Origin of the sequence: Pseudoalteromonas sp. 20-MNA-CIBAN-0454 (genome assembly GCF_040308685.1) — a bacterium.
Lineage (GTDB): Bacteria > Pseudomonadota > Gammaproteobacteria > Enterobacterales > Alteromonadaceae > Pseudoalteromonas > Pseudoalteromonas nigrifaciens.
This window is the reverse complement of the sequence record NZ_JBEOOB010000024.1, coordinates 1-57,671: the sequence shown is the minus strand read 5'-3', so window position 1 is coordinate 57,671 and position 57,671 is coordinate 1. Positions and strand designations below refer to the sequence as shown.

General features: G+C 39.8%; 51 protein-coding genes (1 of these 51 running past the window's edge). 32 read left to right on the top strand and 19 right to left on the bottom strand.

The window, feature by feature from the left end; translation table 11 throughout:
* From murJ to AAEZ22_RS12485, 13 genes are all read left to right on the top strand, one after another.
* Positions 1 to 262, top strand: the 3' end of a protein-coding gene (murJ, locus tag AAEZ22_RS12545) for a murein biosynthesis integral membrane protein MurJ (RefSeq protein WP_502935266.1). The gene continues 1,277 nt to the left of window position 1, outside the view; the window shows 262 of its 1,539 coding nt (coding positions 1,278-1,539); its start codon lies off the left edge, out of view; its stop codon occupies positions 260 to 262.
* Positions 263 to 347: 85 nt separating this feature from the next.
* On the top strand, positions 348 to 1,274 hold the full coding sequence (gene ribF / locus AAEZ22_RS12540; protein WP_058372870.1) for a bifunctional riboflavin kinase/FAD synthetase: 927 nt from the start codon (positions 348 to 350) through the stop codon (positions 1,272 to 1,274).
* Between the two features lie 29 nt (positions 1,275 to 1,303).
* Complete coding sequence (gene ileS, locus AAEZ22_RS12535; protein ID WP_352297442.1) at positions 1,304 to 4,132, top strand: isoleucine--tRNA ligase; 2,829 nt, start codon at positions 1,304 to 1,306, stop codon at positions 4,130 to 4,132.
* Between the two features lie 10 nt (positions 4,133 to 4,142).
* Complete coding sequence (gene lspA, locus AAEZ22_RS12530; protein WP_352297439.1) at positions 4,143 to 4,643, top strand: signal peptidase II; 501 nt, start codon at positions 4,143 to 4,145, stop codon at positions 4,641 to 4,643.
* Positions 4,640 to 5,080: an FKBP-type peptidyl-prolyl cis-trans isomerase gene (fkpB, locus tag AAEZ22_RS12525; RefSeq protein ID WP_011327610.1), complete on the top strand. Its 441-nt coding sequence runs from the start codon at positions 4,640 to 4,642 to the stop codon at positions 5,078 to 5,080. Before lspA ends, fkpB begins: the two co-directional genes overlap by 4 nt.
* A complete protein-coding gene (ispH, locus tag AAEZ22_RS12520; RefSeq protein WP_352297436.1) occupies positions 5,080 to 6,009 on the top strand; it encodes a 4-hydroxy-3-methylbut-2-enyl diphosphate reductase in 930 nt (309 codons plus the stop codon). Before fkpB ends, ispH begins: the two co-directional genes overlap by 1 nt.
* A 47-nt stretch (positions 6,010 to 6,056) precedes the next feature.
* Entirely contained in the window at positions 6,057 to 7,091 is a 1,035-nt protein-coding gene (locus AAEZ22_RS12515; protein WP_352297433.1) for a sensor histidine kinase, read from the top strand.
* Positions 7,088 to 7,789, top strand: a complete 702-nt coding sequence (locus tag AAEZ22_RS12510; RefSeq protein WP_352297430.1) for a LytR/AlgR family response regulator transcription factor — start codon at positions 7,088 to 7,090, stop codon at positions 7,787 to 7,789. Before AAEZ22_RS12515 ends, AAEZ22_RS12510 begins: the two co-directional genes overlap by 4 nt.
* 142 nt (positions 7,790 to 7,931) lie before the next feature.
* A complete protein-coding gene (pilV, locus tag AAEZ22_RS12505; RefSeq protein WP_352297427.1) occupies positions 7,932 to 8,495 on the top strand; it encodes a type IV pilus modification protein PilV in 564 nt (187 codons plus the stop codon).
* A gap of 1 nt (position 8,496) precedes the next feature.
* Complete coding sequence (locus tag AAEZ22_RS12500) at positions 8,497 to 9,507, top strand: PilW family protein (RefSeq protein WP_352297424.1); 1,011 nt, start codon at positions 8,497 to 8,499, stop codon at positions 9,505 to 9,507.
* Complete coding sequence (locus AAEZ22_RS12495; protein ID WP_352297421.1) at positions 9,495 to 10,019, top strand: pilus assembly PilX family protein; 525 nt, start codon at positions 9,495 to 9,497, stop codon at positions 10,017 to 10,019. The genes AAEZ22_RS12500 and AAEZ22_RS12495 overlap by 13 nt, the downstream gene beginning before the upstream one ends.
* 1 nt (position 10,020) lies before the next feature.
* Positions 10,021 to 13,257, top strand: a complete 3,237-nt coding sequence (locus tag AAEZ22_RS12490) for a PilC/PilY family type IV pilus protein (RefSeq protein ID WP_502935265.1) — start codon at positions 10,021 to 10,023, stop codon at positions 13,255 to 13,257.
* A 10-nt stretch (positions 13,258 to 13,267) separates the two neighbouring features.
* A complete protein-coding gene (locus tag AAEZ22_RS12485; RefSeq protein WP_352297418.1) occupies positions 13,268 to 13,696 on the top strand; it encodes a type IV pilin protein in 429 nt (142 codons plus the stop codon).
* Between the two features lie 6 nt (positions 13,697 to 13,702).
* Here the strand turns inward: AAEZ22_RS12485 and AAEZ22_RS12480 are convergent, their stop codons facing one another.
* Both AAEZ22_RS12480 and AAEZ22_RS12475 read right to left on the bottom strand, forming a co-directional pair.
* Positions 13,703 to 14,239 carry a GspH/FimT family pseudopilin gene (locus AAEZ22_RS12480; protein ID WP_352297415.1) on the bottom strand — a complete coding sequence of 179 codons (537 nt, stop codon included), beginning with the start codon at positions 14,237 to 14,239 and terminating at the stop codon, positions 13,703 to 13,705.
* A gap of 75 nt (positions 14,240 to 14,314) precedes the next feature.
* Complete coding sequence (locus tag AAEZ22_RS12475; protein WP_352297412.1) at positions 14,315 to 14,866, bottom strand: GspH/FimT family pseudopilin; 552 nt, start codon at positions 14,864 to 14,866, stop codon at positions 14,315 to 14,317.
* A gap of 160 nt (positions 14,867 to 15,026) precedes the next feature.
* Here AAEZ22_RS12475 and glnB point away from each other — a divergent pair, with 160 nt between their 5' ends.
* The gene (gene glnB, locus AAEZ22_RS12470; RefSeq protein WP_011327621.1) at positions 15,027 to 15,365 is read left to right on the top strand and encodes a nitrogen regulatory protein P-II; all 339 of its coding nucleotides are present in this window, start codon (positions 15,027 to 15,029) and stop codon (positions 15,363 to 15,365) included.
* 64 nt (positions 15,366 to 15,429) lie between these two features.
* Here the strand turns inward: glnB and AAEZ22_RS12465 are convergent, their stop codons facing one another.
* Positions 15,430 to 16,194, bottom strand: a complete 765-nt coding sequence (locus AAEZ22_RS12465; protein WP_011327622.1) for an outer membrane protein assembly factor BamD — start codon at positions 16,192 to 16,194, stop codon at positions 15,430 to 15,432.
* Positions 16,195 to 16,335: 141 nt separating this feature from the next.
* Here AAEZ22_RS12465 and rluD point away from each other — a divergent pair, with 141 nt between their 5' ends.
* From rluD to clpB, 3 genes are all read left to right on the top strand, one after another.
* On the top strand, positions 16,336 to 17,313 hold the full coding sequence (rluD, locus tag AAEZ22_RS12460; RefSeq protein WP_058372884.1) for a 23S rRNA pseudouridine(1911/1915/1917) synthase RluD: 978 nt from the start codon (positions 16,336 to 16,338) through the stop codon (positions 17,311 to 17,313).
* Positions 17,313 to 18,047, top strand: coding sequence for a peptidoglycan editing factor PgeF (pgeF, locus tag AAEZ22_RS12455; RefSeq protein ID WP_352283559.1), 735 nt, complete (start codon positions 17,313 to 17,315; stop codon positions 18,045 to 18,047). The genes rluD and pgeF overlap by 1 nt, the downstream gene beginning before the upstream one ends.
* A 97-nt stretch (positions 18,048 to 18,144) precedes the next feature.
* Positions 18,145 to 20,721: an ATP-dependent chaperone ClpB gene (gene clpB / locus AAEZ22_RS12450; protein ID WP_352283561.1), complete on the top strand. Its 2,577-nt coding sequence runs from the start codon at positions 18,145 to 18,147 to the stop codon at positions 20,719 to 20,721.
* A gap of 61 nt (positions 20,722 to 20,782) precedes the next feature.
* Here clpB and AAEZ22_RS12445 read toward each other — a convergent pair whose 3' ends face one another.
* Positions 20,783 to 22,330, bottom strand: coding sequence for a methyl-accepting chemotaxis protein (locus AAEZ22_RS12445; RefSeq protein WP_352297408.1), 1,548 nt, complete (start codon positions 22,328 to 22,330; stop codon positions 20,783 to 20,785).
* A gap of 427 nt (positions 22,331 to 22,757) precedes the next feature.
* Here AAEZ22_RS12445 and gshA point away from each other — a divergent pair, with 427 nt between their 5' ends.
* Both gshA and AAEZ22_RS12435 read left to right on the top strand, forming a co-directional pair.
* Complete coding sequence (gshA, locus tag AAEZ22_RS12440; protein WP_179807232.1) at positions 22,758 to 24,335, top strand: glutamate--cysteine ligase; 1,578 nt, start codon at positions 22,758 to 22,760, stop codon at positions 24,333 to 24,335.
* A 133-nt stretch (positions 24,336 to 24,468) separates the two neighbouring features.
* Positions 24,469 to 25,080, top strand: a complete 612-nt coding sequence (locus AAEZ22_RS12435) for a transglycosylase SLT domain-containing protein (protein ID WP_058372888.1) — start codon at positions 24,469 to 24,471, stop codon at positions 25,078 to 25,080.
* Positions 25,081 to 25,139: 59 nt separating this feature from the next.
* Here the strand turns inward: AAEZ22_RS12435 and AAEZ22_RS12430 are convergent, their stop codons facing one another.
* Both AAEZ22_RS12430 and AAEZ22_RS12425 read right to left on the bottom strand, forming a co-directional pair.
* A complete protein-coding gene (locus tag AAEZ22_RS12430) occupies positions 25,140 to 26,408 on the bottom strand; it encodes an HlyC/CorC family transporter (protein ID WP_140391177.1) in 1,269 nt (422 codons plus the stop codon).
* A 61-nt stretch (positions 26,409 to 26,469) separates the two neighbouring features.
* Positions 26,470 to 27,276 carry a cytochrome C assembly family protein gene (locus AAEZ22_RS12425; protein WP_011327630.1) on the bottom strand — a complete coding sequence of 269 codons (807 nt, stop codon included), beginning with the start codon at positions 27,274 to 27,276 and terminating at the stop codon, positions 26,470 to 26,472.
* Positions 27,277 to 27,528: 252 nt separating this feature from the next.
* Here AAEZ22_RS12425 and ffh point away from each other — a divergent pair, with 252 nt between their 5' ends.
* The 5 genes from ffh (at position 27,529) to rplS (ending at position 31,131) form a co-directional block, all read left to right on the top strand.
* On the top strand, positions 27,529 to 28,908 hold the full coding sequence (ffh, locus tag AAEZ22_RS12420; RefSeq protein WP_011327632.1) for a signal recognition particle protein: 1,380 nt from the start codon (positions 27,529 to 27,531) through the stop codon (positions 28,906 to 28,908).
* 260 nt (positions 28,909 to 29,168) lie between these two features.
* The gene (rpsP, locus tag AAEZ22_RS12415) at positions 29,169 to 29,417 is read left to right on the top strand and encodes a 30S ribosomal protein S16 (RefSeq protein ID WP_011327633.1); all 249 of its coding nucleotides are present in this window, start codon (positions 29,169 to 29,171) and stop codon (positions 29,415 to 29,417) included.
* A gap of 17 nt (positions 29,418 to 29,434) precedes the next feature.
* Complete coding sequence (rimM, locus tag AAEZ22_RS12410; RefSeq protein ID WP_011327634.1) at positions 29,435 to 29,971, top strand: ribosome maturation factor RimM; 537 nt, start codon at positions 29,435 to 29,437, stop codon at positions 29,969 to 29,971.
* Positions 29,971 to 30,738, top strand: a complete 768-nt coding sequence (trmD, locus tag AAEZ22_RS12405; RefSeq protein ID WP_011327635.1) for a tRNA (guanosine(37)-N1)-methyltransferase TrmD — start codon at positions 29,971 to 29,973, stop codon at positions 30,736 to 30,738. The genes rimM and trmD overlap by 1 nt, the downstream gene beginning before the upstream one ends.
* A 33-nt stretch (positions 30,739 to 30,771) precedes the next feature.
* A complete protein-coding gene (gene rplS / locus AAEZ22_RS12400) occupies positions 30,772 to 31,131 on the top strand; it encodes a 50S ribosomal protein L19 (protein ID WP_011327636.1) in 360 nt (119 codons plus the stop codon).
* A gap of 727 nt (positions 31,132 to 31,858) precedes the next feature.
* Here the strand turns inward: rplS and AAEZ22_RS12395 are convergent.
* The gene (locus AAEZ22_RS12395; protein ID WP_086995304.1) at positions 31,859 to 32,692 is read right to left on the bottom strand and encodes a mechanosensitive ion channel family protein; all 834 of its coding nucleotides are present in this window, start codon (positions 32,690 to 32,692) and stop codon (positions 31,859 to 31,861) included.
* Between the two features lie 306 nt (positions 32,693 to 32,998).
* Here AAEZ22_RS12395 and tyrA point away from each other — a divergent pair, with 306 nt between their 5' ends.
* The gene (tyrA, locus tag AAEZ22_RS12390) at positions 32,999 to 34,132 is read left to right on the top strand and encodes a bifunctional chorismate mutase/prephenate dehydrogenase (RefSeq protein ID WP_352297404.1); all 1,134 of its coding nucleotides are present in this window, start codon (positions 32,999 to 33,001) and stop codon (positions 34,130 to 34,132) included.
* 55 nt (positions 34,133 to 34,187) lie between these two features.
* On the opposite strand, the gene AAEZ22_RS12385 is transcribed toward tyrA, so the two are convergent.
* Positions 34,188 to 35,348, bottom strand: coding sequence for a chorismate mutase (locus AAEZ22_RS12385; RefSeq protein ID WP_352297401.1), 1,161 nt, complete (start codon positions 35,346 to 35,348; stop codon positions 34,188 to 34,190).
* Positions 35,349 to 35,787: 439 nt separating this feature from the next.
* On the opposite strand from AAEZ22_RS12385, the gene AAEZ22_RS12380 reads away from it, so the two are divergent.
* Entirely contained in the window at positions 35,788 to 38,796 is a 3,009-nt protein-coding gene (locus AAEZ22_RS12380; protein WP_352297398.1) for a bifunctional diguanylate cyclase/phosphodiesterase, read from the top strand.
* Positions 38,797 to 38,811: 15 nt separating this feature from the next.
* Here the strand turns inward: AAEZ22_RS12380 and AAEZ22_RS12375 are convergent, their stop codons facing one another.
* Positions 38,812 to 39,141: an SUI1 family translation initiation factor gene (locus tag AAEZ22_RS12375; RefSeq protein WP_011327641.1), complete on the bottom strand. Its 330-nt coding sequence runs from the start codon at positions 39,139 to 39,141 to the stop codon at positions 38,812 to 38,814.
* A 130-nt stretch (positions 39,142 to 39,271) separates the two neighbouring features.
* On the opposite strand from AAEZ22_RS12375, the gene AAEZ22_RS12370 reads away from it, so the two are divergent.
* From AAEZ22_RS12370 to AAEZ22_RS12355, 4 genes are all read left to right on the top strand, one after another.
* Positions 39,272 to 39,577, top strand: coding sequence for an STAS domain-containing protein (locus AAEZ22_RS12370; protein WP_011327642.1), 306 nt, complete (start codon positions 39,272 to 39,274; stop codon positions 39,575 to 39,577).
* 264 nt (positions 39,578 to 39,841) lie between these two features.
* Positions 39,842 to 41,491 carry a SpoIIE family protein phosphatase gene (locus AAEZ22_RS12365; protein WP_352297395.1) on the top strand — a complete coding sequence of 550 codons (1,650 nt, stop codon included), beginning with the start codon at positions 39,842 to 39,844 and terminating at the stop codon, positions 41,489 to 41,491.
* 55 nt (positions 41,492 to 41,546) lie between these two features.
* Positions 41,547 to 42,206, top strand: a complete 660-nt coding sequence (locus tag AAEZ22_RS12360) for a GAF domain-containing protein (RefSeq protein ID WP_309216964.1) — start codon at positions 41,547 to 41,549, stop codon at positions 42,204 to 42,206.
* 189 nt (positions 42,207 to 42,395) lie between these two features.
* The gene (locus AAEZ22_RS12355) at positions 42,396 to 43,589 is read left to right on the top strand and encodes an amino acid aminotransferase (protein WP_011327645.1); all 1,194 of its coding nucleotides are present in this window, start codon (positions 42,396 to 42,398) and stop codon (positions 43,587 to 43,589) included.
* Positions 43,590 to 43,861: 272 nt separating this feature from the next.
* Here AAEZ22_RS12355 and AAEZ22_RS12350 read toward each other — a convergent pair whose 3' ends face one another.
* The 9 genes from AAEZ22_RS12350 to AAEZ22_RS12310 all read right to left on the bottom strand — a co-directional run bounded on the left by AAEZ22_RS12350 (position 43,862) and on the right by AAEZ22_RS12310 (position 53,083).
* On the bottom strand, positions 43,862 to 44,713 hold the full coding sequence (locus tag AAEZ22_RS12350; protein ID WP_352297392.1) for a Tim44 domain-containing protein: 852 nt from the start codon (positions 44,711 to 44,713) through the stop codon (positions 43,862 to 43,864).
* Between the two features lie 160 nt (positions 44,714 to 44,873).
* Positions 44,874 to 45,629, bottom strand: coding sequence for a DUF3379 domain-containing protein (locus AAEZ22_RS12345; RefSeq protein ID WP_011327647.1), 756 nt, complete (start codon positions 45,627 to 45,629; stop codon positions 44,874 to 44,876).
* On the bottom strand, positions 45,629 to 46,144 hold the full coding sequence (locus AAEZ22_RS12340; protein WP_231613562.1) for a sigma-70 family RNA polymerase sigma factor: 516 nt from the start codon (positions 46,142 to 46,144) through the stop codon (positions 45,629 to 45,631). Before AAEZ22_RS12340 ends, AAEZ22_RS12345 begins: the two co-directional genes overlap by 1 nt.
* A gap of 101 nt (positions 46,145 to 46,245) precedes the next feature.
* A complete protein-coding gene (locus tag AAEZ22_RS12335; RefSeq protein ID WP_352297390.1) occupies positions 46,246 to 47,892 on the bottom strand; it encodes a BatD family protein in 1,647 nt (548 codons plus the stop codon).
* On the bottom strand, positions 47,886 to 49,763 hold the full coding sequence (locus AAEZ22_RS12330; RefSeq protein WP_341255357.1) for a vWA domain-containing protein: 1,878 nt from the start codon (positions 49,761 to 49,763) through the stop codon (positions 47,886 to 47,888). The genes AAEZ22_RS12335 and AAEZ22_RS12330 overlap by 7 nt, the downstream gene beginning before the upstream one ends.
* On the bottom strand, positions 49,763 to 50,749 hold the full coding sequence (locus AAEZ22_RS12325) for a vWA domain-containing protein (RefSeq protein WP_352297387.1): 987 nt from the start codon (positions 50,747 to 50,749) through the stop codon (positions 49,763 to 49,765). The genes AAEZ22_RS12330 and AAEZ22_RS12325 overlap by 1 nt, the downstream gene beginning before the upstream one ends.
* Positions 50,742 to 51,176, bottom strand: a complete 435-nt coding sequence (locus tag AAEZ22_RS12320) for a DUF4381 domain-containing protein (protein ID WP_011327652.1) — start codon at positions 51,174 to 51,176, stop codon at positions 50,742 to 50,744. Before AAEZ22_RS12320 ends, AAEZ22_RS12325 begins: the two co-directional genes overlap by 8 nt.
* Before the next feature lie 2 nt (positions 51,177 to 51,178).
* Positions 51,179 to 52,123, bottom strand: coding sequence for a DUF58 domain-containing protein (locus AAEZ22_RS12315; RefSeq protein WP_086998270.1), 945 nt, complete (start codon positions 52,121 to 52,123; stop codon positions 51,179 to 51,181).
* A gap of 3 nt (positions 52,124 to 52,126) precedes the next feature.
* Positions 52,127 to 53,083, bottom strand: a complete 957-nt coding sequence (locus AAEZ22_RS12310; RefSeq protein WP_089367942.1) for an AAA family ATPase — start codon at positions 53,081 to 53,083, stop codon at positions 52,127 to 52,129.
* 328 nt (positions 53,084 to 53,411) lie between these two features.
* Between AAEZ22_RS12310 and fadI the strand changes: the two genes are divergently transcribed.
* Positions 53,412 to 54,722 (top strand): acetyl-CoA C-acyltransferase FadI, encoded by a 1,311-nt coding sequence (fadI, locus tag AAEZ22_RS12305; RefSeq protein ID WP_011327655.1) that lies wholly within the window; start codon positions 53,412 to 53,414, stop codon positions 54,720 to 54,722.
* Positions 54,722 to 56,911, top strand: coding sequence for a fatty acid oxidation complex subunit alpha FadJ (gene fadJ, locus AAEZ22_RS12300; protein ID WP_306287349.1), 2,190 nt, complete (start codon positions 54,722 to 54,724; stop codon positions 56,909 to 56,911). The genes fadI and fadJ overlap by 1 nt, the downstream gene beginning before the upstream one ends.
* Before the next feature lie 343 nt (positions 56,912 to 57,254).
* On the opposite strand, the gene AAEZ22_RS12295 is transcribed toward fadJ, so the two are convergent.
* The gene (locus AAEZ22_RS12295) at positions 57,255 to 57,623 is read right to left on the bottom strand and encodes an MmcQ/YjbR family DNA-binding protein (RefSeq protein WP_352297384.1); all 369 of its coding nucleotides are present in this window, start codon (positions 57,621 to 57,623) and stop codon (positions 57,255 to 57,257) included.
* Positions 57,624 to 57,671 lie beyond the last annotated feature (48 nt).

Here is a 57,671-nt window from a genome sequence, read left to right as displayed (position 1 = left end):
GCTTAAAAAAGAAAATGTGTATCAGTTTTCGTCAATGAGCTTATATTTTACCCTTAAATGCTTTGTTGCAAGTGTTGTTATGGGGTTACTGGTTTGGTTTACCAGCGAGCAGTATAGTTGGACGACTTGGCACTTTAGCGAACAGGTTATTTTACTCCTAGTGTTGCTAGCAATTGCAGGGTTAAGTTACTTTACGCTGTTATTTTTGATGGGTGTGCGACTAAATACGATAAAAAGTGTAGCAATTACTGAATCGAACTAAAAAAAAGATTATAATCAGCAACTCTGCAACTTCATTCAATTTTGAGTTGTGAATTAATAACTCGCTTAAAAAGGCATTGGGTGGCATGGAGTTAATTAGAGGTATACACAATATTCGCTCACAACATTTTGGTTGTGTGCTTACTATTGGTAATTTTGATGGTGTTCACTTAGGTCATGCTGAAGTATTAAAAGGCTTACTTATTGATGCTAAAGCAAATAATTTACCTAGTACGGTAATGTTGTTTGAGCCTCAACCACAAGAGTTTTTTGCTAAAAGTAATGCGCCAGCGCGTTTAACTCGCTTACGAGATAAACTGCTATTGCTCAGCGAGTTAGGTATTGAACGAGTTATTTGTATTAGCTTTAATCAGCAATTTGCAAATATGCATGCAGAGCAGTTTGTTAGTGATATTTTAATTAAAAAGCTAGGCGTTAAGGCATTAACGGTTGGTGATGATTTTAGATTTGGCAAGCAGCGACAAGGTAATTTTGACTTACTTGTAAGTATGGGCAAACAAGCGAGCATGGATGTTAAAAGCACCGCGAGTTTTCGCCAATTAAATGCTAGAGTAAGCAGTACTTTAATTCGTGAAGCGCTTGCCGCTGGTGACTTAAGCACTGCAAAGGTAATGCTTGGCCACAACTATGCCATTTCGGGACGTGTTATACATGGTTGGAAACGCGGCCGAGAGCTGGGTTTTAGAACCGCAAATATAGCGCTTAAACGTCAAGTTTGCCCGGTAAATGGGGTGTTTGCTGTGCAAGCAACTATAGCTGGAAAACAAGTTTATGGGGTTGCCAATATAGGCAATAAGCCCACCTTTAATGGAACTCGTGCCTTATTAGAAGTTCATCTTTTTGATTTTGCACAAGACATTTATGGACAATTTATGCATGTGGAGTTGATTAAAAAACTCCGCGATGAGAAAAAATTCGAGACATTAACACAATTAACGGTGCAAATAGCAACTGACGTTGCCGCCGCTAAGCAGTGTTTTGGTTTAAATTAGGTAGCCGATAGATACGGAATGTAGGATTAATGAGCGACTATAAACATACTTTGAACTTACCGGAAACACCGTTTCCAATGCGTGGCAATTTGGCACAACGTGAACCAAAAATGCTTAAAGCATGGTATGAAGACGACCTATATGGTCAAATTCGCAGTGCTAAAAAAGGTAAAAAAACCTTTATTTTGCATGATGGACCTCCGTATGCAAACGGCGATATCCATTTAGGCCATTCAGTAAATAAAATATTAAAAGATATTATTGTTAAGTCTAAAACCTTATCTGACTTTGACTCGCCATTAGTACCTGGTTGGGATTGTCATGGTTTACCAATAGAGTTAATGGTTGAGAAAAAAGTTGGCAAGCCAGGCGTTAAAGTAACTGCGAGCGAGTTTCGCGAAAAGTGCCGTGCATACGCTAAAAAGCAAGTTGAAGGTCAAAAGGTCGACTTTAAACGTTTAGGTGTGTTTGCCGATTGGGACAAGCCTTACTTAACCATGAACTTTGATTTTGAAGCGAATGCTATTCGTGTACTTGGTCGTATTATTGAAAAAGGCCATTTACATAAAGGTGCTAAGCCTGTGCATTGGTGTACTGATTGTGGTTCAGCTTTAGCCGAAGCCGAAGTTGAATACCAAGATAAGCAATCACCAGCCATTGACGTACGCTTTATTTTTAACGACCAAGACGCAGTAGTAAGTACGTTTGATTTAGCCGATGGTCATAAAGGTACAGGTAAAGTTGGTACTGTTATTTGGACTACCACGCCGTGGACACTACCGGCTAACCGCGCAGTAGCAGTACATGCAGAATTAGAATATGCACTAGTACAAGTTGAAGACGAAGGTAAGCAGCAACGCTTAATTTTAGGCTCTGAACTTGTTAAAGATGCAATGGACCGTTTTGGTTTTAATAACTTTCATGTATTAGGTTACGTTAAAGGCGCGGCACTTGAAAATTTACAAGTAGCACATCCATTTTACGACTTTAATGTTCCGGTAATTGTAGCTGAACATGTTACGACTGACTCAGGTACGGGTGTTGTACATACTGCTCCAGGGCATGGCCAAGAAGATTTCGTGGCTGGACTTGAATACAAACTAGAAGTGGCTAATCCGGTTGGCGCAAATGGTGTGTACTTACCAGACACTGAGTTATTTGCCGGTCAGCATGTGTTTAAAGCCAATGCGAGCATTGTTGAAGTGCTTAAAGAGCATAGCGCATTAATGCATCACCATGCTATTACGCATAGTTACCCACATTGCTGGCGTCATAAAACGCCAATTATTTTCCGTGCTACACCGCAGTGGTTTATTAGTATGGATCAGGCTAATTTGCGTCAAGACTCATTAAGCGAAATTAAAAACACGCAGTGGTTACCAGAGTGGGGCGAAAGCCGCATTGCAAACATGGTTGAGGGCCGTCCAGATTGGTGTATATCACGCCAACGTACTTGGGGTGTACCAATTGCATTGTTCGCTGATAAAGACACAGGCGCTATTCATCCAAATACGCAAGAATTAATAGAACAAGCTGCACAACTGGTTGAAAAGTCAGGTATTCAAGCATGGTACGATTTAGACCCAGCTACATTACTTGGTGAAGAAGATGCTAAGCAATACATGAAAGTGCAAGATACGCTAGATGTATGGTTTGACTCGGGCGTATCGCATGCGTGTGTTGTAGATGCGCGTGAAGACTTAACTGGTCCTGCCGATTTATACCTTGAAGGTTCTGATCAGCATCGTGGTTGGTTTATGTCGTCTATGATGACATCGGTCGCTATTAACGGCCATGCACCATACCGCCAAGTATTGACTCATGGTTTTACCGTTGATGAAAATGGCCGCAAAATGTCTAAGTCGTTAGGTAATGTTATTTCACCACAAAATGTGATGAATAAACTAGGTGCTGACATTTTACGCTTGTGGGTTGCCTCTACCGATTACACCGCAGAAATGACGGTATCGGATGAAATATTTAATCGCTCAGCAGATCGTTACCGCCGTATTCGTAACACTAGTCGTTACTTATTAGCGAACCTAAATGGCTTTGATCCAAAAACAGATCAAGTAGCTGTTAATGACATGGTTGAGCTTGATAAGTGGATTGTTGGCCGTGCTGCACAGTTGCAGGACGAGATTTTAGCCGCTTACGATAGCTACCAAATGCTATTAGTAACGCAAAAGCTAATGAACTTCTGTACCGGTGAACTTGGTTCGTTCTATTTAGACGTAATTAAAGACCGTCAGTACACAGCTAAAAGTGACAGCCACGCACGTCGTTCTTGTCAAACAGCGCTTTACCATATTGCTGAAGCAATGACGCGTTGGATGGCACCTATTATGAGCTTTACAGCCCAAGAAATTTGGGAAGCATTACCGGGTGAGCGTAGTGACTACGTATTTACATCAACCTGGTACGAAGGCTTGCAAGCTCCTACTAACAGCCAATTTAGCAACGATGACTGGTTAGAAATTCTAACAGTGCGCGATGAAGTAAACCGCTTATTAGAAGCTGCACGTAAAGAAGAAGTAATTGGTGCAACGCTCCAAGCAACTGTTAATTTATATACAGGCAAAGCGCTTGCAGCTAAATTATCAGCACTTGGTGACGAGCTGCGTTTTGTATTTTTAACATCAGCAGTAAACGTAACCGAAGTTGATAGCCAGCCGGCAGATACACAAACTACCGAAATCGAAGGTCTTTATATTAGTGTTGCTGCTACCGACGCACAAAAATGTGAGCGTTGTTGGCATTATAGCGCTGATGTAGGTGTTGAGCCTGCTCATCCTGAAATTTGTGGTCGCTGTGTAAGCAATGTTGACGGTGAAGGCGAGCAACGTCAATTCGCTTAGGAGTTAATTAGTGAGCAAACTAGCCCAAAAAAGTGGTTTAGTGTGGCTATGGTTAAGTCTACTACTGTTAGTAGTAGACTTTGCTAGTAAAACACTTGTTGTAAGTAGTATGGCTTATCAAGAGTCGATTGATTTACTGCCTGTTTTTAGTATAACTTATGTACATAACTACGGTGCAGCTTATAGTTTTTTAAGTGATGCAGGTGGTTGGCAACGTTGGTTTTTAAGTGCTATTGCAATTGCTATTAGTGGATTGCTAGTGTGGTGGTTAAAACGCCTGCCAGCAACTAATAAAGTATTATGTGCTGCCTATTCATTGGTACTTGCCGGTGCAATTGGTAACTTATACGACCGTATTGCATACGGTTATGTAATTGACTTTATACACATATTTTATAAAAACTCACATTTTCCGGTATTTAATGTTGCAGATTGCGCTATTTGTATTGGTGCAGCATTATTATTATTTGACGCCTTTACAGGCGAAAGTCCGAAGGAGCATAAAGCATGAGCCAAGCTGTAATTGGTGAAAACTCACAGGTTATTTTTCATTTTTCTATTAAGTTAGAAGATGGCTCTGCTGCCGACTCAACCAAAGTGCATAACAAGCCTGCTAAGTTAACTATGGGCGATGGTAGCTTAACAGCTAACTTTGAAAAGTGTTTATTAGGCTTAAACGCAGGCGAGAGCAAAACCTTTGAACTAGAACCAGAAGATGCATTTGGTCAGCCAAACCCAGATAACATTTACTATGTTGATCGCAGTAAATTTGGCCCAGAAACCCCAGCTAAAGTAGGCGCTATAATAGCATTTACTCAGCCTGATGGTACCGAGCTTCCTGGTTTAGTACGCGAAGTGCAAGGCGAGTCGGTAACGATTGATTTTAATCATCCGTTAGCGGGTCAGCGTTTAACCTTTGAAGTAGATATTATTGAGGTGCAAGGTTAATGGAAATATTACTAGCCAACCCACGAGGCTTTTGCGCAGGGGTTGATCGCGCAATTAGTATTGTTGAGCGCGCTTTAGATATTTTTGAAAAGCCAATTTACGTACGCCACGAAGTGGTGCATAACCGCTATGTGGTTGACGGCTTAAAAAACCGCGGTGCGGTATTTGTCGAAGAGCTTGATCAGATACCTGACGACAGCATAGTTATATTTAGTGCACATGGTGTATCGCAAGCGGTACGCACCGAAGCAAAGCGCCGTGACTTAAAAATATTTGATGCTACCTGCCCACTGGTTACTAAAGTACATATGGAAGTAACCCGTGCGAGCCGCAAAGGCATAGAGTGTATTTTAATTGGCCACCAAGGGCACCCAGAAGTTGAGGGCACGATGGGGCAGTATGGCAATGACGACGGCGGTATTTACCTGGTAGAAACCGTAGAAGACGTCGCTAAGTTGAATGTAAAAAATGCTGACAACTTATTTTACTGTAGCCAAACAACGCTCTCGGTAGATGATACGGCTGATGTAATTGATGCGCTGCGTGCTAAGTTTCCTGCTATTGATGGGCCGCGTAAAGATGATATTTGTTATGCAACGCAAAATCGTCAAGACGCCGTTCGCGATTTAGCCGACAAAGTAGACGTGTTGTTAGTGGTTGGCGCTAAAAACAGCTCTAACTCAAATCGTTTGCGTGAACTTGCCGATAAAATGGGCACTAAAGCTTATTTAATTGACGATGCCACAAACGTGCAAGAGTCATGGTTTACTGGTGTGAATGCTGTTGGGGTAACCGCAGGAGCATCTGCACCTGAAGTGTTAGTGCAACAAGTTATAACCCGCTTAAAAGAACTTGGTGGCAATCAAGTTACTGAAAATCCTGGCGAAGAAGAGAACATTGTATTTGCTGTTCCAATTGAGCTGCGCTAATCTAAATTAAATATATATTTAATTAATTAGCTTAAAAGGGAGCCGTTATGAGCAGATCGCCACAAGTGGATGGGTTGCTTTTTTCGGCTCTTTTTAATGAGCGAGGCGTACTTGCCTCATTAGTGGTATCGCAAGTTGTTGCTATTGTGTTGGCTTTTGCACCCAATGTAGAAGGTGATATTTGGCTTCGCCTTGGAATAATAAGCTTATTTTTACACTTAATAGTGTTAGTCAGTACCTCTTCTTTATACTTCTGTAGGTTTTTTTTACAAAAACGTACTCAAACTTTTCAGTTAAGTTTGTTTTTTGTTTCTTTTTTATCATCTACATGCATTTTTAGTATTTTATTTTCTCATTTTGCTTTTGATATAGATGATACAAATAAGCTAATTTTTTTCACACTTCGTAATTGTATTATAGTGGCTTTACTGGCTGCTTTATTCGTCCAGTTTTTATTAATTCATTTTGAAAAAGAGCAGCAAACTAAAGCGCTAGCCCGCGCAGAGCTCGATGCGTTACAAGCACGTATTCGCCCACACTTTTTATATAACAGTTTAAATACCGCTGCAGAGCTTACCCATCATGATGCAACCGCAGCCGAACAGGCTATTTTAGGCTTAGCAGCGTTATCACAAGCGGCAATGCGCTCTGGGCAAAGTGTGCCACTAGAGGACGAAATAACCCTCAGCAAGCAATATGTTGCACTAGAAGCATGGCGTTTTGGTAGCCGCTTAAAGCTTGATTGGCAAATACCCAATGAGCTTCCCGTGCTTAATATTCCCTGTTTAACTTTGCAGCCTTTAATTGAAAATGCCGTGTGCCATGGCGTAGAGCCGAGCGAAACAGGCGCTGTCATTAAAGTTGAGCTGCATGTTACAATTGGCTATTTAACTATTATAGTCACTAACCCAATAAGCGTGGCAAGCACTAATACTCGGCCAAGTAACGGCATGGCGCTGGAAAATATTCGCCAACGACTTAATATTTATTATAAGGGTAAAGCGCAGCTCACTATTGCTAATAAAAATGGCGTATTTAGAGTGAAAGTAGTGATCCCTAAACATGTTGAGAGTCAATTATGAATGTAGTTATTGTTGATGATGAACCGTTAGCTAGAGCGCGTTTAGTGCGTTTATTAGCGGCTCAAAATATAGTTGTACAAAATGAAGCGAGCAATGGTGCAGAAGCACTTGCGTTAAGCAAATTAAATCAGCCTGACTTAGTGTTTTTAGATGTTGATATGCCGGGTATTAATGGCTTGGAGGTGGCAAATGAGCTCAACAAGCTTGCAGTTCCACCCGCTATAGTATTTATTACCGCCCACCCCGAGCACGCGCTAGACGCATTGCAATTAAATGCGGCGGGTTATTTAGTAAAGCCTGTATCGGCGCAATCATTACAAAAAGTAGTAGAACAACTAGGGCGCTTAAATAAAGTACATATACAAAAACAACAAACAGCAAAAATTATGTATCAACTCGCGGGTACATTAAAAAGCATAGAAATGGAGTGTATTTACTATTTTGCTGCTGAAGAAAAATATACAAAAATGGTATTTAAAAGGGGCAGTGCGCTTATAGAGCAAAGCCTAAAACAATTAGAAATGCTTTACCCCACACATGTTTTAAGGGTACACCGTAATACGTTAGTAAATAAAAATAAGGTGATTGCTCTGCACTCACTAAGTAGCGGTAGCCATGCTATTGAACTACAAAACTGCAAAGAGTTGTTAGTGGTTAGTCGCCGCGAGCTAAAAACAGTTAAATCTACCTTGTGTTAACTCATTTATTATAAAGCTACTTTTACAAAAGTAGTGTTTATTAACCGTTTATCAACAAAATCAACCGTTAGTCTTAGTAGTTCTTGAATCTATGTTTTAATCGCATACACTTATAATCAGATAATATTTATTTGGTTTTATTATGTATTCACACCCAATTAAGCGGCACAAAGGCTTCACTTTAATCGAAGTACTTATTGCCTTTATCATCCTCAGCTTTGGTTTGTTAGGCGCCGTTGCACTGCAAGCAAAAGCTAAGCAAGCTAGTTTCGACTCTATGCAGCGTGCCGCCGCTGTGGCGTTAGGTAACGACATTATTCAGCGCATTCGAGCAAATGATACTGTTAATATAGTTAGTAATTACGAAGTGGTTCTAAAAAGCTCAGCGAATAGTGATACTTTTTCGAGTTGCTTTGGTGCAGTCTGTAGCTCTTCTGATATAGCAAAATTAGATATAACACAGTGGAAGCGTGCCATTCGAGCTAGCGAAAATACGGGAACTTTAGATGATGCCACAATATGTATAAATCCAACCTCAGTAGCAGATACTGGAGGGAAAGGGTTCAACATTGAAGTAATTATAGCATGGCAAGGGCGGCAAGAGTTCAAAGCAAATACGAATACAGGAAAAGTTACCTGCGGTGATAAAACTAATAATAAACGCCGTTTAGTGGTTTTAACCAGCTATATATATGTTAGGAGCTAACATGAAGCAAAAAGGCTTTACGCTAGTAGAAGTAATGATTTCGTTATTTATAGGCGGTTTAATTCTTGGTGGCGTTATGTTTACTTTTATTAGTATGAAAGTAACCACAAAAGACACTATGACTATCGGTGAACTCCAGGAGTCAGGACGTTTAGCTATAAATATTATGCAACGCGATATCGAGCAAGTTGGCTTTTGGGGAACTTATTATGATGACTCGTTCACAGCAGTAAATACAACCGTTTCTGCAACGACGATTACAGGTGATTGTTCAGATGGGACTAATAACGGCAGCTTTCCAGATTTAACCAGTAGTAGTAATTTTCGTACTATTTATGCAAAAACTACTACGAGTAAAGATAACCTAAATTGCATAAACGATGGCATTATTCCTGAAGATAATAAAGAGACCGATATTCTTCAGCTCAAGTTTTTACAAGGTGATCCTCAATATGATGCTGTTGCAGGTACTAATACTACTAGCGATAAAATAAATTATTTTATCGCAGAACAAGAACAAGCAAGTTTTGTAACCGGTAAACATACCCCAACAAATGTCAATGCAACTATTTGGCCATATAGTCATCATGTTTATTATATTAAAGAAGAAAAATATTTAGTAAACAATAAAGAAATAAAAGTCCCCGCATTAAGACGAAAACGATTAGTAAATGGAAAAATGACCTCTGAAACGATAATGGAGGGTGTTGAAAACATGCGTTTTGTATTTGGACTCGATACCGATAGTGATAGTCGAGTTGATACTTATAAAAGTATCAACAAAATAACGCCAACAGAATGGGAAAATCGTAAAGGTATTTTAACAGTTCAATTGTTCTTATTAATTAGAGCACTACAGCCGGACCCTGGTATAAAAATCAAAAAACAAGAATACACATTAGGTGATGGGCCTGAAAAACGAGTTTTAAAATTTGATGATAGTTATAGGCGAACTGTTTTTACAACAACTATTCGTTTGAGTAATGTTGGAGGAAACTTATGGAAAATTTAAAGTTATTACCCAGTAAGCAACAAGGTGTGGTACTTATAACAGCATTAATTATGGTGATAGCTGTTACCGGCATTGCAGTTACCCTAATGAGTAGTAGTACGATTGATATTAAAATAACGAATGCTGCTCAGGAAAGAGAAGTAGCTGAGAATGAGTTAATTGGTCAAGTGCAAAAAGTAATTGCAATAGAGGCAAAAAAAGGGAAGAACAGCAATTTTTTTCTCACTAAGAGTGAAACTATTACTCTTGGAAAGGATGAAAATGGTAACGAATTAGAAAAAAAAGAAAAAGACATATCATTGCTTGGCAGTGAAATGAAAAGCACTATGATTAATTTAAATTCGGGAACTTTAGAATTAAATTGTCCTCGCAGTTACAGCTACACAGCTGGCGTTTCTTGTAATATGGTGCAAGTATCTACCACGATTAATTATGGTTCTAAGAGTAAGCATCAGTTAACTATTGTTACAGGTGTGTCACAAGAAATGGCTAATGTAGGGAAGGGGATTTAATATGAAACTTATGTTTAGGAATTTATTTACTTTACTATTTTTTACTTTTAGTTCACTAGTTGTTGCTGATGATATTGAGATTTACGTAAATAAAGATGTAAAACTTGATGAAAAACCAAGAGTTCTTTTTATTTTTGATACGTCAGGAAGTATGGACGAGGAAGTTACATCAGCAGGCACAAGAGAGCGATGTTATATAAAGGAAAGAGAAAGCTACTTCTTTGGGCTTTTATGGCGTGATGTATATGTGGAACTAGGGCAGTGCTATGAAAGTAAAAGCAGCTATAGTGAATATAATAAACAATGTTACATAAACATTGGAGGTAGTTACAACCCCAATTATCAACCAAGTTGTGTTGATGAAGTTGAAGGTGGGACAAGGCTTGAGGTTGCAAAAAGAGCTGTAAAAGGTTTAATAAATGACAACAGTGATATTGACTTTGGTTTAATGCGTTTTAATTATAACGCAGGTAATGAACCCGGTGGCGGCTATGTGCTTGCTAGAATAGGTGCAAATGAAAATACACTGATTAATAAAATCAATGAGCTACCTGCGTATGGTTCAACTCCATTAACAGAAACTTTGTGGGAGGCATATTTATACATCACAGGACAAAATCTTAAATTTGCGAAGAGGGTTAACGGCAGAGATAAAAGCATTGATGAAAATAGCAAGTACATATCACCTTTTAAACAAGATCAAGGAACTCCACTGCGCTGTGATAATTCTATTAATATTATTCTTATAACAGACGGTGAACCTCAAAATGATGATGAAGCTGATGGAAGTATAAATAAAGAATATAAAGGTATATTTGGAGCTAATTCGAGTTCATTTGGGAGCTATAAAAGTTATTTAGTAGCGTTAGCCAAAATTTTATATGGTACAGAGACTATATCTGTTGATTTATATCCTCAGACCTCTGAGGTGATTGATACGGGTAGGCTTTTTACTATAGGTTTTGGTGATGGAATGGGTGAAAATGCGCTCAAACTTTTAGAAGAAGCAGCTAAGGTTGGTGGTGGGGATTATTTTGAAGCTAAATCAGCAGCAGCCCTTTCTTCTGCACTTAAAAATACAATTTCACAAATTAGAGAAGAAAATAGTACTTTCATTTCTCCATCAGTGGCCAGTAATAACGTAGATCAAACTCGAAGTCGAGATGCAATCTATTTTGCTATGTTTTATCCAGATAAAAGTACACGTTGGCGAGGTAATTTAAAAAAATTAAAAGTATCAGACGGAAAGATTATTGATTCATCGTTAAAGTTAGCGCTCAATGAAGATGGATTAATTAGTAAGGATGCAAAAACCTTTTGGTCTGTTAATAATTCTGCAGATGGTAATTCGGTAAAAAGTGGTGGCGTTAATGCAATGCTGGCAACTATAAAGGATAAAGATCGTAAAGTGCTAACGGATATCGGCTTGTTTAAGGCCGACAGTATTATTGATGCTATGGGTGAAAATCAGGCAGCTAGTGCTTTCTTAATTGATAAGTCTGAGCTTGAAAATACGATTAATTGGGCGCGTGGGGTTGATGTTGATAATAAGAATCCTGAAAGCGAGCAGCGTAATGATATCTTTGGTGATCCGCTACACTCTAGGCCTATAGCAATAGATTATGGTAATAATGATATACGTATACTGATTGGTACTAATGCTGGCTTTTTACATATGTTTAAAGATGACGATGTAAATAATGAAGTTAAAGAAAGTTGGGCGTTTATACCGTCTGTACTTTTTAAAATAATTAAACCATTAAGAAAAGCAGAGTCTGGAAAGCAATATGGTATGGATGGGCCTATTAGCGTGTATTCCAAAAATGAAAGTCTCAATAGTGATAACGTTAACGATGGTATTGTAAATGTATCCAAAGGGGATAAAGTTTTAGCATTTGTTGGAATGCGTCGTGGAGGAAAAAATTATTATGCTTTTGATATAACCGCTCCTGATAATCCAAAGTTAAAATGGACTATAAAGGGAGGTGAAGGAGACTTCACAAAACTGGGTCAAACTTGGTCAAAGCCGCAAGTGGCATTTATAAAAGCTTTTGGTGATAAACCAGTACTGGTTTTTGGTGGTGGTTATGACACAAATAAAGATACTAGCTCAGAGGCTGACTCTGTAGGCAATAATATTTATATTGTTGACGCAAATACAGGTACTAAGCTTTGGTCATTACTAGATAATAATAATTTTAAAGGAAAACATAGTATTGCTGCAGATATAACTCTACTAGATTCTGATTATGATGGTTATATCGATAGAATATATGCTGCAGATACAGGAGGTGATATCTGGCGTATAGATATGCCTGGCGATAAGAAAGGAGCTTTTAATCACCATAAATTAGCTCAATTAGGTATTGGAGCAGATAGACGTTTTTTTTATAAACCAGTGATTGCACGAACGCTGTTTAGTAAAGTAACAATAATTGGAGAGGTTATAACTAGACTAGACTCTCCATATGATGCAGTTGTCATCGGTAGTGGTAAAAGAACGAATCCGAATGATTCAAAAACTGCAGACCAATTATTTATGATAAGAGATGAAAATACAGTTACAAAATCATTTACAGGTAAAGAACCTACACCAACCATGCCACATGATTTAATGGTTATGAACGATGATCCATTTGAGAAAACATTAAATAGTAAAAATGGAAAAAGTGATATAGGAGGATTCGTTAAATTAGAAGCTGCTTTGGCTTTAAAAAAAGGTTGGCGATACGAACTAAATACGGGTGAAAAGTCATTAGCAGCTGCTACAGTTGTGGGTGGGGTTGCTTATTTTACCTCATTTACACCCGCTTCAGACTCCTCTACAAAAAACCAGTGCTCACTTAGTGGTGGTGGTGGTTCGCTTTATGCTTTTCACCTTCATTATGGTACTAAGGTATATGATAAACTGAAGTTTGATACAAGCAATGAAGTACCCGATACACCACAATTGTACTTTGGTTCATCGTGCGCAGATAGTGATGGTAATGGGGTGTGTGATGATAACCCTGAAGAGGAAGTGAAAAGTCAGTTTTATTTAATTGGCCCGGGTATTAAAGGTGAGGATGCAGAAAACCCGCTGCAACCGCTTGAAATAACAGGGCCAGGATTAAAAGTTACTAACGGAAAAATACAACTCGTAAAAGATAAGGCGTTAGGCTTTGGTTTTAAAACCCAGCAAACTTACATTTATAAGCGCGAAGAAAATGACGAAATTATACCTGATGAAGAAGACTAAGGGACTTTAAATGAATCAAAAACAACATGGATTTACCTTAATTGAGCTGATGATAGCAGTTGCTATTGTCGGCATACTTGCAGCAATTGCACTGCCTAATTATACAGAATATGTAAAGCGTGCCTCGCGAGCAGAAGCAGTTGCAACATTATTAGATGCAGCTAATAAGCAAGAGCAGTACTTTGTAGATAATAGAGAATATACAACATCATTAGATGATTTAGGTATAAATGCTAATACTGAAAATGGGCATTTTAAGCTATCGATTTTGCTTGAAGATAAAAAAATGTCATTTACTATAACAGCTAAACCAGTAGCGGGCCCGGTAAAAGGAGATGGTGATTGCACTGCGCTATCTATAACAGATATAGGTATTAAAGGTGCGCAAGGGGCAAAGACAAGCGAAGGAAAGAATATTGACTACTGTTGGGGAAGGTAATTAGAGTTACCTTTCCTGGCATTTATCAGTCGATTTAATACGTATTCTGCCAGTTTGACTAACAGATAAAGCCAATCCATCGAGAACGGCTTTATCTGTATTAGGGCAATATATAAAAGTCCCATTTTGAAAACCGTTTAATGAGCCATCGGGTCTAAAAGTAAGTGCTTCTCGGGGGTACTCTAAGCTATCAAGCTCATGGGTGTGCTCAAATGTACTTAGCATTAGCTCATCGTTATTAATAGAAGTAGATTTATCGTTATCGATAAATAACGATACTTGCTCTCCCCAATCCCCCTTTTCACATTCATTGTTTTTTAACGCGCATAAAGTTACGTATGTATCATTTTCTATGGCGTAAAGGCGAGCAAAGTTTATATTGCGATATAATAAATTAACCTGGTTATCAGCGCGGTTTAATGCCAAAAAGTCAGGTAAAAACCACATAGAAAATAGACTAATAATAGCAACAATAGCAATTGTTACCATTACTTCAATTAAGGTTATACCATGGGTTTTTGTTGAGTATGCGATTAACTTCATCCCTGAAGTCCTAAATTAAGAAGTGATTATTTTAGTTTAGTAAACAATCAAAAAATAACAATGTAAGGTTTACCCTTAACTGCATTTTTGCGTAGTATCACCAAGGTAAAAAGCAGTACCAGAGGCAGATACGTTAAGTGCTTTATTATTCTCGTTATCGCTATTAGGACAATATATAAAATCCCCAGGGCTTGTGGTAATACGACCACTGGTGTTAAAACGAAGGCTGTTAACTTTACCGCTATATTGCACTTTATCATTTCTAGAAACGGCCTCCATTACACGCAATAGGCTATCATTATCTTTTTTGTAGTTGCCATCACGATCAGCATCGACAAATAAAATAATACTACTCGACGCTCCCCATTGGCTTTGACAAGTTAAAGTTGGTTGACTGCTTGCAACATTAGCGCTAGAAGCAGGACATACAACGACTATTTCATCGGTAGTAGCCGCTTGCGAGCGCGCATAACTAATATTACGTTTTAGTTCTAATAAAAAGTTCTCGGCGCGGTTTTCCTCTAGCATGTCGCTACTGTTCCACAATGCAATGGTGGCAATAATACCTACAATAGCTACGGTCACCATCAGCTCGAGTAAAGTGAATCCGTATTGTATTTTTTTCATATTGATCCCGTAGGTTACTTATTGTTTTAGTATAGCTATTTTTATTAGCATAATTATAGCATGGCAGATTGTTTTATCAGCGTAATACAGTCACTTTGTTTGCTATGAGCCTTGTGATTGTCTAAAATCGAGGCAACTGTAGCTTTAAAAAGTAATTAATATGAAAAAAATAGAAGCAATCATTAAACCTTTTAAGCTTGATGATGTGCGTGAAGCCCTATCGGAAGTAGGCATCACAGGTATGACAGTAACTGAAGTTAAAGGGTTTGGGCGTCAAAAAGGCCATACCGAGTTATATCGTGGTGCGGAATACATGGTTGATTTTTTACCTAAAGTTAAATTAGATATTGTACTTGGCGATGATGATGTTGACCGTGCAATTGAGGTAATAATTAAAACGGCACAAACAGGAAAAATTGGTGATGGTAAAATATTTGTCACTGAAGTTGAGCGTGTTGTGCGTATTCGTACTGCAGAGGAAGATGAAGAAGCGATTTAAGCTTTATTACAACAAGTACGCTAAAAAGGCGCTTACTCAAGTTAGTAAGCGCCTTTTTAATTAATTATTTATTTCTGCTGTTAAAAATTCGTGTTTGTTTAGCATCTTCGCTAAGTTCACTTAAGCCTAGCTTATCGTAGCTTTTTTCCATCATTTCAAGTGCAGAGTTTAAGTAGCTGCTTTGCGAGTAATGTTCTACTACAAACTTACCGCGGTTAGCAGCTGCTAAGTAGGCTTCACGCTCATAATAGTAAGTGGCCACTTTTAGCTCATACCTTGCCATACGGTTTAACAACCACACTAAACGACGTTTTGCTTCTGGGGCGTAGTCACTTTGTGGAAAACGCTTAACTAACGTTGATAAATCGGTAAAGGCCACACGTGTACGGTTAGCATCGCGGTCAGCTCTATCAACACCAAAATATTCTTGGAATGCGTTTTTATCGGCTTTAATGTTAACTAATCCACGCATGTAATACATGTAGTCTAAATCTTTATGATTTGGGTTTAAGCGAATAAAGCGGTCGATTGTTGCTAGTGCTTGCTCGGTATTACCCGATTGGTAATGCGCATACACTAAATCCATTTGTACTTGTTTAGAAAATGGGCCAAACGGGTAGCGAGAGTCAATTGCACTTAAAAGTTCGATTGCGCGTGCATATAAACCAGAATCTAAAGTTTGCTTAGCATCTTCATACAAAGCGTGAGCCGATTTATTAGGTACACGTTGAATATCTTCTTGGTCAGGAGCCGACGAACAAGCACCTAAACTAAGCACTGAAACTGAAAAAACAATGGCGAATGCACGTTTCCCTATTTTATTTATCATTTTATTTGTTACCTTCGTTGTCTACGGCTAGGCCAAGTCGGTAAAACCGAGTAAACTATGCGTATTATATTATGCTTTTATTAAAAGCGATTCTAACCCAGTCGAGCAAAGCTTGCACTGGTAAATTGGGTAAAATTACTAATGTCAGAGCAAATTTCTCTTCAAGCCGACGTTCCAACCGATTTAGGTGGTAAACGTCTAGACCAAGTATTAGCACAATTGTTCCCTGATTATTCACGATCAAGGATAAAAACGTGGATTTTGGATGATAAAATCACTGTTGATGGCGAAATATTCAACACACCGCGCACTAAACTGCTTGGTGGTGAAGTACTTAATGTTGAAACAACCATTGAAGCACCTCGCGAATACATAGCGCAAGATATCAAATTAAACATTGTTTATGAAGATGATGATATTTTGGTAATTAATAAACCTATGGGTTTGGTAGTTCATCCTGGTGCAGGTAATCCAGATGGCACAGTGCTAAATGCATTGCTACATTACCACCCAGAAATTATTAATGTACCTCGCGCGGGCATTGTGCACCGATTAGATAAAGACACTACTGGCCTTATGGTAGTAGCTAAAACTATTCCGGCACAAACGCATTTAGTAACCGCACTGCAAAAACGTGAAAATTTCACGCGTGAATACGAAGCGCTTTGCAATGGTACAATGACCGCTGGTGGTATGGTTGAAAAGCCTATTGGCCGCCATGCAACGCAACGTACGCATATGGATGTACATGAACAGGGTAAGCCGGCGATTACGCATTATCGTGTTGCTGAAAAGTTTCGTGCTCATACACGTTTACGTTTACGCCTTGAAACCGGTCGTACTCACCAAATACGTGTGCATATGGCTTATTTAAATCACCCGCTTATTGGTGATCAGTCTTATGGCGGCCGTCCGCGTCCACCTAAAGGAGCAACGCCTGAGTTGTTTGAGTTACTGCGTAGCTTTAAACGCCAAGCATTACATGCAGTTAAATTAAGTATTGCGCACCCAATTACGGGTGAAATGATGACCTGGCAAGCACCTATTCCAGATGACATGGTTGCTATGACACTGGCACTGCGTGAAGACACAAAAGCTAATCCTGACATAGATAGATAATGCAGTTTTTATCAGCAGCATGGCAAGTCCCTATAACAGGTGTGAGTACATTAAGTACCACACGTGTAGGCGGTGTTTCAGAAGCGCCGTTTAAGAGTTTAAACTTAGGGCTGCATGTTGGTGATAATAAACAACAGGTATTAAAAAATCGTGCATTGTTGAATAAGCATTTACCAAATAGTGCTGTATGGATAGATCAAGTTCATAGTAGCGATGTACTCATTGTTGATGAGCAATTTAAATTTAACGCTCACCATCGAGGAGATGCACTATATACACAACTAGTTGCTCAGCCTTTGGCAATAATGACCGCCGATTGCTTGCCCATTTTACTTGCCAGTAACGATGGAGAAGAAGTAGCTGCCATACATGCTGGTTGGCGTGGATTAGAGCAAAGTGTAATTAAAAATACGCTAAACTGCTTTAATGCCAAAAAAAGTGAAATAAGTGCCTGGTTAGGTCCCGCAATAGGGCCTGATAAATTTGAGGTAGGTAGCGAGGTGTTTGCATTGTTTAATGCCCAAAATCCTTTGTTTGCCAAAGCGTTTAAAGCGTGTGCAAACCAAAAGTACCTTGCCGATATTTATCACCTTGCATGTATTCAATTGCGTCAATTAGGGATTATAAATATTACCGGTGGTGAGCACTGTACGGTTTCTCAAACTGAACAGTTTTTTTCGTACCGACGCGACGGCCAAACCGGACGCATGGCAAGTTTGATCTGGCGCAACTAATTTATCAATATAATGATTATATTTTCTGCAACACCTTGAACAACCCCCCTAACATACCCATTATTTAAGCAATAAGTTTTATTAATAGGTAACCCCAATGCGTTTAGATAGATTTACCAGTAAATTTCAGTCTGCGCTTTCTGATGCGCAATCTTTAGCCCTTGGCCGTGATCATCAATTTATTGAGCCGGTACACTTAATGTATGCTTTGTTAAAGCAAAGCGGCTCAAGCGTGCGCGCGTTATTAGCGCAAGCAGGTGTTAGTGCTGACGAGCTTAATACTAAGCTATCCCAAGAAATAGAAAAACTATTTAAAGTGGAAGGCGTAGGCGGCGATGTGCAGCTATCGAACAACACTATATCCTTGATCAACTTATGCGATAAGTATGCGCAAAAGCGTAAAGATAAATATATTTCTAGCGAACTGTTTGTATTAGCAGCCTGCGACGATAAAGGCCCGCTGGGTAATATTTTTAAAACCTTAAATATTACCTCCGACAAAATAGAAACGGCCATTAATGCAGTGCGTGGTGGGCAAAAGGTAGATGATCCAAATGCAGAAGAAACACGCCAAGCACTTGAAAAATACACCATAGATTTAACTGAACGTGCAGAGCAAGGTAAGCTTGATCCGGTTATAGGTCGAGATGATGAAATTCGCCGAACAATTCAAGTTTTACAACGCCGAACTAAAAACAACCCAGTGTTAATAGGTGAACCAGGTGTAGGTAAAACCGCGATTGCAGAGGGTTTAGCACAGCGCATTATTAATGGTGAAGTGCCCGAGGGATTAAAAAACAAGCGGGTACTTTCGCTTGATTTAGGCGCGCTGGTGGCCGGTGCTAAATACCGTGGCGAATTTGAAGAGCGATTAAAATCAGTATTAAATGAACTGGCTAAAGAAGAAGGCCAAGTGATTTTATTTATTGATGAAATACACACTATTGTAGGTGCAGGTAAAAGTGATGGCGCAATGGATGCAGGCAATATGCTAAAACCGGCGCTTGCCCGTGGCGAATTACATTGCGTAGGTGCAACCACCCTTGATGAATATCGTAAATACATTGAAAAAGACGCCGCCCTTGAGCGTCGCTTTCAAAAAGTATTGGTAGAGGAGCCTTCGGTTGAGGACACTATTGCTATATTACGTGGCTTAAAAGAGCGTTACGAGCTACATCACTCTGTCGAAATTACCGATCCTGCTATCGTTGCAGCTGCGCAATTATCGCATCGTTATATTAGTGACCGTCAATTACCCGATAAAGCGATTGACCTAATAGATGAAGCGGGCTCTTCTATTCGTCTACAAATAGATTCAAAACCAGAGTCGTTAGATAAGTTAGAGCGCCGTATTATTCAATTAAAACTTGAAGACAACGCACTCGCCAAAGAAAAAGACGAAGCCAGTTTAAAGCGCCGTACTGAAATGCAAGAGCTGATCACCGATCTTGAAGGTGAGTACAATGAGCTTGATGAAATATGGACTGCCGAAAAAGCATCTTTACAAGGCACTCAGGTTATTAAAGCTGAGCTAGAACAAGCACGACTTGATTTAGATGTAGCTCGAAGAGCCAGTGATTTACAGCGTATGTCGGAGCTACAATACGGCCGCATACCAGAGCTTGAACGTAAACTTGATTTAGCATCGCAAGCAGAAATGCAAGAAATGACTTTGTTAAAAAACCAAGTGGGCGAAGATGAAATAGCCGAAATACTCTCGCGTTGGACCGGTATTCCAGTATCACGGATGCTACAAGGTGAGCGAGAAAAACTATTGCAGATGGAAGAAAAGCTGCATGAAAAAGTAATCGGACAAGATGAAGCGGTTGTAGCGGTGGCCAATGCGATTCGCCGCTCACGTGCTGGGCTTGCCGATCCTAACCGCCCAATTGGCTCGTTTTTGTTTTTAGGCCCAACCGGGGTTGGTAAAACAGAACTAACCAAAGCACTCGCCGGCTATATGTTCGATACCGAAAGTGCCATGGTGCGTATTGATATGTCTGAGTTTATGGAAAAACACTCAGTGGCACGTTTAGTCGGTGCGCCTCCTGGATATGTTGGTTACGAAGAGGGCGGGTATTTAACCGAAGCCGTTCGTCGTAAACCTTACTCAGTTATTTTATTGGACGAAATAGAAAAAGCACACCCAGATGTGTTTAATATTTTGCTACAGGTTTTAGATGATGGACGTTTAACCGACGGTCAAGGACGCACGGTTGATTTTAAAAATACCGTTATCATCATGACCTCAAACTTAGGCTCAGATATAATTCAAGAGCAAGCGGGTAATAACGATTACGTTACTTTGAAAGAAAAAGTGATGAATGTTTTAATCAATGAGTTTAGACCTGAGTTTATTAACCGTATTGATGAAACCGTTGTTTTCCACCCACTGGCTAACGAGCACATTAAAGAAATTGCTGATATTCAGTTGAGCAAATTACGAGAGCGTTTAACGCAAATGGGTTATTTACTCGAAATAAGCGACGCTGCTTTAGATCGTATTGCTGCAAGTGGCTTTGATCCGGTTTATGGTGCGCGTCCGTTAAAACGGGCTATTCAACAAACGATTGAAAATCCATTAGCACAAAAGTTACTCAATGGTGATTATATGCCAGGTAGTGTTGTTGTAATTGATGCAAATGACGACGGTTTAGTGTTTTCAAGCCGTTAAGCGTTATAAAGTAAAAACGAAAAAGCCGCTAACATAGCGGCTTTTTTATTAGAGTTTATAATTAAATTTTAAAAGTAAGCAGTAAGTCGTTGATCTTTCTTGAACCTTCAACTAACTCAGCAGCGCCTCTGGCAACATTAAAGCTTAAGTTTAAATTATCATCACCTAAGTTTTTAATCTGCTCCACATTAGTACCTATATCGTGGCTCACTACTTGTTGCTCTTCTGCAGCAGCCGAAATACCAGTAGCAAGTTGCGCTATTTCGCTAATTTGAGTGAAAATGCTATCAAGCTCTTGCTGCGTTTGTGTTGTAGTATTTACACAGCTGTCGGCTTGTTGTTTCGTATTTTGCATTATTTTTGACCAGCTAAACAGGGTGTCTTGAATTTCCTTTATTGAGCTGTGAATTTGCGCAGTGGCATTTTGTGTTCTTGACGAAAGCGCTCTCACTTCATCGGCAACTACAGCAAAACCACGGCCATGTTCGCCTGCTCTTGCAGCCTCTATTGCAGCATTTAGCGCAAGTAAGTTAGTTTGCTCGGCAATACCTTCTATTTCACTCATTACTTGGCCAATTTTATCGGCTTCTGAAGCTAGGCTATTAGCGGTTGTTGCTGCTTGCTCTACCTGAACGGCTAAATCAGAAACCATGGCATTATTATCGGCAATGTGTACTTTTATATCGGAGCAACTTTGGTAAGTAACACTTACTTTATCGGCAGTGGTGCAAGTGTTACTTGATATTTCACCTATAGTCGAGCTCATTTGCGCCATTGCAGATGCTATTTGCTCAAGCTGCGAGCCTTGCGATGAAATACCTTGCTCTGTAAGCGTTGACTGTTGATCTAAATTTAAAGCAATATCATTAAAGCTTAAGGTCGAATCTTTCATACGCCCTAGTACAGTGCGTAATTTAGCGCTCAGCATTTGCTCTCTGTAATCACTAATGCTGTGAGGGTGTCGGCCACTATATATATAACGAGATATAGAATCGGCTTGTTGTTTTTGCTGATTCAATATTCTTGGCGTTGTTATTAGCTCATCATAATTTAAAGCAAGTATAACTAAGCAAACCACTAAGCTAATTAGTGCAATAGCAAATGAAGCCCACACAGCAGTTGCAACTAACCAACATAATAAAGCAAATACACTTAAGCTTTGTCTTAAGCTTGTGCGCTCGCGCCAATTAAAAAATGACTTTTTAGCATTTACTTTACTGTAAAATAGTTCTGCACGGCGTTTTAACTGTGGGCTTAATTTGGTTCTTACAGATTGATATCCAATTAATTGGCTGTGCTCAAAAATAGGAGTTACAAATGCATCAACCCAGTAATAGCGGCCATCTTTACAACGGTTTTTAACTGCGCCGCGCCAAGAGTGGCCTTGCTTTAATGTTTCCCACATTTCTTTAAATGCAGCTTTTGGCATGTCGGGGTGGCGCACTATATTATGGTTCTTACCCATAAGTTCTGCTATATCATACCCGGCTATAGTACAAAATGCTTGATTAGCGTAAGTGATTACTCCGCGCAAATCAGTTGTTGATACCAGTTCTTGTTGTTCTTCGAAGGCCACTTCTTCATTTATTAAGCTTTGATTACGACGCATATTATTCTTTAATCATCCTTTGTAATACTTACTATTATACTTGCTTATATAAAGCGGTAGTAGGGTAATCCCATTATGAAGGTCACTCAGTTTATTTATTGCCTGTATTTATGATCTAAATCAAGATTAAAGTTATATAAGCTATATATAACATACCAGTATGGGACTAATACGGCTAATAGTTAGCTAATTATTTACTTTAGTACGGTTAGTTTTTGTTTTGATAAGATAAATAATAGTGCAAAGCAATTGTATATTTTGTATAGCAATGGCAAGATTATCGTTTATGGCGTTAAATAAAGCGTGTTTAAAGCAAAGCAGATACAATAGAACTATAAATAGTATTTTTTCTTAGTATTTATCTTGAGTATAGGTAATTAGACCCCATAACCTTATGATTAAGCCACTTGGCTCGAGGAAGTATTTTTTGGCAACACATGATCTAACAAACGCGCTTGACGCTCTTTCAGTAACGCAGCATAAACATGCAATTAACGGAATAAAACGTGGTATTGAGCGTGAGTCACTAAGAATTAAAAGTGATGGCGTTATCTCTGCACAAAAACACCCAGAAGGGGTGGGCAGTGCGCTTACCAATGGCCAAATTACGACCGATTTTTCAGAGTCGTTACTTGAATTTATTACCCCAGTTAGTGAATCGTCCACACAAACGCTGCAGCAATTAAAAGACTTACAAAAGTTTACCCTAGAAAAAATGGGTGACGAATTACTTTGGCCTATTAGTATGCCGTGCTTTATTGAACATCAAGACGACATAGTTATTGCGCAATTTGGCAGTTCAAATGTAGGGCAAATGAAAACGCTTTACCGTGAAGGGTTAAAAAACCGTTACGGCAGTATGATGCAAGCTATTGCTGGTGTGCATTTTAATATTTCGTTTCCAGATTCATTGTGGCAGTCATTACATACGCTAAAAAATAGCGACCTTAGTTTAGAGGATTTTATATCTGATGGTTACTTAGCGCTTATTCGTAATTTTAAACGTGAATTATGGCTGATCAGTTATTTATTTGGTGCATCACCTGCGTTATGTAGTTCGTTTTTACAGGGTAGAAAAACCGATTTACCATTTAAAAAGCTAGGTAAAGGCACCCTGTATTTAGAAGTAGGCACTGCGCTGCGCTTAGGTAACTTAGGTTACACCAATAGCGCACAATCATCACTGCGTGTAATGTATAACTCGTTAGATGAATATGTAGCTGGTTTGAAAAAATCAATTAACACACCTTCAGATATTTACGGCAACCTTGACGATTACACCAGCGAAAATCCAAAACAGTTAAATAAGAATATTCTGCAAATAGAAAACGAATTTTATTCGCCAATTCGCCCTAAACGTAATGCTAAAAACGGTGAAACACCAACAGATGCACTACTTAGAGCCGGTATTGAATATGTCGAAATTCGCGCATTAGATGTTAATCCATTTAGTGAAGTGGGCATAGATATAGAGCAGTTCCACTTTTTAGATGTGTTTTTAACTTATTGTTTATTAAAAAGCTCACCGGCAATGGATTGGGAAGAGCAAACACGCAGCACAGAAAATCTTGATACAGTAGTAAATAAAGGGCGAGAAAAAGGCCTTGAACTTAATTACTTTAATCAACCGCGTACCCTTCAATCTTGGGGTGAAGATATATTTTCGCAATTAAGTGAAGTGGCAAAATACATGGATACTGCCTACGGCGTTAGTTATTATTCAAGTACTATTGAGCGCATGGCAACTTGGATTAATAACCCAGAACTTACATATTCAGGGCGTTATGTAGCTGAGTTAGAAGCTTCAGGGCTAGATAACGGCCATTATGCGCTAGCAATTGCTGAAAAGTATAAGCAAAGCCATCAAGCTGCAGACTATCAAGTGTTTTCAAAGCAATGGTTAGAGGAGCAAGTTACACGCTCTAACGACGCTCAGCGTGCTATTGAGCAAAGTGACTCAGTATCATTTACCGCATTTTTAAATGCTTATTTTGATCCTAAATAAATAGTTAGTTTTAAGCAAAAAAAACGCAGCTCAAGGTAGCTGCGTAATTATTTTAGGGAAGAAACAATGCTGCTCTGCTGCATTGTTAAAATCAGACTACTGATTTTTGCAAAAGTTCAGCGAGATAAACCAAATGAAAAAAAATGTAGTTGTTTTATCATTAGCGCTTAGTTTAGCCGGTTGTGCCACCGCTCCACCAAAGCAGCCTGATGATATTTGTAAAATATTTGAAGAAAAAAGAAGTTGGTACTTTGGTGCCAAAGATGCTCAAGAAAAATGGGGCGCTCCCAAGCACGTACTTATGAGTATGATGTACCAAGAAAGCTCGTTTAAACATGACGCAGCTCCACCAATGCAGTATTTCTTATGGATTATTCCTACCGGTAGAGCAAGCTCTGCTTATGGCTACTCACAAGCAAAAACGATGACCTGGTCTGATTATATTCGTGAAAGTAAGAATAGTGGCGCCGATAGAGACGACTTTGATGATGCTATCGACTTTATGGGCTGGTTTGCTTATAAAACCCATAAAATAAACGGCGTATCTAAATGGGATGCCTACGGTCAGTATCTTAATTATCACGAAGGGTGGGGCGGTTACAAACGCGGTACTTACAAAAAGAAAAAATGGTTAATGGGTGTGGCTAATAAAGTAAAACACCGTGCGAGCCGTTATGGTGCGCAGTTAAAGCGTTGTGAAGCAGATTTAAATAAAGGGTGGTTAGAGCGTTTGTTTTTTGGCTAATAACATCTGTTGTATTTATTTAGCCTACAAAAAAGGAGCCAATTGGCTCCTTTTTTAGTTTATTTTTTACGTTTTTTCGGCTGTATTTTAACCAGCTTTATCATGTTTTCTTTTACTTCAAGTACTTCAATAGGGTAGCCGGCAATACGCAAACTTAAATTGGCATCAGGAATGTTTTCTAAATACTCAACTATTAAGCCGCTGAGTGTTTTAGGCCCGTCGAGTGGAAACTCCCAGCCCATTTCTTTATTTAAGTCGCGCACGTTAGCACCGCCATCTACAATGCACGAGCCATCGGTTTGTGTGGTTACTTCTTCGCTTGGCGTACGAGTTTGGGTGGTGGTAAAATCGCCTACCACTTCTTCAAGTATATCCTCTAGGGTAACTAAACCTTGAATGTCGCCATACTCATCTACCACCAAGCCAATACGCTCTTTAGATTGCTGAAACTTTAATAGCTGCGTATTTAGTGATGTGCCTTCAGGAATGAAATAAATTTCACGTACAGCGCGTAGCAACGATGGTTTATCAAATTGCTCTTTTGTAAGTAACCTAAGCGCATCACGCGAATGAATAAACCCCACCGCGTCATCTATGTTATCTCTATATAACAATACACGCGTATGTTGTGCATGAGTCAGTTGGCGGCTAATAAGTTTCCATTCATCGTTAATATCTATGGCCACAATTTCGTTACGTGGGATCATAATATCTTCAACGGTTACTTGTTCTAAATCTAAAATTGAGGTCAACATGCTTTGGTGACGCGCAGGAATAAGTGCACCAGACTCATTAAGTACTGATTTTAGCTCTTCTTTACTCATGCTGTGCTCATCTATTTGTGCCGCACTAATACCAAATAACCGCAATATGCCGTTGGTTAGCCAGTTAATAACAACGACAAATGGGAAAAGGATTTTTAGTAATCCTTTAAGCACAACAGAACTTGGGAAGGCAACTTTTTCAGGGTAGAGAGCAGCAAGTGTTTTTGGGGTTATTTCTGCAAAAATAAGCACTACTAAGGTTAACGCACCTGTTGCCACAGCAATACCTAAATCACCGTATAAACGAATACCAATAATAGTAGCAACTTGTGCAGCGGCAATATTAACTAAATTATTGCCGATTAAAATTAAACCAATGAGCCTATCCGGACGACTAAGTAATTTACTGACACGTTTAGCAGCGCGATGATTCTCTTTGGTGAGATGTCGCAGGCGTATACGATTGATTGACATAATTCCGGTTTCTGAGCCAGAAAAATAAGCAGAAAAAAGTACCAAAAAACCTAAAATGATAAACAAGGTACTGGTCGATATGGCGTCCAACGATGGATCCTTTTATTATAAACTAGCGTGTATTAGGCTAGAGTGAGTTAGTAGAGTCAAGTTAAAATTTATTTAGAATAACTTCTTGTATAAAACGACTGCCAAAATAAGCCAGTGTAAGAATAAAAGCAGCAACCATAATAGCAATAACCACAGGTTTACCACGCCAGCCTTTTTTCATATGGCCAAGCGCAATCACAGCAAAAATACACCATGCAACAAGCGATAATATCGTTTTATGGATAAATTGAGTAGCGAACATACCATCGAGAAATACAAATCCCGACAATAGTGCCAAAGTGAGTAATATAGTACCTAAGTTAACCAATTGATACAGTTGGCGTTCAACCACCATTAGTGGTGGTAAATGGCTGTGTACAATAGCTAAATCTTTACGCTTTAAGCGCTTATCAATAAAGTAAAATTGTACGCCATATAAAGTAGCAATAATTAAAATACAGTAAGCGAGTAATGATAACGAAATATGGGTTACTAAGCCCACATCAACATCAATACTTTGCAGTAAAATATGGTGTGGTATAAACAAGCTTGCCATAGTTAGTAGTGCAGCAAAGCCGTACACGACCGGCAATAATAAGGTCGCCGGAAACTTTAACGATACCGTAGTGACAGAAATCACAATAACCCAGCAGGTTAAAAGCGCCACATTGACAATACTTAAATCTTGTCCGTCTGCTCTAAAAACCGAATTTACTAACAACAGCATGTGCGCCAAAATAGCCACAGTACTCAATATAATAGTTAGCTTTTGGCTAGGGCCTTGTTGATGAAACAACCGTGAGAGCACGTAAGACGTTGCTAACACATAAAATAAACTGGCAATAATAGTTAAGCTAATAATCAGCATTGTGCTTGGGCCACTTAATTTGAGTCAAATAATTAATGATTGTTATATAGCCATTGTATTTTATAGCAAAGCAAATGCATAGACCTTAAAAAAAGAAACTCAACAAGCTGCACTTGAACACTGTATTGTAAGACACCATTTACGGTATACTGCTTTTAATTGAAATTTAATAATATTAATTCTATTAATACAGCGCACAGAGTTAAAGGCGCTTTAATTGGGTTGGTATAAACGTCTTATCGGAACCGTAATATGTTTGAGAATCTCCAAGAACGATTAGGTAAAACCTTAAAAAACATTAGTGGCCGTGGCCGCCTAACAGAAGAGAATATTAAAGACACTCTTCGTGAAGTGCGCATGGCATTTTTAGAAGCCGATGTGGCGTTGCCCGTTGTTCGCGATTTTGTAAAACAAGTTAAAGAGCGTGCGGTAGGTGTTGAAGTTACAAAAAGCTTAAGCCCAGGCCAAGTATTTGTAAAAATAGTACGTGAAGAACTCGAAAAAGCCATGGGTGAAGCCAACGAAGAGCTAAGCCTAAATGCACAACCCCCTGCTGTTGTTATGATGGCGGGTTTGCAAGGTGCTGGTAAAACCACCAGTGTTGCTAAACTGGCTAAGTTTTTAAAAGAGCGCAAAAAAAAATCAGTACTTGTAGTAAGTGCCGATGTATACCGTCCTGCAGCAATTAAGCAACTAGAAACGCTCGCTGCTGAAGTTGGTGTTGATTTTTTCCCAAGTGATATTTCGCAAAAGCCGGTTGATATAGCAACCGCAGCTATTTCTCATGCGAAAAAGAAATTTATTGATGTGGTATTAGTCGATACTGCAGGTCGATTGCATGTTGATAGCGACATGATGGATGAGATTAAAAATCTTCACAAAGCAATTAACCCAATCGAAACCTTGTTTGTTGTAGATGCAATGACAGGTCAAGATGCGGCAAATACAGCTAAAGCATTTGACGAAGCCCTGCCACTAACTGGTGTTATATTAACTAAAACTGATGGTGATGCACGCGGTGGTGCTGCTTTATCTATTCGTCATATTACCGGTAAGCCAATTAAATTTATGGGTGTGGGTGAGCGAATTGATGCACTTGAGCCTTTCCACCCTGACCGCATAGCGTCACGTATTCTAGGCATGGGTGATGTACTTTCATTGATCGAAGAAGTCGAAATGAAAGTAGATAAAGAGCAAGCTGCCAGAGTCGCTGAAAAAGTATTTAAAGGCGCTGGTTTTACCCTTGATGACTTTGCGGATCAACTTAAGCAAATGAAAAATATGGGCGGCATGATGTCGATGCTAGATAAATTGCCAGGTATGTCTAACTTACCCGATGCTGTTAAAGGCCAAATGGGCGATAAAACCTTCATTCAAATGGAAGCCATTATTAGCTCAATGACAAAAAAAGAGCGCGCCCGCCCAGAAATCATTAAAGGGTCACGTAAAAAACGTATTGCAGCAGGTTCTGGTACGCAAGTACAAGAAATTAATAAACTACTAAAACAGTTTACCCAAATGCAAAAAATGATGAAAAAAATGAAAGGCAAAGGTGGCATGACCAAAATGATGCGCGGCATGAAAGGTATGTTACCGCCGGGAATGATGGGTGGCGGTGGCCCTAAATTTTAAAGTTGAGTTTAACGTAGCTTAAATGTAACGATATAAAATATATGAAAAGGAGCAAATGGCTCCTTTTTTGTTGAATAAATTATGCGTGCTAAACGCTATTAACGCTAATTTAAAGTTGGGATCACGCTTTAACCTACTAAACTGGCTTTTAGCATCACTTCTTACTTGCATTGTTGCTAAAAACTCGTACAATTCCCCAGCTCCCCATTCTGGGGAGTAAATCTTATTAATGAAAACAGTCAATCTTTATAGAGGACGGTATGGTAACTATTCGTTTGCAACGTGGTGGCGCTAAAAAACGCCCTTTCTATCAAATTGTGGTTGCGGATAGCCGTTTCTCGCGTGACGGTCGCTTCATCGAGAAAGTAGGCTTTTTTAACCCAATTGCTGCAGGTCAAGAAGAAAAAATTCGTTTAGATTTACCACGTGTTGAACACTGGGTAGGTCAGGGCGCGTCTCTTTCAGATCGCGTAGCTAAGTTAGTAAAAGACGCTCGTAAAGCGGCTTAATAGGCGTAAGTGTAACCATGAGTCAAGAGAACACCTCATCAATAATTGTCGTAGGAAAGCTCGGTGCCCCGTATGGTATAAAGGGCTGGCTTAAGGTACATTCATTTACTGATGATCCCGCAGGGATCTTCGATTTCAGCCCGTGGTTGATAGGGCAGCAAGGTAAATGGCAGACCTTAGAAGTGGTCGACTGGCGTCGCCACAACAAAGGCTTTATCGCTAAATTTGCGCAAGTAAACGATCGAGACGAAGCAGTGGCTTATACCCACGCAGAAATCTCAATGGATTCAGCGCAATTACCAGAACTCCCGCAAGGTGAGTTCTATTGGCGAGATCTCATTGGCATGTCGGTTGTAACTGATAAAGGTTACGATTTAGGCATTGTTGATGACCTAATGGAGACAGGGTCAAATGACGTACTGGTTGTTAAAGCAAACAGTAAAGACGCATTTGGTCAAGCTGAGCGTTTAATTCCGTTTTTAACTGATACAGTTATTATCGAAGTTAAACACGACGCAAGAGAAATTACCGTAGACTGGGATCCAGGGTTTTAATGACGCAAACGAGTTCATTATGGGTAGGGGTGATAAGCCTTTTTCCTGACATGTTTGACGCTATTACAGACCAGGGTGTTACCGGTCGCGCAGTAAAAAGTGGCTTAATTGATTTTAACTGCTGGAATCCGCGAGACTACGCTTTAGATAAGCATAGAACCGTGGACGATCGTCCTTACGGGGGCGGACCAGGTATGTTAATGATGGTTGAGCCATTAAAAAAAGCGATTGCCGAGGCTAAAAAAGCTGCAGGTGATGGTGCTAAAGTAATTTATATGTCCCCACAAGGGCGCAAACTAGATCAGCAAGGAGCTAGCGAACTCGCAAGCTCTAAAAAACTGATTTTGATTGCCGGTCGCTATGAAGGTATAGATGAGAGAATAATAGAGTCATACGTTGACGAAGAATGGTCAATTGGTGATTTTATTTTGAGTGGTGGTGAATTACCAGCCATGACATTAATTGACGCAGTAGCGCGATTAGTGCCTGGCGTATTAGGTCATAACCAATCAGCAGAACAAGACTCATTTTCGGATGGCTTGTTAGATTGTCCTCACTATACACGGCCAGAAACATTGGACGACAAACAGGTGCCTGCTGTATTGCTCAGCGGAAACCACCAAGAGATAGCAAAATGGCGGCTTATGCAGTCATTAGGCAGAACTTGGCTACGCCGTCCTGACTTGTTGCATAACCTAGCTCTGACTGAGGAGCAAGCGGTATTACTCGCGAAATTTCAGCAAGAGTACCAAAAAGCTTGTGGCTAGAAGACAGTTACACCTAGGAAAGTGAGAAACATAATGGCAAAAGTAAACCAAAATATTATTAAAGCGCTTGAAGATGAGCAGCTTAAAACAGACGTACCTGCATTCGGCGCTGGTGATACAGTAGTTGTACAGGTAAAAGTAAAAGAAGGTGCTAAAGAGCGTCTACAGGCCTTTGAAGGTGTTGTAATCGCTAAGCGTAATCGTGGTCTTCACTCAGCATTCACAGTTCGTAAAATTTCGAACGGTGAAGGCGTTGAGCGTGTATTCCAAACGCACAGCCCTCTTATTGATAGCGTAACAGTTAAGCGTCGCGGTGCAGTTCGTCGTGCTAAGCTTTACTATCTACGTGAGCGTTCTGGTAAATCTGCACGTATTAGAGAAAAACTTAACTAATACGCGCTGTTTATCAACGCAAAAAAACGGGTTGCATCCTTCGGGTTGCAACCCGTTTTGGTTTCTATAACATAAAATTTCAGGCTAAATACTAAAGCTTAAACCACAGCTGTCGGACTAGGAGTCGCACTGTCGTAATATTCACCAGTATAGTTAGGCTTCCTTTATTGCTAAACACAAAGTGCACCTCGATAAATTTTTATCAATATGTGTTTTAAACACCTTTTCAACTTACCCGCAGAATACGTAATAACCCAATTAACGCCAGTATGAGCATAACTTTGCTCAAGCAAAACTTAAGCTAAATATACCTAAGCCAAATAAAGCACAGAAAATAAAAATTTGGCAGATGAATTATAGTATTTAACCTTGAACTCTGGTTAAGAGATTTACTAACGTATTGAATCATAGTTATATTTAATTTTATTTTCTCTAGCCAGAGGTTTTCAGTGAAAACAAGGCGAATTTACGCGTCAATAGCTGGCCTCTTGCAAGAAAATTCAACGCAGTTAGCGCTGAAAATAGCTGCTTGAGATAAGTTTATTATCCGGAGCTCAGGTTATTTAAGGAAGTAGGGTGATGAAAATAGCTCAAAAAGTGGAGCCAAGTGTAACTAGGTATAACTTGAAGGGGTATTGGATGGGCAGTAAGGATTGCGGTAAGGGCGCTTTATACGACCTTACCGCGACTAAGTTATTAGGCTAGTTGAACCTATGCACAATACAAATTACTTAACGTTATGAACATGTACATCGCGTTGTGGGAAAGGAATAGAAATACCTTCTTTATCAAACGCTTTTTTCACTTTTTCTTGCATATCCCAGTAGTAAGGCCATAAGTCACCTGTTGCAACCCAAGCGCGAAACATTAAATTAACTGAGTTATCGCCAAGGCTGGCAACACAAATACGTGGTGCCGGATCTGTTAAAGAGCGCTCGTCTTCTTCAAACAGGCGTTTTAAGATAGCTTTTGCCGTATCTATGTCGTCGTTATACGAAATTCCAAAGGTCATATCACAGCGGCGTTTGTCATAAATACTTACGTTCACTAGTGTCGCATTCGATAGGCTACCGTTTGGAATAACAATACGGCGGTTATCGAAGGTATCTACTACTGTGTATAAAATTTGAATTTCGACGACTGCGCCCATAAAGCCCTGTGCTTCGATAGTATCGCCAACCTTGAACGGTTTAAAAATTAGCAACAGCACACCGCCAGCAAAATTAGCTAGACTGCCTTGCAGTGCAAGACCTATTGCCAGGCCTGCAGCACCAATCACCGCGATGAACGAGGTGGTTTCGATACCTACCATAGAGGCCACCGAAATAAGCAGCATAATTTTCACTACAGCGCTAATTAAGCCACATAAAAACTTGTTTAGTGTTGGATCTTTTTTGCCTAGTCGATTATCTAAAACCTTAACAAAGCGGTTGATCAGCCATAGGCCAACCAGTAAAGTAATAATAGCGAGCACAAATTTTGGTGCGTAAGTCATAACGAGTGATATGGCTTGGTCTATTAATTGTGAAGCGTCTACATCTGTTCCTAAAACTTCTTCCATTTTATGGATCCTGTTTATTTTAATTACTATATGAATAATATAAGAATAAACGTGATAACTCTACTATGCAACAAATGCAGGCTTTTTAGCTTGCTAATTTACTTTTATTGACTGCGGCTTTTAGGGTAAATAATTAATATTTACTTTAAAGGTATTCGTTGCTTCTCAAAGTATTGTTTTTCAATTTAACCTTTTACTTATTTAGTCTTTTATCAGGCTATTGATCCTGTTAGTATTTATCGTATTGATTAGTTTACTTTAATGTAAACTTAAGTTGGCGTTTTTGCTTTTTAAGGTGGTATGCAAGTGGCGGATATAAATGATTTAGCCCAGTTAAGAGTGGGTATTGATGAGTGTGATACACAGTTGGTGGCACTGCTGGCAAGGCGTAATTCGCTTACTCAAAAAATTGGCGCAATAAAGCAGCAAACTGGTGCGCCACTTCATGCACCCGATCGTGAAGCTGATTTATTAGCTGCAAGGCGCCAAGAAGCAATTAATCAGGGAGTAAGCCCAGAGTTAGTTGAAGATATTCTTAGGCGTATGATGCGCGAAGCGTATCAGAATCAGCAAGCTAAACTTGCATGTGCTGCACCGCATTTATCACCCATTGTTATTGTGGGTGGGCAAGGTGCTATGGGGCAATTATTTGCTAAGCAATTTCAGCGCTCTGGTTACGAAGTGAAAACCCTTGATAAGCAAGATAAAGCAAACGCTGCAGCAATTTTAAAAGGCGCTAAATTAGTACTATTAAGTGTACCTATTAATGCGTTAGAAACTGTAGTTGCTGAACTACCTAAGTTAGATGAAGGCTGTTTATTGGTAGATATAACATCGGTTAAGCAAGCGCCAATTAAAGCACTAAAAGCAGCGCATAGCGGCCCAGTTGTAGGGCTGCATCCTATGTTTGGCCCAGATATTTCGCACTGGGTTAAGCAAACAGTGGTGGTGTGTGAAGGGCGTGACCACGATGTTGCACAGGGCTTGTTAGCACAGTTGCAAGTGTGGGGTTGCCAGCTAGTTGAACTTGATGCGAAAAAACATGACGAAGCAATGCAAATAATTCAGGTAATGCGCCATTTAACCACCTTTGTATATGGGCAGTTTTTAGCAAAACAAAGCCATACATTAGCGGAGTTACGTAGCTGTTCATCACCTATCTATCAATTAGAGTTAATGATGGTTGGGCGCTTATTTGCGCAATCGCCAGAGTTATATTCAGATATTATGTTAGCGCAATTTGATAACGTAGAGAGCTTACTGGCGCAGTATCAACAGACTTTTGCAGACACACTTAAAAAGTTAAAAGCAGGAGATAAGCCCGCGCTTATTGATGCCTTTGCTGATGCAAAAGCTTATTTTTCAGATTCGACAGCGCACTTTTTAACCCAAAGTCGCAGCCTGTTAAATAAAGCGAATGACGCAAAAGTGCTAGATTAAAACAGAAAAACAAAAAAGGGCTTAATTAAGCCCTTTTTACATTATAAGCTGCGCGTTATTGCGTATTTACACTCACAGCTTGGAGCGTTTCGCTTTGATAGCAGCCTAAAATACGTACATACTGAGTGTATTCTTTTAGCTCCTCTAATGCATTTTTTACTTGGCTGTCGGCAAGGTTCGCTTCTAAGTCGACGTAAAATACTTCTTCCCATGGGTTACCCGGCATAGGGCGAGACTCTAACTTAACCAAATTAATTTTATGTTGTTTAAAAATCATTAATGCATCGGCAAGTGAACCAGCCTGCTGTTTAGTGGCCATAATTAAACTGGTTTTAGTGGGTATTTGCTTTGATACCTGTAATGGCTTACGCGCTACAACAATAAAGCGGCTGTGGTTTTCGCTTTGGTTTGCTAAGTTAGATTTAATCACTTCTAGGCCTACATTTTTACCTGCTTGGGCAGAGCCAATAGCGGCACTATTTGGCGTATTTAGTGCTGATTGCAGGGCACTTGAAGTTGAGTCGCAGGTTTCGTGTTGCAGCTCACCAAGGCCTTGTAAAAAGCGGCTACATTGAGCAAACGGTTGCGGGTGAGCAAATATTTTTGTAAGTTGGCTAAGCTCAGTATCTGGGTTGGCAAGTAAACAATGTTCAACACTGTGCGTTACTTCACCAACAATAGACACTTGTGCATGTTGTAGTAAATCAAATACTTCGTTGATACTGCCTGAACTGGTGTTTTCAATAGGCAGCAAACCAAAATCGGCTTGGCCGTTTTCTACTTTACCGGTAATTTCGTCAAACGAGCTACAGCCTATTTCAACTAACTTACCTGGGCGACGGCTAAAGTATTTATGACAGGCCAACTGGCTGTATGAGCCTTGCCCACCTAAATACGTAACACGATGGGTTTCGCTTAACGCATCTGGGTTAAGGTTTTTTTGCAGCATAGCTTGTTGATGCAATACAGAGTCTTCTAAAATAGTTTGAAAAACATTATTTACGTAATAGGCGTCTAACCCTAACGATTTCGCATAACCTATCAGCTTTTCTAGAAGTGCTAATTCACGGGCTTCATCACGAATCGGTTTATTGTTCGCTATTTTATATTCCACCACACCATGGCTAATACGACGTCGTTTGGCTAGTAAAACCAGTAAATCAGAATCTATCTCATTTATATCGTGTCGAAGTGTATTTAGTACATCATTGCTCATTTGGCTTTCCTCATTCCAAAAGTATGCTGTTCATACAGCAAAAACAAAAAAGCCTCCCGGTTGGGAGGCTTTGCTATTCGATTGATTTTATCTCACAAACAGTTCAGCCTCTTCTATATAAAGAAGCTAAAAAACGAAAAAAAAGTAACTGCGTAAGTAATGTTCATGCTGATAATGTATGGAGAGTTACTGTTAATGTCAACAGCGCTTTTGTTAAATAACTTAAGCTCTGAAAAATAAATCTATCACTAGTGGCTATTTTCAAGGTTAACTGTGTTGGATTTACTTGTAATAGGCCGTGATTGTTGCATAAATTTGTCTTGTTCCCTTTGTTTTTTTTATATAGTTTACAAATAATTTATAAATATGATCTTGGATCTGGTATATTTCAATTACTGGTTCAAATAATAATAATTATTAATAATAAAAAGGTTAGCCTGTGGTGTATCGACGCCCCCCATCTCGTTTCGGGATAAACTCACTTAGCGTCAAGTTGTCATTGTTGATTTCTGCAATATGTTTAATTGCTGGAGTGTGTGCGGCCGCGTTAATGCTCAAATCTGAAGAAAAACAACTGGTTTTTGAAGAGCATGAAGTATTAAAAGAATCTAACGAATTACTTATAAAACAATTCAAAAACTTACTAAACACTAAAATTAAAGTTGCTCAGCAAGCAAATATAGTTGTGGGTGAGCAGCTATTTAGTGATCAGTCATCGTTAATAAGTAATAAAGTAAATACACTGCAATTAAATAATGACGGTACGATACGCAGTGCCTCTACTGATGGGCTTTCGGCTGCATTTATCCCACAAACTAGCTATACACCTTTTTATAAACAATTAATATCAGACTCTGAAACGCTCTGGAAAATTATATCGCCACCACTAACTCAAGATTTTTTTAATTTTTACCTTATTACTAAAGATAACTTTATTCGCATAGCGCCGCCTAACGAGGCTTTAAATGCGCCAGCTAATTATACATTTACACAAAGTACGCGCTTTAATTACGCTAAGGCGCTTACTAATCCTCAACATAGGCCTGTTTGGTCTAAAGTTTATTACGATACTATATGGCATAAATGGGCTATTAGCTTAACGGTTCCTATTTATAAAGAGGGTGAGTTTTTAGGTGTTACTGGCAGTGACATCGCGCTAAAAACATTAATATCGCAATTGCCAATTGGCGGGAAAGAAAAACAGTTAGTGGTATTTGACAGCCAAGGGCAGTTATTAGCGCACCCCAATTTAACCCAATCAAGTTATGCACAATATGGTAAAGCAGGTAAAAAACTACTCCCTGAGGACTTTATTGATCCCACATTACAAGTAATTGTAGATGATGCGATTAAAATGCAACGGTCTGAATATGCCGACTCATTCAAATTAAATAATGAAGCGCATATTATTAATATTCATAAAATAGATGGCTTAGATTGGTATGTAGGGGTATATAAAAAACGTTCTTCAACATTCTCAGCATTAGCAGATTTAAAGATGAAGTTTTTTGGGCTATTTATACTCTATGCCATTTTAGTCGCCTTACTCTTACATCAAGCACTTTATCAGTTAGTACTTAGGCGTATACATTCTTTGGTTTATGCCGTTACAAACTTTGGTCAAGGCCAGTTACAAATAGAATTTCCAAAAGAAAACAAAGATGAAATAGGCACTCTCAACGGCTCATTTAAAGACATGACCATTGAAATTAGAAAGCTAATAGATGGGCTTAACCAGCGTATTATTGAAAAAGAAATTGCAGAAAAAGCAGCCAGGCGACTATCCAAAGCCGTGGCGTTTTCTGGTACTGGTGTGGTGATCACCGATAAAAACTTTGTCATTGAATACGTAAACCCTAAAATGCTTGAAATGACCAGCTTTTCAGAGGAACATTTTAATCGAGCGCCTTTATTAAGCATTATTGCAAGCGAAATGGCTATATTAATTGATGATATAGATGTTGATTTACGCAGTCGTAATTGTTGGCGTGGCGACACCTTAATTGAAAGCAATAATAAAGCGCCTATTTGGGTTTCTTTAAGTATTTCACCTATTCGCGAAGATGACGGAACAATTACCAGTTACGTAGCCTCTGCGCAGGATATTTCGTTTGTTAAAGAAAGCCAGCGTAAAATGGAACAGCTTGCTTATTTTGATACTTTAACAGGACTTGCTAATCGAACATTTTTTAGAATGCAGCTGCGTAAATCGATGGCGCTCGCTGAACGCGGGCATTATGCCTTTGCATTGTTTTATTTTGATTTAGATGAATTTAAACGTATTAACGATACCTTAGGCCATAATGCAGGCGATCAATTACTCGTTGAAGTTGCAAATAGATTAAAGCAACGCCTAAGAGCCGAGGATACTATTGCGCGTTTAGGCGGTGATGAGTTTGCTATATTACTCAGTGGCATTGAGCATCAAGAGCATGCAACTCAAGTGGCAAATACGATTCAAAAAACCCTTAATGAGCCTATTCAACTTGGCAGTAACGAAGTTATTATTAGTGCCAGTATAGGCATTACTATGGCCCCATACGACAGCCAAGAAGAAGACCAACTGTTAAAGCATGCCGACTTAGCCATGTATGAAGCAAAAGCAAAAGGGCGTAACACCTTTCATTTTTATAGCCAAGAGCTCAATACTGCTGCAAATGAACGCTTGTTTATTGAAAACGAGCTACGCCAAGCTATAAAAGATAAACAACTCACGGTTTATTATCAGCCGCAGATTGATAGCCGCACTCAGCTTATAGTGGGTTACGAAGCATTGTTACGCTGGTTTCATCCAACAGAAGGGGCGATTGCACCCACTAAATTTATACCTATTGCAGAAGCTACCGGTTTAATTGTTGAACTGGGAGAGTGGGTATTACACCAAGCATGTAATTTTGCAGTTAAGTTAGAGCGCCAAGGTAGAGCGAGTAATATTGCGATTAACTTATCGGCCAGACAGTTTAAAGATGCCAGCTTATTACCTACACTGAAAAAAATAATAGCCAGTACACAGGTGTCGGCTAAAAGCCTACATTTAGAATTAACCGAAAGTATGCTGATGGGCAATGTAGAAGCTGCTATAGCACAACTACATGAATTAAAGGGACTCGGGGTTTCTATTTCTATAGATGACTTTGGTACTGGTTACTCTTCATTAAGTTACTTGAAACGTTTTCCGGTGGATATTCTTAAAATTGATCGCTCATTTATAAAAGATATTCCAGATGATAATAATGATATGGCAATAACAGCGGCAATTATAGCCATGGCGCAAAAGCTAAAACTCGATGTGGTTGCCGAAGGGGTAGAAACCGTTGAGCAAGTAGAGTTTTTGAAAAATAACAATTGCTTTATAGTGCAAGGGTATTACTTTAGCCCGCCAATTGCAGAGCGCGATTTACCCATGCTTTTTGAACGATTGGAGCAAATGGCGAAGGACGAAAAATAAAATTAAATTGCGGGTTTAACCACCCGCAATTTTTACTTTAAAGGTTAAGCTTTCTAAAATAGCTTTTAGTTTATCGCGATCATCACCTTGTACTTCAATAAGACCGTCTTTTACTGCGCCGCCTTGGCCCATTTTACTTTTAAGTGTTTTAGCTAATTTTTTTAAATCATGCTCTTTAGGATCGACTCCAACTACCAGCATAACGCCTTTGCCTTTGCGTCCTTTTGTTTGGCGCTCAATACGCACAAACCCGTCTTTAAATAGTTTACCTGCAACTTCTTTCTCTGGTTTTGGTTGCTCTATTCGCCCCGTTTGTGTTGAATATACTAAGTGACTATCGCTCATCATTACCCTATACAAAAATTGAATCAAACAATGGCGTAAATAATAGCAAATTTGTGTATTGATGTTTTTATTTTTGCTAATTAGTTTTAAACAGTTATATTTGATTCAAAGAATATTAATAGGACATAATATGAGTTTAACTAAAAGTATATCGGCCGATGCAGCTACGTTAACAATACATATAAAGGGTAAATTTGACTTTAATTTAGTGCAATCTTTTCGCCAAGCGTATGCGCAAATAGACAAAAGCATTACTAAAGTAATTATCGACCTAAGGGAAACCGATTACATGGACAGCTCAGCATTAGGTATGCTGCTAAATATGCAAAAAAGCATAGATACACAGGTCAATAAATTTGAGATCAGCAACTGCCAACCACAATTAAAAAAAATATTACAAATATCTCGGTTTGATAAGAAGTTTGATATTAACTAGGGCCTGTTGACCTTTCAGGATTAAAATTTGTTCAATCTAGGGGCGATTAAATCGCGGCGCGAGGTTTGTAACCTAGTGGGCTAAGTAAAAACCGAACAACAAAGAGTTAATCGTCCCTAGAAAGAACCCAAAGGGCAGCGCATGTTTGGCATTTATGCTGCGTTATCGCCTATTTATGGGGAATAACCACACTACATAGGCTCTGCTTTGCCTAAATACCAAACATACTGCTGCAAATTTAACCTCGAAAGATAAACAGGCCCTATGATGCATATTTTAGTTGTTGATGATCAAGCCCTTAACCGAATATTACTGCAAAGGCTATTAACACAAGAAGGCTATACAGTTTCTTTGGCGTATAATGGTGTTGCCGCTCTAAAGATACTCGCGCAAACCCCAATTGATATTGTGCTACTTGATGTAGTAATGCCTATTATGGATGGCTTTGAAACGGCAAAAATAATAAAACAACGCTTTAACGATATTCATTTACCTATTATTTTTATTACGGCACTGGATGATCACGCCAGCTTTGAGCGTTGTTTAGCGGTTGGCGGTGATGACTTTATTCAAAAGCCGTTCGAAAAAGTAATTTTACACGCCAAAATTAAAGCCCACTGCAGGACCCGTGAATTAAGTAAAAAGGCTAACCAGCAAAAAATATTACTTGAGGAGCATCAAAATCAGCGTGAGCGAGAGTATGAAATTATTGAGCATATTTTTAATAACTCCCTCGAAAATCAAGATCAATTTAAAACCCACCTCGATTTTAATTTATCGCCTGCCACCATGTTTAACGGCGATATGTTTTTAGTCGCGCAAAGTCCTATAGGTAATTTATATTGCATGTTAGGTGATTTTACCGGTCATGGTTTAGCGGCGGCAATAGGCGCTTTACCAGCATCGCGTGTGTTTTACACTATGGTTAAAAAAGGTATGGCGTTACACGACATTGCCCGCGAATTAAACTTATTATTATACAATTTACTGCCCGGACATATGTTTTGCGCTGCAACTATTATAGAGCTAAGTGTATCTGGTAAAAGTATATCGGCATGGCTAGGCGGACTTCCCGATACTTACTTAATAGATAAGCAAGGTAACCTTAAAAAAACGCTCGAATCGCAACATATGGCATTGGGTATATTAAACAATCAAGAGTTTGAACATGAGGTTATTCACTTTGAAGTAAATGAGCAAACACGGCTTGTACTTGCAACCGATGGCATAATTGAAACAACGAATAAACAAGGTGTTTTTTTTAGTGAACAACGCTTTATCGAAACCTTAAAAATGAACCCGATGATCAGCAGCGAAAACATCGTTAATAGCGTAAGTCAGTTTGCTGATGGTACTAAACAACAAGACGATATAAGCATAGTGTTACTCAATTGTTTACCACTAAGTGTAAAGCCGGAACCCAGAGAGGCATTTTCTAAATTAGCGTTTAATATGTCATTGAGTTTAGATTCGAAGCAAATAAAAAACACCGATCCGGTTTATGATTTAGTAAATATGCTCAGCAGTATTAGTGGTTTAAAAGCACATAGCGCGAATATATTTTTACTCCTATCGGAGGCATACAATAATGCGCTTGATCATGGTGTACTTAAATTAGACTCACAATTAAAAACTCAAGATGATGGCTTTTTTAAATATTATGAATTGCGCGCAAAAAAACTTGCAGAACTTAGTAATGCAAAACTCTCTATAGAGGTAAGTTACTGCCCTGATAGTTTGAGCTTATACTTTATTATTTGCGACAGCGGCTGCGGGTACACTCACCAGCAAGATACCCTGTTTAATGACGCAGCTGAGTTTGGCCGCGGGCTGTCACTGCTTGACGAAATAGCACAGAGAGTGACTTATAACAGCAGCGGGAACCAAGTTGAAATGTGTTATAAGTTGAGCTAGCACTGTAAAAAAATCCATGCTAATATTTGCACATTATAGAAGTATGGATGGCCAAATGATTAATTCCTATTTACAACAAGCACAACTCAGTGCTGACACCCGTTTAATTTCAGCAGAGCTAACAGCGCTTGAGCAAGCACTTGTAAGCATTAGCTTGCCTGAAGTTCGCTGGCAGTATCAAATTCCACAGCTAGGTGAGGGCGGAGCATGTAGTTTATTTGGTTATCTGCAAGATGAACCGTTTAAGTTAACTACTTACGTAACTAACAATGAGCAAACGCACACTAAGTTTGCTAACTTACAGGCTATTGTAAACTACATACAGCAGCAAACTGGGGTTGATTGGTATGGTATTTATCAAACTCACGATACTGCACAGGGTAAACAGCTTTTAAAGTTAGCTTATCATGGCGCGCCAAGTAGGCCACTTTTTCCGCTTACAGCCGATTTTGCCGCGGGCAGTAACAACGTGCAAGTTGCGCTCTCTAAAACGGGCCGTATTATTAATAATGTTGAGCAATACTTAAGCCAAGGAGGGGAGTATTATACTTGCGACCCAAAGGTTAAGTCTGAGGTGTGCTTACCTTTATTTAATAGGAGTGGTGAATGCGTAGGAATTATTGATGCTGAGGCGTTTCATAATGATTTTTTTGATGAAAAAGTACTCGCAGTCCTAATTGCATGCTGTATTAAAATTCCTCAATTTTTAGTTTAAATAACAAAAATAGACTATGTTGAGGTTTTTAATAATGATTTTTTGCATGCACAAGGTATTAACTGTATTAATGGCATGCTGTATTAAAATTCCTCACTTTTTTGTACCAATAACACTAGTCAACCTAGCGTGTTTTTATGATAAGCTTAAGCTCACACCAACCCCCTAAATAATGATAAGAGATAGTCAATGTTCTCAGTATTAAAACCATTACCCACAGATCCTATTCTTGGCCTTATGGCGGCCTATAAGCAAGATACTAACCCTAATAAAATTGATTTAGGTGTGGGTGTCTATAAAGATGAGCTAGGCAATACACCGGTACTTAAAGCGGTAAAAAAAGCAGAAGCGTTTCGTTTAGAAAATGAAACCAGCAAATCTTATATTGGTTTAGCGGGTAATTTAGATTACTGTCAAAAAATGGAAAGCTTACTATTAGGTGAGCACAAAACATTACTAGCTAACCGTGTACGTACGGCGCAAGCGCCAGGTGGTACTGGGGCATTACGTGTTGCTGCTGAATTTATTATGCGTTGTAATCCAAAAGCAACAGTGTGGGTAACTACGCCAACATGGGCTAATCATATTAGCTTATTTGAAGCAGCGGGCTTAACAGTAAAAGAATACCCTTATTACGATTACGAAAATAAAGATTTACTATTTGATGAGATGATCAACACGCTTAAGCAAGTGCCTAAAGGCGATGTGGTTTTACTACATGCGTGTTGCCATAACCCAAGTGGTATGGATTTAAACGAAGCACAGTGGAAGGTAGTTGCTGAGCTTGCAAAAGAAGTGGGCTTTACGCCGCTTGTTGATATTGCATACCAAGGTTTTGGCTCTTCACTAGAAGAAGATGCACGTGGCTTGCGTATTTTAGCTGACGCAGTTGAAGAGTTAATTATTTGTTCTTCATGTTCTAAAAACTTTGGTCTTTACCGCGAACGTATTGGTGCGTGTTCACTAATTGCAAAAGACAGCGCAACTGCTGATATTTCAAACTCAGTATTACTTAGTGTTGTACGTAGTATTTATTCAATGCCGCCAGCGCATGGTGCCGACATTGTAAATACAATTTTAAGCAGCACTGAGCTTACGCAAATGTGGCATCAAGAGCTTGATGAAATGCGTAGCCGTATAAATGGTTTACGTACACAAATTAAAGAAACACTAGCGACTAAAGACATAGCGCAAGACTTCTCGTTTATTGAGCGTCAGCACGGTATGTTTTCTTTCTTAGGAATTAATAAAGAGCAAATTACTCGCCTACAAAAAGAGTACGGCATTTATATTGTTGGCTCAAGTCGTGTAAACGTAGCGGGCGTGAGTGATGCAAATATTGAATACTTTGCAAATGCAGTTGCCGACGTATGTAAATCATAATAGTTAACCTGAACTCTGGTTAAGAGATTTACTAACATATTGAATCATCGTTATATTTAATTTTATTTTCTCTAGCCAGAGGTTTTCAGTGAAAACAAGGCGAATTTACGCGTCAATAGCTGGCCTATTGCAAGTAAATTCAACGCAGTTAGCGCTGAAAACAGCTGCTTAAGATAAGTTTATTATCCGGAGCTCAGGTTAGTTAAATTATTTAACTAAAAAACCGCACAACCTTAGGTTAGTGCGGTTTATTTTTGCCTCGTATTTAGAGCCTATGCGTCTATTAAATCTTCAACGCCAACAATCAGCCAAGGTGCATCAGTAAGCGTTAAACGCTCTAAATGCCAAATTTCTAAAATAGGTTGTTCTTGTTTATCTGCTAAATCGCGATACTTACCTTTAAAGCGTACGCTTACTTGCCACTTGTCAGTCAGCGTATCTGCGCGTACTAATTCTGCATCTATAAACATCACTTCAGTAGCTACGCTTGTAATTGCTTCGCGCTCTGCTTTAAATTCGGCCACTAATTCAGGGCTTAAATACTCAGCCATAGTGTGATAATCAGCTTCGTTCCACGCATTTTGTAGTGTGTGGTAATGCTCACGAGCACCTTGTAAAAAGCCGTTAGTATCAAAGCCAGGGGGTAAGTTAAAAGGCACATCGTCGCTGTGCGCAGTATTATTAGCAAATCCTGTACTTGTTGTTTGTTCATGCTCAATGGGTGCTTGTTTAAATGCATTTTGTGACATGCCAGCACTGGCCAGTTGAGGCGACTGCCTTGCGCGCATAAAGCCACGAACAAGTTTAAATATTATAAAGGCTGCACCCGCAAGTAAAATCATCTCTAACAGCTGAAATCCTTCAAAATCACCACCTAACATAGCAGCAATTAAGCCACCAGCAAGCAGTCCACCAAATACACCCGCCATAATGCCTTTTTTATTAGATGCTGGCTTTGCCGCAGGCGCAACTGCCTTGGTATCTGTTTGTTGCTTTTGTGCGGTTTGTTGCGTAGCTGGAGTTTTACCACGTTTGCTACTACCAAACTTTTTACGTGCTTGTGCATCAAAGCTTGCAGTCATTAGCAAGGCCAACAAAGATAAAATAACGACAAAATTCTTCATGAAAATCCTTAAATAAAATAAAGTGTCGATTATACCTATAGAAATATTATTTACTTTAAAAATCAGTTGGCTGGTTGGTAATATTTAAGGGGCAGGAGTGAAATTATTAAATATTAAGCGCACCGCTTAGCTGGTCTAAGCGATGCGAGAAGCTACAAGGTTACAGCCAGCGAATAGCGCCAGAAACACGTTCATTATACATATTCACCGGCGCACCTAAGCTGGCAATTAATACGGTATCGGCTTGTTGGCCTCTATTAATATGGCCTTCAAATCTGTCATCATGAAAGTCATCAGAGCCCATTTCAAACACTTTATTTTTAGTCGGCACAATAAATACCGTCATAGGGCCAAAGTCAGATTCAAACACTAAATGTATGCCTTTCTCCCCTTTAAAGTCACAAAACATAGCGTAAGTAATTTTACCGGGTAGCTCACTTAATTGTCCGCCAAGTAAGGCGAGCTTTTCATTCACGCTTTGCAGGCTAATTGCTTGTGTTTTATCGAGAGAATTTATTTCGTGATAAACGTGGGCTAAAGCATGCTCACCTGCGCCATAGGTATTTTGCTCAGAACTAAAAAAGAATGCACTTATAGTAACAACAAACGAAGCGGCTAGGGCTAAATGTACTCGGTCAAACTTAAAGCGCGATCGCGATGCAATAACGTTTTTATTAGCCGGTATTTGCGCTTGTTGCTGTGCTTTTTCTTTTAAAGAGGTGTTTAAAAGAATTCGCTCGGCTAGGTTTTCAGGTACCGGAACGTCATTAGCTGCACTTTGTAAATATTTATCGAAATCTTTCATGTCGTTAATAAACCGTTGTCGCTCTGAGTTGTCTTTAGCAAACTCGGTAAGCTCATTGTCAATATCGTTTGGCTGCGCAATAGTGCGGCGACGAAACTCAAGCTCATCCATTATTTTGATGCCCCTTTAAGTTGCTCATCATCACGGCTTAAAGCCTCTTTAAGTTGGTTTCTAGCACGGTATAGACGTGTCATTACCGTGTTTTTATTTAAATCGAGTATATTTGCAATTTCTTCGCCTGAGCAGCCCATTACTACTTGCAGTAATAACGGCTCTTTGTATTCATCAGGCAAGAGTGCAATTTGGCGCTGAATAACAGTTTGCTCCATTTCATCGTCTAAAGAGTGGCTGCTTTCATCAACCAATAATTCATCTTCTATATCGCTATAATCAAATTGTTTGCGCTCAAATCGTCGCGCGTTTTCGCGACGTAAAATCGTAAGTAACCACGACTTTGCTGCTTTTTGATCCAGTAAAGAGTCGAGCGAGCGCCAGGCACGCAAAAATGTTTCTTGTACTAAGTCATCGGCAATGTGTGGATCACGGCATAACCAATAGGCAAAGCGGTAAAGCTCTTTATGGTAAACATGAACCAAGGCTTCGTAGCGCTTTTGCTTTTGTGCCATATCAATTAAGACCTGATTATTCGATTTTTTATTTCCAAACATAAGTTCTTTTTTTAGTTAAATATTATTTAATGTAATAAAAGGCCTATACGCATTAAAATTTAATGGTAAAGGTCTTTTAATACAGCTTGTTGCGACTTTAATGTTTGAGCCTGATACTTTTTAAGTAATTTAACTATAGCTGTAAGATCGCTGGTTGTTTTTTTATTACTGTATAATTGTGTTTGTAACTGCATCACATTATTAGTTAGTTCTGCATCATTAATAGCACGGCATAAAGTATCAATAGCACCCATATTTTGCTTAGTTACTGTTTTTGCATATATATTTAATGCGCTATAAAACATTTTTGCATCGTTTTTATTTGCTGCATGTAATAAGTTTTTCAAACTAGGCAGCGCGTGTGTTTTGTCAGTTGTAGTTGCTACATGCGCATTATGAGTAGAACGGCTTAACCAATAAAAAATTGCAGTCACAATCCATAATAAATAGCCCAGTACAGCAACAATTATTAACCATAATGGTGTTGAGCTTTGTACTTGCAGCGGATTAGTTGCATCTATACTATTTTGTCCTGCTGCTTGGTTATTGGTATTTTGCGAATCATTTATAACCACAGGATTAGCAGCATTGCTACTAGGGATCACAGTAATAGTGCGCTCTGGTAAAGTGGCAAAGCTAATACGATTTATTTTAGTGTTGTACCAAGGCAGTTTTATTTCGGGCAGCGTATAAGTGCCGGGTGTTTGTGGTAACAAAGCATAAGAGGCAATTTGCTGCGATACTACACGGCCATTACGCACCGCATTGTTATTTTCTTTTTGATCTGGGTAGCTACGGATCCCTGTAATGTCGGGCATTGATATTTCGGGGAGTTGCTCTTTGGTTACACCAAGTGCCGTTAAGGTAATTGTGCGTGTGATAGGAGTGCCTACCTCAACAGTATTATCCTCTGGTTGCCATTGCTCATCTAAGCTTACTAACTCACTAGGCAGCCAAGCGCCATTGTAATTACTTGGAATCGGCTTTATTTCTATTTGCTGATCATTGCCAAGTGCCGATACTTCTAACTGGCGGTAATTTTGTTGCACACGGCCTTGAAAAGCTGGGCCGGCAATAGTGTAGTCACCACTTTTTTGCGGCTGAATTAAATACTCTCGGGTAATTACTAAGTAACGTTTACCGTCAACGAGTTCATAATCTTCCGTTTGTTTACCTAGTTGGCTAAGTTGTGCATTTTCCATGCTAGGCGTGCCTAAACTGCCGTCGAGTAGCTCTTTGGCTAAATAAAGTTTAAGCGTATAAACACCGGCTTCTTGTACAAACAAAGATTTACTTGAGAGCGATGTTTTTAAAAATATATCGTTATTTTTATCGGCATCAGCTGCGCGCTTGGCTACTTTTAAAGTAATAGGCTGCGAGCTAAGCCCTGCAACAGTAAACGACGGTATAGTGTATTCACCTTCACGGCGGGTCATTAGTTTAACCGACCAGGTAGTTTGCTTGTTCATACTGCCATTTATAATATTGGTGCGAGTACTTAAGCTAGTAGGGCCAACCACAAAGCTTTTTAACAGCATTGAGGTATCGGGTTGTTCATCTTTAATTGTGTCGTCTACTGTAATATTAAGAATAAAAAACTCACCCGCTAACACCGGGTTTTTATTTACACTGGCTTCGAGTTTGGTGGCAGCCATCAATGGCATCGCACTTAATAGCAATAAACAGCAAAATAATCGCATTACCATGACTTTTCTACTCCTGTGGGGCGACGTTGATATTGTCTTTTTTGGGCTTCTAATTGCATTTTGTTCCGTAATAAAATAGCGGGATCGTCGGGCACTTTTCGCAGTAACTGATTAAGCTGCTGTGCTTGTTCTTTTTCTTCGTTAGTCAGCTCACTGGCTTGTACTGCTTGCGCTTGTTGCTCGGCAGTTTGTTGTTGCTCGTCGGGCGCAGGTTCGTTTGCAGCCTGTGGCTCACTTTGTTGCTCAGCGTTATCATTTGGCTGTTCGGCTGGTTGATTTTCACTTTGCTCGTTTTGCGGCTCAGCTTGCATGTCAGGTTTATTTTGTTGATCAGCTTGCTCTTGTGCTTGCTCAGAGTCTTTATCCGATTTATCGTCACTGTTTTTTTCACTGTCGCTTTGCGCTTCGCCTTGCTCATCATTTTGTTGCTGATCTTGCTTGGCTTCATCAGAATTTTGCTGTTGGTTTTGCTCATCACTTTTTTGCCCGTCTTGTGATTCGCCGCCGTCTTGGTTTTGTTGCTCTTGCTGCTGATTCAGTAATTGCTCAACCAGTGCTTGGTTGTCTGCGGCTTGTGTAAAGTTAGGGTGTAATGCTTGAGCTTGTTGATAAGCATTAATTGCTTCCTCTAGCTTGCCCGCTTTAGCAAGTGCGTTACCAAAGTTATAAAAACCGGTTGCCGATTTATCATCACTAAATTGATTAACCGCGGCCTCAAAGTTCCCTTGCTGATAAAGCGCAGCGCCTTTTAATTGGCTCGATTGGGCTGTTATTGCTTGCTCATAATCTTTATTGTTATAAGCATCAAGCGCCCGCTGATCGGTGTTTTTTAAAACTGTGGGCAGCTCTACGGCATAGGCATTTTGCTGTGGTAAAAAGCTAAACACTAAAAACACACTCAGCAAAGCCGCACGTCTAAATAAATAAAGGCTTAAAGGTAGTAGCAGTAATAAGCCATAAATACCGGCGTCTATACGCCAAAGCGCATGATTTTGTTTTTCATCTTTTAACAACTCACCATTAGCGCTAGGTGCAAAAACAGCAATGTCGGCGCTACTTGGCTGATAACTAGCAAATTTACCGCCGCTGTTTGTAGCTAAACTTTTTAGCTGGCTGGTATTAATAGTCGGCACTACAATTTGCCCGTAGTGGTCTTTTAAAAATCCGCCTTCGGGTAGTTTAATTGGCGCACCTTGGGCGGTGCCTACACCGTAAATATTTAATCGGTATTGGGTGTTTTTAGTAAAGGTGCTCACCTCACTTTGCTCTTGCTGATCAATGCCGTCGGTTATTAAAATAATATCGCCATCTAGGTAACCGGCTTGTCCTAATAGCTCTTTTGCTATATCAAGGCCAGCTAAAACATTAGAGCCTTTGTCGGGCATTATTTCTGGGCTTAAGCTAGGTATTAGGTTTTCAAGTGTAGTGGCGTCGTTGGTTAGCGGTGAAATGGTATAAGCACTGCCTGCATAGGCTACTAGCGCTGTGTCGCCTTCTTTAAATAAATCAATCATATCGAGGGCTTTAAAACGCGCCTGCATTAATCTATTTGGTAAAATATCTGTGCTGTACATAGAGTACGACATGTCCATAACAATAACGCGAGCGTTTTTGCTTTGAAACACAGGTACTTGCTTTTCTTCAAAGCTGGGGCCGGCACTAAATATAATCCCTAAGCTGCAAAATAGCGCTAGTAACCAAAGTGGCTGGTTAGTTTTAGTGCTTGCGTCGCTCATAATAAACTGTGCTAAATGCGGTGCAATTAGCTGCTCATTGGTGGCTTTTTTGCGCTTAATTAAGGCAACAAAAAACAACCCAACTGCGGGTATGAGTAACCACAAAATAGCAGGGCGAATAAATTCAAAATCCATTAGTTAGGCTCCTTTATTGCGCGCAGGGTTGTTAACATTACTTTTAAGCTAATTAATAAAATAGCGATTAATAACGGCAAGTAAAATAATGAGCTTTGCGGGCGAAAGGTTTGCTCATCTACACTAATGGGCTCTAATTTGTCTAGTTCGGCATAAATTTGCTGTAAACCGGCTACATCTTTAGCTCTAAAGTACAAGCCGCCAGTTTGCTCGGCTATGCGTTTTAATAACCCTTCATCTATTGTGTCGCCGCTCATACCGCCCATATTAAATAAACTAAACCCACGAGGATTATCTGAGCCAACGCCAATGGTATACACTTTTATACCAGCATCGCGGGCAAGCAGTAGGGCTTCTTCGGGTTTTAAATTACCTGCAGTGTTTTGCCCGTCGGTTAGCAGCACCACAATACGATTGCTTTTATCTTTGTTTGCAAAACGTTTTACCGACAACCCTAAAGCATCGCCAATGGCAGTGGCGCGGCCAACTAAACCAATTTGTGCCTCAGAAAGCATTTTACTTACGGTTTTTACATCACGCGTAAGGGGGGTTTGTAAAAAGGCGGTGTCGCCAAATAAAATAAGGCCGAGCCTGTCGCCTTGGCGCTGCTCTATAAAATCAGTTAATACCGCTTTAACCATAGTTAAGCGGTCAACATATTGGCCATTGTAAGCCATGTCTTGCTCGGTCATAGAGCCTGATAAATCAACCGCCAGCATTATATCGCGGCCTTCGTTTGGCATTGAAATAGGATCATCTAACCAAGTAGGGTTTGTCGCAGCTATTACCAGTAATAGCCATATAACCCACTCGAACGGAGTTAAGCGCCGTGCATGAGCTTCAACGCTTTGGCTGGTTAAGTTATGTTTGGCAAAGCTTGGGATCCGCAGTCGAGTGTGCGCATTGTTTACAGCCGGTTTTAGTAATAATAGTAATAAAGGCAGGGGGAGTAATATAAACAGCCATGGCCAGCTAAATTCAAACATTAACCACTTCCTTTAACTTAAATTGCTTAATTGCTTGGCGAAACTTATTTTCTAGCGCGCTATTGTTTTGCTCAAGATTATAAACACTGAGAATTTCTTGTTCACTAAAACTTAATCCGGTTAGTGTATTAAGCGTATTACACCACTGCTTGGTAGATTGCGTAGCAAGGCGTTTATCGTAATAGGCAATGACTAAGCGTTTTAAAATAATATGTAATTGCTGAGGATCAGTGTGCTGTTGGCTTAAATTAACCGCGAAGCGTTTTGGTTGTTTAAATTTATAACGCTTATAAGCCATATAAATTGCGGCGCTTAGCAGCAATAACAAAACGGCAATAATAACCCACCAAGCAGGGGCAAGTGGCCACCAATTTACTTGGCTTGGCGCTATTATGTCGTGTAGGCCATCAAGTGGAGACGTTTGCATGGTTATTTTCTCACTAATTGCAGCTCAAGCGGTGTGGCTGCATTGAATGATATTAAATTAAGACCCGATTTAGTTAAGCGATTAAAGCGTGTGCTAAATGCCTGTTCGGCATTTTTAGCAAAGCGCGCTCTAAAACTACTATCCATAAGTGGTAGGGCAAAGTCTTGGCCATTGGCGCTTACTGTAACGGCTTGTTTAAATGCCGGTAACTGATGCTCAAATGGATCGCTTATGTGGCAACCAATTAGCTCGCAGTGACGGCTTAGTATTTCGAGCTGTTTAAAGCTGGCGTCGTCTAGGGCATTAAAGTCAGAAATTAAATACACTAAACTACCGGGTTTAGCCAAATGGTTAAGGCGCTTTAAGTTATCGCTAAAGTTGTTAGTGGCTTGCTCGTCAATTGCGTTAAGGGCTTGCTGGTGGCTATCACACAAATTATGACACAGCTTTAATACCGCTTTTTCACGGGCGCTGGGCTTGAGCTCTAAATGAGAGTGCTGATTAAATACAATGCCACCAATACGGTCACCACGTTGGCAGGCCGACCAAGCAACTAATGCGCTAATGTGCGCGGCTTGCACCGATTTTAATAACAACTGCGAGCCAAATAGCATCGAGTTTGAAAAATCAGTAAAAATAAACACCGGGCGCTCTTTCTCTTCTTGAAAAAGCTTAGTGTGTGTTTCGCCAGTGCGTGCAGTTACACGCCAATCAATAGAGCGAATATCGTCGCCTTGTTGATAGTGGCGTACTTCAGCAAACTCCATACCACGGCCTTTATGCGGCGCAAGGTATTGCCCGGTTAAGGTGTTTTTAATTTTTACTTTAGGAGCCAGCTCTAGCAATTGCGCTTTGGCTTTGTAATACATCAGCTCTTTAAGCGCTAAATTAACACCGTGGCTATGGCTTTGTGCAAGCCATGCTTGGGGATCTAATGGTGTTTGCATAAGTTACGGTACGGCTACAAGTTCAACAATACGGCTAATTACCTGATCTTTAGTAATGCCATCGGCTTGGGCTTCGTAACTTAAAATAATACGATGGCGCAATACATTATGTACTACTGCCTGAATATCGTCGGGCGCTACAAAATCGCGGCCTTGCAACCAAGCATGCGCACGGGCACATTTATCAAGAGCAATAGTGGCACGTGGGCTGGCACCAAACTCAATCCAGCTACCTAGTTGTGCATCTAACTTAGCGCCTTCACGGGTAGCTATAATAAGCTGCACTAAATACTGCTCAAGTGGTGGTGCTAAATAAAGGCCTAAAATAGCTTTACGAGCGGCAAATAAATCGCTTTGACTAATTTTTTGCATTACCGCTGGTTGCTCGTTTAATGCTTCGCCTCGGGTTAAACGCAGTATATCTAATTCGTGCTCTGCGCCGGGGTAACCTATACTCAAATGCAGTAAAAAACGGTCAAGCTGCGCTTCAGGTAGCGGGTAAGTGCCTTCTTGCTCCAGCGGGTTTTGTGTGGCCATTACTAAAAATAAGTCACTTAGCGGATAAGTATTTTTACCCACCGTTACTTGGCGCTCTGCCATGGCTTCTAATAAAGCTGATTGTACTTTAGCTGGGGCACGGTTTATTTCATCAGCTAAAATAAGATTATGAAACAGTGGGCCTTTTTCAAATACAAACTCACTGGTTTGCTGACGATAAATATCAGTACCAGTAATATCGGCAGGGAGCAAGTCGGGCGTAAATTGCACCCGCTGAAACGAGCCTTCAATGCCTTTAGCTAAGGCGTTTACGGCGCGCGTTTTTGCAAGGCCAGGAGGGCCTTCTACTAATAAGTGGCCGTCAGCTAAAATGGTAATAAGTAGCGCTTGAGTAAGCTCTGGCTGGCCAATAATTTGTGTATCTAAGTACGTTTTTAATTGTGAAAATGCGTTAGCTGCCATAATAAATAGACTGTCCTCGTCAGCTGGAATAATACCAAAGTTATTTGGGTACGAAATACTGACCTAGTTATAAGGTTTAAAATTGGATAACTCAAGAGTTAGACTGTATTTTTAAAAATAGTTCGTTATTTATTAACGACTTTTAGCCTATCACAAAACTTTGTAAATGCGTCTAAAAAAGCCTATTGTAGTACTTATATAGTAGGTCTTAGAGAATTTTATTTGCCTACTAATCGATAAATTTCAGTTTATCTATTGGCTTTAGTACACGGGTTGTTTAGAATCGAGTAAAACAAACAGGTCAGACCTGTCAGCGGGAGCATAATTAATGTCTGAGCAAAACATACTTAAAACACCAAAAGGCGATCGTATAGCCATAGTTAGCGGCCTACGTACACCTTTTGCCAAGCAAGCAACAGCGTTCCACCATGTACCTGCACTTGATATGGGTAAACTTGTGGTTAACGAAATGCTTGAGCGATTAAATTTCAACAAGTCAGAAATTGATCAACTTGTATTTGGTCAGGTAGTACAAATGCCAGAAGCACCAAATATAGCACGCGAAATTGTATTAGGTACTGGCATGCCGGTATCGGTTGATGCGTATTCAGTATCACGTGCCTGTGCTACTAGTTTTCAGGCTATTGCCAACGTTGCTGAGTCTATTATGGCCGGCTCTGTTACTGTAGGTATTGCTGGTGGCGCCGATTCTTCATCGGTACTACCCATTGGCGTGAGCAAAAAATTAGCTGGCAGTTTAGTTGATTTAAATAAAGCGCGTACCTTAGGTCAGCGCTTAAAAATATTTTCAAAGTTGCGCTTAAAAGATCTATTGCCAGTGCCTCCTGCAGTTGCAGAGTACTCAACAGGCCTTTCAATGGGGCAAACTGCTGAGCAAATGGCTAAAACACATAACATTAGCCGTGAAGATCAAGATGCATTAGCGCATCGCTCGCATTCATTAGCAACCCAAGCATGGGCAGATGGAAAATTAAAAGATGAAGTAATGACGGCGCACTTACCGCCATATAAAAGCTTTATTGAAGAAGATAACAACATTCGTAAAAACTCAACGGTTGAAGGCTACGCTAAGCTTAAGCCAGTATTTGACCGCCAACACGGTACAGTAACTGCAGCAAACGCCACCCCATTAACCGACGGTGCAGCTGCGGTATTAATGATGAGCGAAAGCAAAGCAAAAGCACTGGGTTACGAAATCCTTGGTTATGTACGCAGTTTTGCGTTTTCAGCCATTGGTGTTGAAAAAGATATGCTTATGGGTCCAGCTCATGCCACGCCTATCGCACTAGATAGAGCGGGTATTACCCTTGCCGACCTAGACTTAATAGAAATGCACGAAGCGTTTGCATCGCAAACACTCGCTAACATGAAAATGTTTGCCTCAGATAAGTTTGCGCAAGAGCACTTAGGTCGCAGCAAAGCGATTGGCGAAATTAACATGGATAAGTTTAACGTATTAGGTGGATCGCTTGCTTATGGACATCCATTTGCAGCAACCGGTGCTCGCTTAATTACGCAAAGCTTATACGAGCTTAAGCGTCGTGGTGGCGGTTTAGCATTAACAACAGCCTGTGCTGCAGGTGGTTTAGGTGCAGCTTTTGTATTGGAGAGTGCGTAATGTCAGATTCAGTATTTAATTTAACGGTTGATGAAAATAAAATCGCCGTAGTAACTATAGATGTGCAGGGCGAAAAAATGAATACCCTGCGCAGTAGTTTTGCCGATGATTTAAAAGCCTTACTAGCCGAAGCTAAACAGCAGTCTGTAAAAGGCATGGTATTTATTAGTGGTAAAAGTGATAACTTTATTGCTGGCGCTGACGTTAAAATGCTTGATAGTGTGCAAAAGCGTGAAGATGCTTTAGCTATTAGCGAGTTATGTCACCATGCATTTTTTGACATGGAAAACCTACCTTTCACTACGGTTAGTGCTATTCATGGCGCTGCTTTAGGTGGTGGATTAGAGTTTGCACTAGCCTGTGATTATCGCGTAGGCACCGACAGTGGTATTACCATAATTGGTTTGCCAGAAGTGCAATTAGGTTTATTACCTGGCGGTGGCGGTACTCAGCGTTTAACTAAAATAATTGGCATTCAAAAAGGCTTAGAGTGGATGCTAACTGGTAAGCAAATTCGTGCAAAGCAAGCTAAAAAAGCCGGTGTATTAGATGATTGCGTACCACATAGCGTGCTATTAAAAGTAGCGAAAGAATTTGCCGCTAAAGGCAAAGCACCAGCTAAAGAGCCAAAACTCGACACCGTGAGCAAGCTGCTAGAATCAAATCCGTTTGGTCGTAACTTTATCTTTAAAAAAGCAAAAGAAAACGTGATTAAACAAACGGGCGGACATTACCCTGCGCCACTTTTAATTATTAAAGCAGTACGTGCAAGCGTAGAGCTCGATAAGCTAAAAGCGTATAAAACCGAAGCGGAAAGCTTTGCAACGCTGGTAATGAGCGACGAATCAAAAGCGCTGCGCAGTGTATTTTTTGCAACCACAGAAATGAAAAAAGACTGGCGCAACGGCGACGCACCAGCAATTAACAAAACCGCAGTGTTAGGTGGCGGACTAATGGGCGCAGGTATTGCGCACGTAAGTGCCGTTAAAGCTAAAGTACCGGTACGTATTAAAGATGTAGCAGAGCAGGGCATTAGTAATGCAATGAGCTACACCTATAAAATTTTAGATAAGCGCTTAAAGCGCCGCATTATGTCTAAAGCCGATATGCAGCTAACAATGAGCCGTATTACAGGCGCTACCGATTACAGCGGTTTTAAAAATATAGATTTAGTAATTGAAGCGGTATTTGAAGATCTTGAGCTTAAACAAGGCATGGTTGCTGATGTAGAGCGTGAATGCCAAGAAAATACTATTTTTGCGAGCAATACCTCGTCATTACCTATTTCGCAAATTGCAGCTCAAGCTCAGCGCCCTGAAAACGTGATTGGTTTACATTATTTTTCACCAGTAGAAAAAATGCCACTGGTAGAAATTATTCCACACGCAGGCACCTCAAAAGAGACCATTACTCGTGTGGTAAATTTTGCGCGCAAGCAAGGTAAAACACCTATTGTAGTAAAAGATACCGCCGGCTTTTATGTAAACCGTATTTTAGCGCCTTACTTAAACGAAGCGGCTAACTTAATGCTAGCAGGCGAGCCAATTGAAAAAATTGATGCAGCCTTAGTTGAGTTTGGTTTTCCGGTAGGTCCACTGGCATTACTTGATGAAGTGGGTATTGATATTGGTTCTAAAATTGCGCCAATTTTAGAAAAAGAGCTAGGCGAGCGTTTTAAAGCACCCGATGCATTTACTCGTATGATAGAGTCAAAACGCCTTGGTCGTAAAACTGGTCGTGGCTTTTATGAGTACGATAAAAAAGGCAAAAAGGTTGATGAGTCAGTTTACGAACTACTAAACGTTACCCCAGCTCCACGTTTAAATAAAAGCGAAATTGCCAAACGTTGTATCGCACAAATGCTAAATGAAGCGGTTCGTTGTTTAGACGAAGGCATTATTGCCAGCCCGCGTGATGGTGATATTGGTGCTATTTTTGGTATTGGTTTTCCACCGTTCTTCGGCGGACCATTTAGCTATATGGATAAACTAGGCGCAAGTAAGATAAGCTCAGATATGTCTACATTAGGCAGTAGCAATGCAATTTTCACCCCTTGCGACACCCTTGTAGCAATGGCAGAGTCAGGTGCTAAGTTTTATGCCGCTCAGCCAAGCACAGAGCCAACAGGTGAGTCAGAGCCTGCAGAGCAAGCCACTGACGATGCTGCAGCGCCAAGTGCTAAAGAATAAGTAAATTAGCATTTACTAATAAAAACCGCATTTTATATGCGGTTTTTTTATGGCTAAATTATTTAAGCGAAAGCCTATTAAAAAGTTTACTAACCACTCAAATTATTAAACTCACTAAATATCACTCGAATAAGTAATAAACCATACCCTTAGAGAGTATTGTCTACTGCTTGAAAGTGGGTTTTTGTACTTGCTGATATTTAAAGGTAAACGCTGTGTGTTGAAAAGTGTTTTGGCATCGAGGTATATAACAGGAAGTTTGAATTTAGCTTTAGGGGGGGCTAAATATTGGTAATAAATACGCTTGAAGTACTTCAAGCGTATTTAAAATAAAATGGGGTATTTAAAGATGGGCGGCGATAATTTTTTTATCTTTTTCAGGCATGTTATCTACCACTAAATCAAATGAATTATCAATCATTCGCTTAATCTCATTTTGCGGGATTGTGCCATCTAGTATTATGGTATTCCATAGGCGTTTATTCATATGATAGCCAGGGATCACTGCAGTAAACATATCTCTTAATGCTAGTGCTTCGTCGGGGTCACATTTTAAATTTAACCACCAAATAGGCTCGCCATTGGCGTCGTTATTATCATCATTACCCAGTGCAAGGGTGGCAAACATTTTATGGTTTACCTTGTAAACATCAACTTCTTTAGAAAAAGGTTGGGTTACTTTAACTAGGGGCTGTTGATCTTTGTAGTACATATATCAATCAGCCCACATTGGTAGCCACATCATAGTAAATGCTAAAGC

Coding starts and splice junctions, on each gene's coding strand:
- ribF (WP_058372870.1), top strand. CDS start 348: ATGGAGTTAATTAGAGGTATACACAATATTCGCTCACAACATTTTGGT.
- ileS (WP_352297442.1), top strand. CDS start 1,304: ATGAGCGACTATAAACATACTTTGAACTTACCGGAAACACCGTTTCCA.
- fkpB (WP_011327610.1), top strand. CDS start 4,640: ATGAGCCAAGCTGTAATTGGTGAAAACTCACAGGTTATTTTTCATTTT.
- ispH (WP_352297436.1), top strand. CDS start 5,080: ATGGAAATATTACTAGCCAACCCACGAGGCTTTTGCGCAGGGGTTGAT.
- AAEZ22_RS12515 (WP_352297433.1), top strand. CDS start 6,057: ATGAGCAGATCGCCACAAGTGGATGGGTTGCTTTTTTCGGCTCTTTTT.
- AAEZ22_RS12510 (WP_352297430.1), top strand. CDS start 7,088: ATGAATGTAGTTATTGTTGATGATGAACCGTTAGCTAGAGCGCGTTTA.
- pilV (WP_352297427.1), top strand. CDS start 7,932: ATGTATTCACACCCAATTAAGCGGCACAAAGGCTTCACTTTAATCGAA.
- AAEZ22_RS12500 (WP_352297424.1), top strand. CDS start 8,497: ATGAAGCAAAAAGGCTTTACGCTAGTAGAAGTAATGATTTCGTTATTT.
- AAEZ22_RS12495 (WP_352297421.1), top strand. CDS start 9,495: ATGGAAAATTTAAAGTTATTACCCAGTAAGCAACAAGGTGTGGTACTT.
- AAEZ22_RS12490 (WP_502935265.1), top strand. CDS start 10,021: ATGAAACTTATGTTTAGGAATTTATTTACTTTACTATTTTTTACTTTT.
- AAEZ22_RS12485 (WP_352297418.1), top strand. CDS start 13,268: ATGAATCAAAAACAACATGGATTTACCTTAATTGAGCTGATGATAGCA.
- AAEZ22_RS12480 (WP_352297415.1), bottom strand. CDS start 14,239: ATGAAGTTAATCGCATACTCAACAAAAACCCATGGTATAACCTTAATT.
- AAEZ22_RS12475 (WP_352297412.1), bottom strand. CDS start 14,866: ATGAAAAAAATACAATACGGATTCACTTTACTCGAGCTGATGGTGACC.
- glnB (WP_011327621.1), top strand. CDS start 15,027: ATGAAAAAAATAGAAGCAATCATTAAACCTTTTAAGCTTGATGATGTG.
- AAEZ22_RS12465 (WP_011327622.1), bottom strand. CDS start 16,194: ATGATAAATAAAATAGGGAAACGTGCATTCGCCATTGTTTTTTCAGTT.
- rluD (WP_058372884.1), top strand. CDS start 16,336: ATGTCAGAGCAAATTTCTCTTCAAGCCGACGTTCCAACCGATTTAGGT.
- pgeF (WP_352283559.1), top strand. CDS start 17,313: ATGCAGTTTTTATCAGCAGCATGGCAAGTCCCTATAACAGGTGTGAGT.
- clpB (WP_352283561.1), top strand. CDS start 18,145: ATGCGTTTAGATAGATTTACCAGTAAATTTCAGTCTGCGCTTTCTGAT.
- AAEZ22_RS12445 (WP_352297408.1), bottom strand. CDS start 22,330: ATGCGTCGTAATCAAAGCTTAATAAATGAAGAAGTGGCCTTCGAAGAA.
- AAEZ22_RS12435 (WP_058372888.1), top strand. CDS start 24,469: ATGAAAAAAAATGTAGTTGTTTTATCATTAGCGCTTAGTTTAGCCGGT.
- AAEZ22_RS12425 (WP_011327630.1), bottom strand. CDS start 27,276: ATGCTGATTATTAGCTTAACTATTATTGCCAGTTTATTTTATGTGTTA.
- ffh (WP_011327632.1), top strand. CDS start 27,529: ATGTTTGAGAATCTCCAAGAACGATTAGGTAAAACCTTAAAAAACATT.
- rpsP (WP_011327633.1), top strand. CDS start 29,169: ATGGTAACTATTCGTTTGCAACGTGGTGGCGCTAAAAAACGCCCTTTC.
- rimM (WP_011327634.1), top strand. CDS start 29,435: ATGAGTCAAGAGAACACCTCATCAATAATTGTCGTAGGAAAGCTCGGT.
- trmD (WP_011327635.1), top strand. CDS start 29,971: ATGACGCAAACGAGTTCATTATGGGTAGGGGTGATAAGCCTTTTTCCT.
- rplS (WP_011327636.1), top strand. CDS start 30,772: ATGGCAAAAGTAAACCAAAATATTATTAAAGCGCTTGAAGATGAGCAG.
- AAEZ22_RS12395 (WP_086995304.1), bottom strand. CDS start 32,692: ATGGAAGAAGTTTTAGGAACAGATGTAGACGCTTCACAATTAATAGAC.
- AAEZ22_RS12385 (WP_352297401.1), bottom strand. CDS start 35,348: ATGAGCAATGATGTACTAAATACACTTCGACACGATATAAATGAGATA.
- AAEZ22_RS12375 (WP_011327641.1), bottom strand. CDS start 39,141: ATGAGCGATAGTCACTTAGTATATTCAACACAAACGGGGCGAATAGAG.
- AAEZ22_RS12370 (WP_011327642.1), top strand. CDS start 39,272: ATGAGTTTAACTAAAAGTATATCGGCCGATGCAGCTACGTTAACAATA.
- AAEZ22_RS12365 (WP_352297395.1), top strand. CDS start 39,842: ATGATGCATATTTTAGTTGTTGATGATCAAGCCCTTAACCGAATATTA.
- AAEZ22_RS12360 (WP_309216964.1), top strand. CDS start 41,547: ATGATTAATTCCTATTTACAACAAGCACAACTCAGTGCTGACACCCGT.
- AAEZ22_RS12355 (WP_011327645.1), top strand. CDS start 42,396: ATGTTCTCAGTATTAAAACCATTACCCACAGATCCTATTCTTGGCCTT.
- AAEZ22_RS12350 (WP_352297392.1), bottom strand. CDS start 44,713: ATGAAGAATTTTGTCGTTATTTTATCTTTGTTGGCCTTGCTAATGACT.
- AAEZ22_RS12345 (WP_011327647.1), bottom strand. CDS start 45,629: ATGGATGAGCTTGAGTTTCGTCGCCGCACTATTGCGCAGCCAAACGAT.
- AAEZ22_RS12340 (WP_231613562.1), bottom strand. CDS start 46,144: ATGGCACAAAAGCAAAAGCGCTACGAAGCCTTGGTTCATGTTTACCAT.
- AAEZ22_RS12335 (WP_352297390.1), bottom strand. CDS start 47,892: ATGGTAATGCGATTATTTTGCTGTTTATTGCTATTAAGTGCGATGCCA.
- AAEZ22_RS12330 (WP_341255357.1), bottom strand. CDS start 49,763: ATGGATTTTGAATTTATTCGCCCTGCTATTTTGTGGTTACTCATACCC.
- AAEZ22_RS12325 (WP_352297387.1), bottom strand. CDS start 50,749: ATGTTTGAATTTAGCTGGCCATGGCTGTTTATATTACTCCCCCTGCCT.
- AAEZ22_RS12320 (WP_011327652.1), bottom strand. CDS start 51,176: ATGCAAACGTCTCCACTTGATGGCCTACACGACATAATAGCGCCAAGC.
- AAEZ22_RS12315 (WP_086998270.1), bottom strand. CDS start 52,123: ATGCAAACACCATTAGATCCCCAAGCATGGCTTGCACAAAGCCATAGC.
- AAEZ22_RS12310 (WP_089367942.1), bottom strand. CDS start 53,083: ATGGCAGCTAACGCATTTTCACAATTAAAAACGTACTTAGATACACAA.
- fadI (WP_011327655.1), top strand. CDS start 53,412: ATGTCTGAGCAAAACATACTTAAAACACCAAAAGGCGATCGTATAGCC.
- fadJ (WP_306287349.1), top strand. CDS start 54,722: ATGTCAGATTCAGTATTTAATTTAACGGTTGATGAAAATAAAATCGCC.
- AAEZ22_RS12295 (WP_352297384.1), bottom strand. CDS start 57,623: ATGTACTACAAAGATCAACAGCCCCTAGTTAAAGTAACCCAACCTTTT.